The following is a 56798-nucleotide window of genomic DNA, read 5'->3' as shown; positions in this document are numbered from 1 at the left end:
CTGTTCCCAGAGCCGCTGCCCGATCTTGTAGGACGGGGCCTGACCCGGCCAGCCCAGGTAACGGTTGAACTCGAAGTCCAGTGAACCCTCGGTGATGGCGATGTTCCGTTTGAGGAAGTCGTACCCCTTGTCGGGGGTCCAGGTGCCGGTACCCCACCGTTCGGGGACCTCAAGCTCCAGGTGGACCCCAATGTCGAAGACCACACGTGCCGCACGCATCCGCTGCGCGTCGAGCATGCCCAGCCGTTCGCCGGGATGGTTGAGGTACCCCAGTTCCTGCATCAGCCGCTCGGCGTACAGGGCCCAGCCCTCACCATGGCCGGAGACCCAGACGGCGTTGCGGCGCCAGTTGTTGAGGAGCCCGCGCTGCATGGTCGCGGTGGCGATCTGCAGGTGGTGGCCCGGGACGCCCTCGTGATAGACGGTGGTGGTTTCTTTCCAGGTGGTGAAGGAATCCTCACCCTCCGGGACTGACCACCACATGCGTCCCGGCCGGGAAAAGTCGTCGCTGGGGCCCGTGTAGTAGATGACACCCTCATGGGTCGGCGCGATCCTGCACTCAAGGGTGCGCATGATGTCGGGGATGTCGAAGTGAACCCCGGCCAATTCGGAGACCGCCTTGTCCGAGAGCTGCTGCATCCACGACTGCAGCGCATCGGCGCCCTGCAACTGCAGGTCGGGGGACTCGTCGAGGATCTTCATCGCCTCTTCGATCGACGCGCCGGACTTGATCTCGTCGGCGACCGCTTCCTGCTCGGCGATCACCCGGTCCAGTTCCTCGACTCCCCACTGGTAGGTTTCCTCAAGGTCGACTGCGGCGCCCAGGAACCGTCGCGACATCAGGGCATAGTGTTCACGGCCGACAGCATCCTTGGCGGGTGCGGCGGGCAGCAGGTCCTCCCGAAGGAAAGCGCCGAGCTTCCGGTAGGCTGCGCGGGCCGCGGCCGATCCCGCAACGAGATCCTGGCGCACCTGCTCCGGGAGGTCGCCGTCGTCAATGGACGCGTTCGAGACGAAATCGTCAAAGAAGCCGCCATCCTCGGCGTACTTGGTGGTCTGGTCGATCACAATCCTGATCTGGCGTTCGGCAGCGACCAGGCCGCGGTCCCTGCCGGCCGCCAGGGAGACCCTGTACCCGGCCAGGGCATCCGGGATGTTGTGGAGGCGACCGGCGATGTGGGCCCACTGGCCGGCGGTGTCGGTGGGCATCAGGTCGAAGATCATCCTGATTTCCTGGGCCGGCGACGCAAGGTTGTTCAGGTCTGCGAGGTTCATTCCCGTGTCGTGGATCTCCAGTTCCAGCCCGAGGCGCTCCTGCATGGCGTCCAGGGTGACCCTGTCGACGTCGTCGGCCGGCTCCAGATCGGTCAGCCGGCCGAGCGTTTCCCTGGTGGCCTCGGCCCAGGCTTCCAGCCCGGCGGGGGAGTAGTCGCGGTACTCGGTTTCGTGGCCCGGGAAGCCCAGCTCGGTGGCGAAGCCCGGATCGAGCTGCAGCAGGGTCTCGGTGTAGGCGTCGGCGACGGCGTCGATGGCAGTCGCAGCGCGGGTGGGAAGCTGCGAGGTCAGGGGAGTGTCTGTGGCGGGGGTCTCATTATTCACAGCACGAGCCTAACCGGTTTGCTGCTGGGAGTGGTTGCTTTGAGCCACATTATTTGACCGTAACCAGATTGTGCTCCGGGCAGCGTCCCACTGGTCCGGCGGGGGAACTACGTTGGGAGGTGTGGCATTCGCTCACATCGTGGTGGAGGAGGAAGTCCGTGGCCGAACCCCGCAGGATCACTGCAGCTGCCCTGATGGCTACCGCCGCCCTGACCCTTGGAGCCTGCGGGGCGACCAGCCCCGAGATGTTGAGTGCCGGGAACGTCGAGCGGGCGGTGGAACGCGTGGACGATCATCCGGACGCGGCGGCAAGCCTGGTGGACTCCTCCTTCCGCCTGGGTGCGGTTATGCTCGCTGGCGCGGACCCGCACGATAATGCCGTCACCAGCCCGGTCAGCGCCCTCTACGCGCTCTCGATGCTGCGCGCCGGTGCGGCGACGACGACGGCAGCCGAAATGGACGAGGTGCTGGGCCTTCCCCCGGAGCATCGCGACGAGGCGATGAACGCGCTGCTTGCCCTGTGGCAGGAGCACGACGGCGACCCCGGGTCGGTCGACGAAGACGAGCCGCCCGAGACTCCCTTGCTGCACCTGGCGAATGGGATCTTCGTTGACGTCGGATTGCAGGTCGGCGAGGGGTTCCTGGAGACGCTGGCGTCCCAGTACGGCTCCGGCGTGTACCCGGTGGATTACCGCGACAGTTCCACGGCGGACGCCATCAACTCCTGGATCAGCGGGCACACGGGCGGCCGGATCACCGAGGCACCGGTTGACTACGATCCCGACACGGTGTTGAGCCTGCTCAACACCGTGTACTTCGCCGCCGCATGGGAGACACCCTTCGATCCGGCCGACACCGCTCCGGGCACGTTCACCCTCGCGGACGGGGGAACCATCCAGACTGACCTGATGCGTCAGGTGACAACGGCCACCTACGCGTCTGGTTCTGGCTGGTCGGCCGTGGACCTGCCGTATAACGAGGGCTTTCACATGCGTCTGATCCTCCCGGCGGAGGGAGAATCGCCGGTGATGACCGCGGGCCAGCTGAAAGACGTCCGGGTGGGAATGGAGAGCGGATCTCCGGTCGACGTCGGACTGGTGCTGCCGAAGTGGGACCACAAGTATCACCAGGAGCTGCTGCCACTGCTCCGCGGGATGGGCCTCACCGAAACGATGGGGCCAGCACCCGACTTCAGCCCCATCGGCCCGGACCTGTTCGTCTCGGGAGCTGCGCAGGAGGCTAACATCACCGTGGCCGAAAAGGGCACTATCGCGGCCGCCGTCACGCAAATCACGATGGCCGAATCCGGTGCGGCGATGCCCGACGTCGAACTCATCTTCGACCGGCCGTTCCAGTACCAGATCATCCACGAAGAGACCGGGATGCCCCTGTTCATGGGGACGGTGATGGATCCCCGCTGACCGGCTAGCGGCCGCTACGCCGCCAGGACCCGGGGCCCGGCCGCGGCGCGAGCCGCAACTGGTTCCGACGCGCCCAGGTGCGCTGCGGCGTCGCGGTGTCGGGTTCAGCTGAACCCTCTGACAGTGCGACGACGACGGCCGTCAACGCCGCCAGTTCCTCGGGCGTCGGGGTGCCGCGCACCACGGTCAATGCAGGATCGCGGGGCGCCGACGGGTCGGTAGTCGATTCCTCAACCTGGGTCTGCACGACGGTCACAGCGGGATGTTCCCGTGCTTCTTGGCCGGATTGGAGGCTCGTTTGTCGCCGAGTGCCCGCAGCCCCCTGACAATCTGCTGGCGGGTGTCCGACGGTGCGATCACCGCATCGACGTACCCAAGCTGCGCGGCCTGGTAAGGGTTCAGGAGCTCTTCCTCGTATTGGGTGATCACTTCGGCGCGCGCAGCATCGACGTCGCCGCCGGCGTCGGCCACCGCCTTGAGGTGCCCGCGGTACAGGATGTTCACCGCACCCTGGGCACCCATCACCCCGATCTGCGCCGTGGGCCACGCCAGGTTCAGGTCAGCGCCAAGCTTTTTCGAGCCCATCACGATGTAGGCGCCACCATAGGCCTTCCGGGTGATGACCGTCAGCTTGGGAACTGTTGCCTCGGCGTAGGCGTACAGCAGTTTCGCGCCACGGCGGATGATGCCGTTGAACTCCTGGTCCTTGCCAGGCAGGAAACCCGGGACGTCCACGAGGGTCAGGATGGGGATGTTGAAGGCGTCGCAGTTGCGCACAAAACGGGCTGCCTTCTCGGATGCGGCGATGTCGAGGGTGCCGGCGAACTGCAGGGGCTGGTTAGCGACGATGCCCACCGTGTGGCCCTCCACCCGGGCGTAGCCGATCATCACGTTGGGAGCGTAGAGGGACTGCATCTCGAGGAAGTGTCCGTCATCGACGATCGTCGAGATCACCGTACGCATGTCGTACGGCTGGTTCGCCGAGTCGGGGATCAGGGCGTCGAGCTCGCGGTCCTCATCCGTGAGCCCCAGCTCCTCGACGAATTCGGTGAGCGGCGCCTCGGCCAGGTTATTGGAGGGAAGGAAGTCGAGCAGCTCGCGGACAAAATCGATGGCATCACGCTCGTCCGAGGCGAGGTAGGCGGAGGTGCCGGTAGTGGAGTTGTGCTGCCGGGCACCGCCGAGTGTCTCCATGTCGACGTCCTCGCCGGTGACCGTCTTGATCACGTCCGGTCCGGTGATGAACATGTGCGACGTCTTGTCCACCATCACTACATAGTCGGTCAACGCGGGGGAGTAGGCAGCACCACCGGCGCAGGGGCCCATGATCAGGGAGATCTGCGGGATGACCCCCGAGGCATGAACATTGTTCCTGAAGATGTCGGCGAACATCGCCAGTGAGGAGACACCCTCCTGGATGCGGGCTCCGCCGCCGTCGTTGATGCCGACTATCGGGCACCCATTCCGGAGCGCGAATTCCTGCACCTTGACGATCTTCTCGCCGTTGACCTGGCTCAGGGACCCGCCGTAGACGGAGAAATCCTGGCTGTAGACGGCAATCTGGCGACCCTCGACCGTTGCATAGCCCGAGACGACGCCGTCGCCCAGCGGCTTCTTCGCCTCCATGCCGAAGGCCGACGAGCGGTGGACGGCCAGGGCATCAAACTCGACGAACGACCCGGGGTCAACGAGCAGGTCGATGCGTTCGCGGGCCGTGTTCTTCCCACGGGCATGCTGTTTTGCCACCGACTCGGGGCCGGACGGCTGCTGCGCCAAACCCTCGCGGCGACGGAAATCTGCGAGCTTCCCTGCGGTGGTGGTGAGGTCGATCGTCTGGTCCTGCTCGACCAAAGGTACTGAGCCAGTCTGCATTGAGTCTCCGGGTTGGCGGTGAACGGGCCATTGCCTGGGTTAAGTAGGTTCCCCACAAAGCGCCCGGCGTTTCCCCCAGTCTAGTGAGGGTTTAGTGCCGCGCTGCTGTAGGACACCTACAACTTCCTGCCTGCTGAGTTAGCCCTCCGCCGTATGTTACCGGCGGGTAACAATTAGGTTTTGGGGGCACCCGTCCCACTATTCTTACTTCATGACAGCCAGCAATGACGCCCTCCGTCAGTCCAGCCCGGCCACCCTTGCGGGTCGCACCATCCTGATGTCCGGCGGCAGCCGCGGGATCGGCCTCGCAATCGCCCTGCGCGCCGCGCGCGACGGCGCCAACATCGCCCTGATGGCCAAAACTGGCGAACCGCACCCCAAGCTCGACGGCACGGTCTTCACCGCCGCCGCGCAGATCCGCGCTGCCGGGGGGAACGCGCTGCCGCTGGTAGGCGACGTGCGGAACGACGACGACGTCGCCGCGGCGGTTGCCGCCGCCACCGCCGAGTTCGGCGGGATCGACGTCGTCGTCAATAACGCTTCGGCAATCGACCTTTCACGCACCCGGGACGTCAGCATGAAACGCTACGACCTGATGGCTGACATCAACGTCCGCGGCACCTTTCTGCTGAGCAAGCTGTCGCTGGAGGCCCTGTTGGCCTCAACCAACCCGCACATCCTGACCCTGTCGCCGCCCCTCAACCTGGAGCCGCGCTGGGCTGGCATCCATCTGGCCTACACGATGGCGAAGTACGGCATGAGCCTGACGACACTGGGGCTGGCCGAGGAATTCCGGGCCGACGGGATCGCCGTCAACTCGCTCTGGCCGCAAACCCTGATCGACACTGCAGCCATCAGGAACCTGCCCGGCGGGGAGCAGATTGTGAACGGCGCGCGGAAGGCCGAGATCGTCGCCGATGCCGCCCACGCCATCCTGGTCCGTCCGTCCCGCTCCTGCACGGGCAACTTCTTCACCGATGAAGGGGTGCTGCGCGAGGAAGGCGTCACCGACTTCACCGGCTACAGTCTTGGTGCTGCCGAGGACCGGTTGGTCCCCGACATCTTCCTCTAGCGGGACCAGCCCTGACGCCGGAGCGCGGCAGCAACTTTGGCCACTACCCAGCCGCTGCCCTGGCGCAGATCGAGTTTGTTGAGCTTGATCTGCGCCCATCCGAGCTCGGACGCCCAGGCATCCCGCCGGGCATCGGCTGACTGTTGCTCGGGCGTCAGGTGGTGGGCGCCGTCGTATTCGATACAGACCCGGTATTCCTCACAGGCGAGATCGGTCCAGAAGGCAACGCCGCCCGTCGGATCCTGGACAGGCCAATCGACGTTGAAACGGGGAAGCCCGCCGTCGTCAACCATCAACCTGACCAGGGTTTCCGGCGGTGAATCGACGCCCACACGCAGCCTGGCAAAGGCGGCACGAGCAGCCGGGATTCCCCGGGTCCCGCCGCAGTGATCCAGGAAAAGACCCAGATCGGCGAGTTGGACGATGGCGTGCTTCGCCTTACCGAAGGAGCGCTGGTGCGAGCACACAAGATAGTCGCCGGCGCAAACGAGGTCCTCGTGCGCCAGGAAGCCAGCAAGATCCAGCCAGGTGCGCGCGGGCGCGAACCTGGCGGGGCAGCGGCATCCCGTGGATGGCCGCCGCGGTGGTGTGGCTGATGAAAGAGCCGGCGGCCAGTTCGGTGTAGGGCCGGCACCGATCGAGCATTCCCTGGGTGGACTGACGGGGCACCCGGATGCCCCTACTAGGAAGGCTTAGGTCGTTGGCCCGGGTCCGGCTGCGCGGAACCCCGATGGCCGCCGCGGCGATGGTGGTGAAAGAGCGCCCGTCGATTGGTCCAGGGAGCGGCCTGCGCTGTGTCATGGCTCCATTGGACCGCAAACAGCCTCACCACGGGATCGTTATCCACAGCCCGGGGTCGCGTGTGCAGTTATGGCGGGTGGGTCCGGTCGGTGTCGACGGGGGTTACCTCCATTTGTGTAGCTCTGGCGGGTCCATCGTTCAGTGTCCGGTATCTGCCCGGTCGAGTGTGCAGTTGTGGCGGGTGGCGGGGCGGAGTACCCACCAGAGGTGCACAAACCATTAAGGGAACCCACCACAGTTGCGCAAATGACCGCACATCCCCGGTTAAAGCCACGCTGGGTAAGATCAATGCATGACTTCCCGCTATTCCAGCCTCGAACGCCCCGGATTGGATGAAGCGGCGCTCCGGGACGCCCTCTGTGCACCCAAGGGACCCTATGGGAGGCTCGACGTGGTCGCCGAGACAGGATCCACCAACGCGGACCTTGCGATCCACGCAGCCTCCCATGCCAGCGACTGGCCGGACCTCAGCGTCCTCACCGCCGAGCAGCAAAGCGCGGGGCGTGGCCGGCTGGGGCGCTCGTGGATCGCGCCGGAACGGTCCTCGCTGATCCTGAGCATCCTGCTCCGACCCCACAACCCCCAGGGCCGTCCGTTGCCCACGCACAGCTATTCCTGGCTCTCCCTTCTGGCCGCGCTCGCCCTCGCCGAGAGCATCGAGGAGCGCACCGAGATCAGCCCCCAGCTCAAGTGGCCCAACGACGTCCTCGTCGACGGCCGCAAGCTCGCTGGCGTGCTGGCCCAACTGGTCGCCGGCACCAACGAGGGGCCCGCTGCTGTCATCGTCGGGGTGGGCGCCAATGTGTCCCTTACCGACCAGGAACTGCCGGTGCCCACCGCCACCAGCCTGCTGCTCGAATACGCGACCACCACCGACCGCAATGTGCTTCTGCGTGCGTTCCTGCGCCGGTTTGCCGACTTGTATGCGTCGTTCAGGGCCGTCGACGGCGACGCCCGCCGGGACTGGGCCGACGGCACCACCCTCGCGCAGCGGGTCGGCGACCGGATGGTCACGCTCGGCCAGGATGTCCGGGTGGAGCTGCCGGGCGGTGTCGAACTGCTCGGGCGGGCCCTGGGCCTGGATGAGCATGGCGCGCTCCTGGTCCGGGATTACGACGACGAACGGCACACCGTCACGGCCGGCGACGTCGTGCACCTGCGACCGGTGCCCTGACGTGAGCGGCTGACCAGCAGTGCGTATGAAGCTCGGGCCGGGGGAACATGTCATTGTGCGGACCCGGCCCCATCCGCGGGCGCTCCTGCTGCCTTTCATCGGTGCGTTGGTGGTCTTGGCGGCGTCGGGGTTTGGGCTCGGCTTGCTGAGCCGGGACGGCCTTCCGTCGGCGATCCTCGGCTGGGTGCCGCTGCTGGTGGTCCTGGTCCTCGCGGTGGCGGTGCTGATCCTGCTGCGGATCTTCCTGCGGCCCATGATGAGGTGGTGGGGGATGCGCTACATCCTGACCAGCCGGCGGTTCATCAAACGGCACGGCTTTTCCACCCGGCGGGAACACGAGCTGGCGCTCGCCAGCATCTACCAGTTGGATACCAGCCAGACGCTGCTGCAGCGGTCGACCGGCAGCGGAACCCTGACCGTTGACCTGGGCCGCGACCGCACAGTCGTCTACCCGGATGTTCCGCAAGTGCACACGTTCAAGGAGTTTATGGTGGAGGCGATCGGGGACCTCCCACTGACCGTCATGTTTGATGGTGTAGACATGGAAGCTGACCCGGTGAGAGACCACGGGCAGGAGGAGAGCCGATGACTGCCGACGGACAGCCCGACACGGGCCAGGACGAGTCGACGCCGGACCCTACCCAGACGCCGCAGCCCCAGGAATCCTCCACCACGGACGACGAGCTGGCAGCGCACCCCGAGCTGACCCGCGAAGCTATCCGGAACCTGGAGATCGAACTGCTGGGCGCCGAGCGCACCCTACGACGCCGGGACGTCGCCGCCCGCGCGGGCGTCTCCTTGCTCTCCGCCCGGAAACTATGGCGGGCACTGGGCTTCCCCAATATTTCCGATGAGGACGTTGCTTTCACCGAGAAGGACAAGGACGCGCTGATCACCATCATCGAACTTGTCCGCAGCGACAAGGTCTCCGAGAACGCCGCCATCTCCATCACCCGCGCCATCGGCCAGATGACCGACCGGATGGTGGTCTGGCAGATCGAAGCGCTGGTCGAGGAGATGGCCGCCCAACGGGAGATCCCCGACGCGGTCGCTAGGAAGGCTCTGGTCGCTGAACTCCCGGACCTCATCGAGCCGCTCGAAAAAACCCTGGTCTACGCCTGGCGACGGCAACTGAACGCCGCAGTGCAGCGGCTCGCGTTGCGCGCCGAATCCGGGCTGCAGGCCAGCGCCGAGGGCCGGGTAGGGGATGAGGACGACGCCCCGCTGCCCCTGGCCCGAGCCGTCGGCTTTGCCGATCTGGTGTCCTATACCAGCCTGTCCCGGCAGATGAACGAGCGCACCCTCGCCCATCTGGTGCAGCGGTTCGAGAATGTCTGCGCCGAGATTATCTCGGTGGGCGGTGGCCGGCTCGTCAAGACCATCGGCGATGAGGTGCTGTACATCGCTGAATCTCCCGAGGCGGGCGCCGAGATTTCGCTGGCCCTGGCGAAGGCCTTCACCGAAGATGACCTGCTGCCCTCGGCACGCGTCTCCCTGGTGTGGGGAAGGATCCTTTCCCGGCTTGGTGACATCTACGGCCCAACAGTGAACCTTGCCTCCCGCCTGACGTCGCTGGCCGAACCCGGGACCGTCCTGATCGATGCGTCAACGGCCGCCACCCTGCGGGACAACGACCGGTTCGTCCTGATCCCGCACAGCGCCCGCACCATCAGGGGCTTCGGCGAGGTGCACCCGGTCACCCTGGCCCGGGGTACCGGCACCGGCCTGATCCTCGACTAGCAAAGGCGCCCTCCCAGAGGATGGGCAAGGGCAGTCAATGAGGGTCGGCTAGGGTAGCCAAGTAACCATGTGACACATCGCATTCACGGCAGCTAGGTGGCAGGCGCAGATGACAACCGACAAGACACCGGCTCCCGGACTCGACCTCACGGTGAACTTCGGGTACGCATCGGACTTGGGGCTGCGCCGCGAACACAACGAGGATTCGCTGGTCGCTGTTGACCCCCTCTTCGCTGTCGCCGATGGCATGGGCGGTCATGAGGCCGGGGAGGTGGCCAGCAGCATCTGCATCCGCACGCTGATGCAGAGCAGGGTCGCGGGGCGGCCCCTGCCCGAACTTGATCCCGAGGAACTGCAGGAGCTCCTGGTCACCGCAGATGAGCGGATCCGCGCCGAAACCGGCGGGCGTGCGGGCACCACCCTCAGCGGAACCGTGCTGGTGCAGGACGGCGGTGTCCCGTACTGGCTCGTCTTCAATGTGGGAGATTCCCGCACCTACCGTCTCAGCGAGGGCGGGCTGGAACAGATCACCGTCGACCATTCCGAGGTTCAGGAGCTCGTGGACTTCGGCCGCATCACCCCCGAAGAAGCATTGACACATCCGCGCCGTCATGTGGTGACTCGCGCGCTGGGCACCGGGAGCGACATCGACGCCGATTTCTGGCTGCTTCCCGCCTCCGTGGGCGACCGGATTCTCGTCTGTTCCGACGGCCTGATTAATGAGGTGGGCGACGAACAGATCTTCGACCTTCTCACCTCCCACGCTCACCCGCAGGGTGCTACCGACGCCCTGGTGCAGGCAGCGCTTCGCGCGGGCGGCAGAGACAACATTTCGGTAATCGTGGTGGACATCAGTGGAGGCACACCGGGTCTTTTGACGACGGAGACACGAGGCCGCTAAACGCCGTCGCCCGGGATGCGAAGGACGCCGGGGTGAAGGTTTCCGGCGGGGGGCTGACGAGCGTTGAGGAGTGAGCGTGGTCCCACCGACGTCTCAGTGAGCAAACCAGACCCAGGGGGTCAACCTGGGCATCGTGGCTGGAAGTATCCACACTCGATGCCCAGGTTTCTCACCGGACCAGCGACGTAGAGCCGGTTGGCCTCTTGGCGCACCTGCTAGCCTCCAATCATGGGGAAGAGACAGCAAATTTCATGCGCGACTTCGGTGCGATGGTCCACTTGCTGCAGGAGGCACAGCCGGTGTCGCCTCGCGGCCGCGAACCCCTAGATACGCGCACCTCGGCGTCGAGCCGTCAAGCCTGCCCGTCGTGGTCGAGGAGGTGTCGCCCCACCGCTTTGTGGATGCGGACATCGTCCTCGCCTCTCTCACGGGTACCGAGGGGTGGCTCGTGGGTATCGGCGGCGGGGATCAGCGGCATCACATGACGTCGAGCGACATGCTGCAACACTCCGAGCTGTATCCGAGCTTTCCGCTGTCGCAGCCCGACTACACGAATCTCCCTGTCGGCCCGGATGTCCAGCGGCAGACGGTTGCGCTCGGCTTGCACCTTTTTGAATACCAGGGTGCAGCGATCGCGATCCTGCAGCGCAAGGCCGATCCGCAGTATGGGCGGGGGAGTGCAGTACTGGAGGTCGTCTGTGCGGACCGCTCCGCTACCCGGGATTTTCTCGCCGAGTTTAGACGGCGGGTCCAGAAGGAAAGTATTCTGCAAGGCCAGATCCTGTCCTTCACCATCGAAGAGTTCGGGCCAAGTGCAGCCGGCGTGACCTTCCTCCGGCGGCCGCACCCGACCGAGGACAACATCATCCTTCCCGAGGGCCTGCTGGACAGAGTGAGCGAGCACGCCCTCGGCATTGCCGCTCACCGGGATGCCCTGGTCGCCGCGGGCCAACACCTCAAACGCGGCATCCTTCTCTACGGCCCGCCCGGCACCGGCAAAACCCACACCGTCCGCTACCTGCTCAGCGCCAGCGAGGGGACAACCGCGACCCTCCTCTCGGGTGGAACGCTCGCCCACGTCAGTGAGGCGGCCCGAATGGCGCGGATATTGCAACCCTCCATCGTCGTCCTGGAGGACTGTGATCTGATCGCCGAGGACCGGAGCTTCGGGCACACCCCGCAGCCGCTGCTCTTCGAAGTGTTCGACGAGATGGACGGGCTCGACGACGACGCCCACGTCACCTTCGTCCTCACCACCAACCGGGTGGACATGCTCGAGCGAGCGCTCGCGAAGCCCCCCGGGCGCGTTGACCTCGCCGTCGAAATACCCCTTCGCAGCGAACGTGAGAGAGCGGGGTTGCTCCGGCTGTATGCGCCCGAAGGGACGTTCAGCTGCGACGCTATCGTGTCGGCCGCTGAGGAGACTGAAGGAACAACCGCATCCTTCACCAAGGAACTGGTCCGACGTGCGGTCCTGACGGCAGCGGCAGCGGGCGTACCGGTCGGCGACGGCCACCTGCAGCACGCGGTGACCGAACTGATGTCGGATGGCGCCACCCTGACGAGAAGCCTGCTCGGTAGCAACGGCCAACCGCCTGGATCAGGCCCCGAATCCGGCGGCCACGGATCCTTCGGGTACTTTCCCGAAGTCGACCACTATTCCGGGAGCTATATGTCGCCTTACCTGTCCACGACGCAGGCGCCCTTCGACAGTCCACCGCCCGACCCAGCCGACGAGGACCGCACCTAGCGCCCACCTCGATCCAAATGTTGGGGTGGACGATAGGGTGTGGGACATGTATCTGGAAAACATCGTGATTGACGCGGTCGAGCCCGAGCGGCTGGGCAGGTTCTGGGAGGCAGCGCTCGACGGCGATCGCCTCTCCGAGGAGGCCGGGACCTTCGAGACCCGGCTATCCCCAGGCGGCGGACCCGCGCTCGACCTGTGCTTCCAGCGAGCGACCGAGCTGCCAGCGGCGGAGCCCCGGATTCACTTTGATCTACTGGGCGCGGAGCGCCAGATGGACGTCGTCGAGCGGCTGCTAGGACTCGGCGCCCGACATCTCGACATCGGCCAGATCGGCGTTCCATGGACGGTGCTCGCCGATCCGGAAGGTAACGCGTTCTGCGTGGTGAACGATCGGGCAGCGTATCTCGGTACTGGACCGATCGCTGCACTCCTCATCGATTCCGCTGACCCGGACCGGGACGCGCAGTTCTGGTCGTGGCTTACGGGATGGCCGCAACAGGCTCGAGCGCCAGGGATGAATGAGATGGGGATTGATGTGCGGCTGCTGCCTCCGCTAGACCCCGCAACCACTCCACCGGATCCGCGGGTGCGTGAAAGGTACACGGCCTGCCCGGACGGGACCCTCGTCTCGGGTCACTACATCCAATGGAACGGGCACTTCTACGAGGGTTACTCGATCGGAACCGATCTGTGGATTCGTCACCGCGTCAAGGGTGCTTTGTCAGCAGAGTGGATCGCGATTCCAGGCTCCTACAACGAAACATCAGGGAGAAGGACCTTTCGGCGAAAGGTCCCGAGAAGCGAAGTGGAGCGGTACGTCCGGATCCACGCCTTAGGGACCTGGCGAGGACAGCAGGTCGGCATTGAACAGTACATCGACAATGGGATGGTGGCCGTCAGGGGCGGGTACTCCCCGGAGATGATCCAGTTAATGGAGACCGGGGCCGCTCCCCAGCTCGAAGTATCCGAAGCGGGTCGTGCCGGCGTTACCGGGTTTCTGCCCTGGTCCGAGATATCCAACCTCGGCACCGCGATGGTCGACCTGCCCCTGCCTGAGGCTTGAAGTGACGAGATTGTGGATGGTGCCCCCTTTGGACCCCGAAAACATCCCCCCGGACCCTCCTGTGCTCGAGTGGTACATAGCCTGCCCTGATGGCACCCTCATTTCGGGTGTCTACATCAAATGGCAGGGCAGTTATTACAACGGCTACTCAATCGGCACCGACATGTGGATCGAGCACCGGCTCAAGGGTGACTTGCCCGGCGGCTGGATCCCGATTCCCGGTTCCGTCAACAAGGGGTCGGGGCGGTCGAGCGTTCGACGACATATCCCCCTGGATGAGGTGGAACGATACGTCAGTCTCCAGTCCTACGGAACTTGGCAGAAACTCGAGTTCGGAATCGTCGCTTATAAAGAGGATGGCTCCGTTGCCGTCCACGGGGAATATTCTCCAGCCATGATTGAACTGCTGGAATCCGGTTCCGCTCCACAGCTGGAGGTGGTTGAGGCTGGTAGGGCCGGCGTCATCGGCGACCTTCCCTGGACGGAGATGTCCAGCTTCCGCACCGAAATGACTGACGTGCCGCTGCCCAAGACCTAGGGTCCTGGCAACAGCAGGTCTCGCGTTAGACATGAGACTCCACACCCAGACCCGGACACCCCAAGGTGAGGATTTGGATTAGTCGTGGGTGCTGGGCGCGTGAAGTGCCGGTCGCGGAACTCGACGAGCTATTCGAACTGAACTCGACCTGCCGCTGGAACGGCCACCCCTTCCGGATCACCGCCGTATCCTACGACGGCGAGACGCGCCTGTTCCGGCTCTTCTACACCGGCCACAACGCCGACACCGCCGAATCATTGCGGCTCAACAAGGCCGACGCCGGCGTGTACTGGGCGGTAGTCCCCGAATCCGAGGTCACCGACGTTGAGCTGATTCAGAACACGCTGAAGGACCTTCGGATCGGATCCTAGCGGCCTAACGCGCATCGGGTGGGGGACTGAGGCAAGATAGGACTGTGGCCAGAACAACTGACAAATCAGGTATCGAGCTCACTCCGGACCAGACGCCGGTCGATTCCCTGCGGGAGGAATACGATTCCCTGGCGGAGGAGGTGCGCCGGCATCGTTTTGCCTACTACAACGAGAACGCGCCAACGATCTCCGACACGCAGTTTGATGAGCTGTTCCGGCGGTTGGAGAAGATCGAGGCACTGCACCCGGAGCTGATCGCCAACGATTCACCCACCCAGGAAGTCGGCGGAGACGCCTCCTCGGCGTTTGCCGCCGTCGACCACCTGCAGCGCATGTACAGCCTGGAGGACGTCTTCTCCCTGGACGAGTTGGACGTCTGGGTGAGCCGGGCCGCCGCGAGCGTCGAATCGGTCAGCCCGGGCAGCACCATCAAATGGTTGACCGAGCTAAAGATCGACGGGCTGGCCGTCAACCTGCTGTACCGAAACGGTGAACTGGTGCGGGCGGCGACCCGCGGCGATGGCGCCACCGGTGAGGACATCACCCACAACGTCCTCACCATCAAGTCGATCCCCAGGGTCCTCGCCGGGACGGGCCACCCCGCCGAGATGGAGGTGCGCGGCGAGGTGTTCTTCCCCTCGGCCGCCTTCGCCCAGCTCAACGAGCGGATGGTCGCCGCAGGTAAGGCGCCCTTCGCCAACCCCCGCAACGCCGCAGCGGGGTCCCTGCGCCAGAAAGACCCTGCGCTGACCGCAGAGCGGCCCCTGGACATGTACGTGCACGGGATCGGCGTCCGCGAAGGCCTCACCACCCAGTCCCAGTCCGAGACCTACGGCCTGCTGAAGGAGTGGGGCCTACCCACCTCGCCCTATTTCAAGGTGCTCGACGACGCCCCGGCGGTAGTTGAATTCATTGAGCACTACGGCACCCACAGGCACGACCTGTTCCATGAGATCGACGGCATTGTCGTGAAGGTGGACGGCTTCGGCCTGCAGCGGGCACTGGGCCACACTTCCCGGGTGCCCCGCTGGGCGGTGGCCTTCAAATACCCGCCGGAAGAGGTCAACACCCGGCTGCTGGATATTCGGGTGAACGTCGGCCGCACCGGTCGGGTCACCCCGTTCGGGCTGATGGAGCCGGTCAAGGTGGCCGGCTCCACCGTCGAAATGGCGACCCTGCACAATCAGGACGTAGTGAAGGCCAAGGGGGTCCTGATCGGAGACATGGTGGTGCTCCGCAAGGCCGGCGACGTGATCCCGGAAATCGTCGGCCCCGTCGTCGCGCTCCGTGACGGCACCGAACGCGAGTTCGTCATGCCCACTGAATGCCCATCTTGCGGCACCCCGCTCGCTCCGGCGAAGGAGGGCGACGTCGACATTCGCTGCCCCAACGCCCGGTCCTGCCCGTCTCAGCTGCGGGAGCGGGTCTTCCACCTCGCCGGTCGAGGGGGTTTCGACATCGAAGCGCTCGGGTGGGAAGCGGCGATCGCGCTCACCCAGCCTGCCGAACCGGAACAGCCGCCGCTGACCTCCGAGGCCCAGCTATTCGATCTCACACCCGAGGCGCTCGCCGACGTACGGATCCTCCGGGACAAGCGGGTCAAGGGCGAGGTGCTCGGCAAGGAACTGGTGCCCTACTTCTACACCAAGGGCACCGCCAAGAAACCGTCTGAACCCAGCGCCAACACCCGGCGGCTTTTCACCGAACTGGAGAAGGCCAAGCAGCAGCCGCTGTGGCGCGTCCTGGTTGCCCTCTCGGTCAGGCATGTCGGGCCCACCGCGTCGCGGGCCCTGGCCACCGCGTTCGGGTCGATGGAACGGATCCGCGCGGCGTCCGAGGAGGAACTCGCCAACGTCGACGGCGTCGGCCCCACCATCGCCGCGGCCCTCACCGAATGGTTCGCCGAGGACTGGCACCGGGAGATCATTGACGCGTGGGCTGCCGCGGGGGTCCGGATGGAGGACGACGTCGACACCTCCATGCCCCGCACCCTTGAGGGAGTGACAGTCGTTGTCACCGGCTCACTGGAACGCTACAGCCGGGATGAAGCGAAAGAGGCGATCATCCAACGGGGCGGGAAGGCGTCTGGATCGGTCTCGAAGAACACCCACTTCGTCGTGGCCGGGGAGAACGCTGGCACCAAACTGGATAAGGCCGAAGCGCTCGGGCTGACCGTGCTGGACGAGGACGGGTTCACCCGGCTACTCGAAGAGGGCCCGGAGTGAACGGGTCCGCTCTGGAACTGCTGCACCTGGCGAAGCAGGCTGCCTCCGCGGGAGCGGATGTGTTGGCGCGGCGCAGCGTCGAATCCCTCGGGGCGCAGAACAAGAGTTCGGACAGCGACTGGGTGACGTCGTTCGACCTGGCCGCCGAACGGGCGGTACGGGATGTGATCTCCCGCTCCCGCCCCCACGATGTGATCACCGGCGAGGGGTTGGGAACCACTGTGCCTGACCGGGCCTCGGGCGCGGGGCGGGTGCGCTGGTCGATCGACCCGCTGGACGGCACCACCAACTTCATCCGCAACATCGTCTACTACTGCACCTCGGTGGCGGCGATGGACGCCGACGGACTGTGGCTTGCCGGTGTGGTGCACGCCCCGGCGCTGGATCGGGTGTACTGGGCGGCCCGGGGACAAGGTGCCTGGCTGCGGGACCACGGCCGGGTAACCCGCCTCGACGGGCCCGACGTCGGGCGAAAGGGTGCCTTGCTGGGTACCGGTTTCAGTTACGACGCCGTTGTCCGGACCCAGCAGCTAGGAGAGTTGGGTGGACTGCTGGACGGCTTCGGTGACGTCCGGCGGCTCGGCTCGGCGGCGCTTGACCTGTGCATGGTCGCTGACGGCACCCTCGACGGGTACGCCGAACGTGGCCTCAACGAACACGACTGGGCTGCCGGTGCGCTGATCGCGGAGGAGGCGGGCGCCACCGTGCTCCGCCCTCACCTCACCTCGGCGCTCGCCGGGGGACCGGACGAGGCCGAGCGGCTGGCCGCCGTGACCATTGCAGGGGCACCCAGCTTTGTGGAGCGCGCGGCGAGGTTGGCCACTGGCGCAACGGGGGCCGCTGAATGACAGCGAGCTGGCAAAAGGTCTTTTCAACCCTTTCCGCACCCCGTTTGCGCGAAATCTATGCAGCAGCGGTGCTGGGACATCCGGCGGATGCGACGGCCAAGGAGTTGGACAAACTGGCGGCCGCCGGGCTGCTCGGAGCCGACGGTACAGTCAATGCAGACCTTTTCCAGGCGGTCCTCGGCGCTGCATCTCGAGATAAGCCCCAGGGAGTAGACCGCTTCTTCGCCAACGGGCACCTCGACGGGCTGCCCCGCAATCCCGCCGAGAGGCGGGCGGTCCTCGAGCACCTGACCGAGCGGCTCATTCCGGCGGGCCAGGAGCTGTCGGAACGCGAGGTCAACCTGGTGCTGTCGACGGTGGCCCGGGACATTCCTACCCTCCGGCGGGCCCTGGTGGACTATGGTCATCTGGTCCGTCGCCCGGACGGCACCGGCTACCGTCGGGCCTGAGCGCGACGGGGGTCGCCGTCGTCAGCGATTGTGCGGAGCGTCCGGATCCGCCGGAGCCTCCTCCCGCCGCTTCTCGATCAGTTCCTTGGTGCGGACCAGGCGGAGCAGCGTTACGAGGAGGAGCCCGCCGAGCATGTTGAACGCCAGGGTATAACCAAACCAGCCGAGCCACTGCAGGTAACTGATGTCGGCGCCGGAATGTATCGCGGCGAAAATCAGCAGGGAATCCAGGATGGAGTGGAACAGCTGCAGGCCTGCCAACAGGAATCCGCCGATCACCGTTGCCACGATCTTGGCGACGTCGTTCGATGTGCCCTGCTGCATCCGGCTCATCAGAGTGATGGTGCTGCCACCCAGGACGGCCAGCGCGACCACCTGCAGGGAGAACGGCGCATCAATGAAGTGGTGTGCACTCTCGGCAACTGTTTCGGTCCATTCAGGGAACGCCTGCATGACAATCCAGACGAAGGCCCAGCCGCTGATCAGGTTCGCCACGAGGGTTCCACCCCACAGCTTGGCCAGCTGCGCCAGGCTGCCCTCCTTCGCGACGACGGCCGCGACAGGCATCAGGAAGTTCTCGGTGAACAGCTCGCTGTGAGCCAGGAACAGGGCAACAAGGCCCACGCTGAATGCAAGGCCAGCGAGCAGGTGATCGCCCGTCTGGTGCAGCACCGCTAGGTAGGCCATGATGCCCAACCCGATTTCGAACCCGCCAAACACCCCCGTGACAAGGATGTTCCGGAAGGTGCGGTGCAGCCGCTCGGCACCCTCCTCGACTGTTTTGTCGAACGATTCCTTCAGCTCATCCTCGACCGGGGCGTCAGTGTCCCCTAGTTCCCGCCTGCGTGCTTCGCTCACGACGCCTTTCCCTGTGTTGGATGGGAGTGCTCTCCCGAATCAGCGCTATCGACTAGAGAAATCGTAGCAACCGGGGGAGCTGCGTCCACCGCAGCATCGTGATCATGGCTGCTTCATTTCGACGAGCTGGATCAGATTGCCGCAGGTGTCGTCGAAAACGGCCATGATGGCCATGCCGATGTCGGTGGGTGGCTGGGTAAAGACCACTCCCTTTTCGGTGAGCCGGGCATACTCGGACCCGAGGTCCACCACAGCGAACTGCGCCAAGGGGATGCCGTCCTCCACCAGCGCATCGCGGTACGGCTTTACGGCGGGGTGGCTGGACGGTTCCAGGAGGAGCTCGGGTCCGTCGGGGGAGTCAGGGGACCGTACGGTCAGCCAGAAATCGTCACCCAGGGGGATGTCATGACCCTTCGTAAAGCCAAGGACGTCGGTGTAGAAGGATAAAGCGGCTCGCTGGTCGTCAACGAACAGGCTGGTCAGTGCAATTTTCATTCGGTCCTCTTCTCTCGGTCGTCTTCTCTGTAGGCCATCGATCGGCAATGTCGGCAAGTGGTGCGGGATTGAAATAGTGGAACTTGGAGCGTCCCCGACGCTCGGTCGCAATGAGTCCGGCCGATTCAAGGACACCCAGGTGTTGGGAAATGGCTTGGCGGGTCAGGCTGAGGTCGTGGCGCATGGCGAGGATCGAGCAAATCTCGAACAGTGTCTGTCCGTCGCGCGACGCCAGCTCATCGAGGATGGTGCGCCTCGTTTCGTCGTCGAGAGCTCGGAACACGTCAACCATGAACCCCATTATAGGCAAGTCCGTGCTTGCCTATCAAGACCCCGATTACGATAGGTGAATGGCTGAGATGGGGGCAGTACTTCAGGCCACGGGGCTCCTCGTTGGCTATTTCAGGGCGCCGGTGTGCGGTGAGGTGTCGGTAACGGTCCACCCGGGGGAGGTTCTCGGCGTCGTCGGCGTCAATGGCGTGGGCAAATCGACTGTCGTCCGGACGCTTGCGGGCCGCCAGCCAGCGTTGGCTGGCGACGTGCTGGTGCAGGGTCTGCCAGCGGTGCCCGACGCCGTGATGTTCCGTCGCCAGGTCTCAGCCGTGTTCGACGACGACCTGTTCTTTCCGGCCCTTACCGTCCGTGAGCATCTGCTGCTCGTCGCACGAGGCCACTCACTTGATGCCCCGGATGAACGGGTCACCGCCGAACTGGAATTCTTCGGGCTTCAGGAGAGAGCCGACGTCGTTCCGGAGTCTCTGTCCTCCGGGCAGCGGCGGCGGCTGCTTCTGGCCGCCGGCCTGATCCGCCCGTCCTCCCTGCTGATCCTCGACGAACCCGAACAGCGACTCGACCCGGTGATGCGCGATGCGCTCGCGCAGCGGATCAGCGACCACGCGGAGGCCGGGGCTGCTGTGGTGCTGGTGACCCACGATCCGCGGCTGCTGGTGCAGACCGCCTCGACTTGCCTGGTGATTGACGACGTCGTCGAGCAGCTCGGCCCTGACCAGGGAGCTGCGGTCATTGCCGGCTCCTGAAGCGCTTCGGCTGCGACCCGCTGCTGGCGAGGACAGGGACGGGACCCTCGCCACCGCCCGAGCCGTCGTCGCCTTCACCCGCACGTCGTCCCGGCGGTACAACAGAGCCCGGACGTCGGTCGGCGGCCTGTTCATCGACATCTACTCGAACACCCTGGCCCTGGCCTGCGTGCTCGCGATCGCCGGCTCGTTTGTGTTCGCCCTGCGCGACGAGATTGCCCGACGGGATCCTGCACAGGATGGCCTTGCAGACCAGCAGTGGCAGATTCTGCCGGCCGATGTTCTGTGGATCTTGTTGACCTATCTCGCGTTGAACGGGCTGCTGACCCTGGCGAGGAGGCTGGGACCGGCAGCGGTGAGCTCCAGTGAGGGATCCTGGTGGCTACCGCTGCCGGTCGACCGGCGGCCGATGGTTCTGCCGGGGCTCATCCGACTCATCGCTGGCGTGGGGTTGGCCAGTGCTGTCATGTACCTCCCGTTCAGCCTGCTCATCGCACTGGACCGGACACCCTCGGGGAATCTCCTTGCCGCGGGAACGTTCGGGCTGGTCGCAGTGATCGTGGTCGGTGGGGCAACACTGTTGCAGCTACGGTCGGGTTCCGGCCGGCGCGATCCTCTCTGGCCGGCGCTGGTGCTGCTGCCCCTCGCGGTGTTGCCGTCGCTGGGCCCTGCCGTCTGGCCGCTGCTGGTGGCGCTGGGCCTCGCGGTCGTGGTGCTCGCCTACTCGCTGCCGAGGGTTGGCATGGTGGCAGGGTCCGAACTGGTGCGCGGGGGAGGCGTGTCCGGCCATGCGGGTGCGTCAGTGTTCCTGCTGGACGTCAACGAGCTCAGCCGGGCGCTGGCAGCCCGCCCACGCCACACCGCCTCGACGCGCGGGGCGAAGCTGTACGCCCGCCACGCGTTGGGGCCTCGGGCGGCGATCGTGCGCGCCGACATCGTTGCGTTCCTCCGGCTGCAGCAAGGGGTGGCGGTGCCGCTGGTGTGGCTGGGCGCCTGTCTGGCTCTGGTGCTCGCTGATGTGGCGTTACCCGCCGTCGTGCAACTGTTGGTCATCGTGGTGGCCGGGTGCGTCACCGGTGCTGGCATGGGGGTCGTCGCGCGGCGGACGGCGCTGGTCCCGGAGCTGGACCTGCTGCTTCCCGTCTCCACCCCGGTAGTGATGCTCAGCCGGACCCTGAGTCCAGCGGTCGCGATGAGTGCGTGGATGGCGGCTCTGACCGGTGCGCTGAGCGGCGTCGGCGCCGGTGGGCCCGGCCTGATTCTGCTGGGTGCGTTGGCGGGCCTCGGAATGGGGGCCGGATCCGTCAGGGCCGCCACCCGTCCCGCGACTGACTGGACCGCCCCAGCCGCAGAAACGCCCTTCGGCCCCGTCCCCCGGACCCAGATTGCGGCGTTGTTCCGGGGTATCGATGTGACAGTCCTGGCGATGGTGCCGGTGCTGTTGGCCCTGTATATCGGGACCGTCTATCCGTGGCTGGTCGGGGTGCAGGTAGCGATCAGTGCGGCGGTTATAGTGATCCAGATGGCCGCAAAATCCACTACCCAGTCAGGAGCCTGAGCCCGTGTTTTCTCCGAGAGTGACCCAGTACTGGTTCCCGACGGACCTGGTCCCGGGGACGGCAGGGAATGTCCAGGTGGTCATCGATCCGTCATTGGCTGAGGACCGCGCGGTGACAGTGTTGCATGTCGCGGAAGGCCCCAGTCTGCTCACTCTCACACCCGGACGGGCCCGGCACCTCGGCCTCTCCTCCGGCCAGGCGGTCCGCGTTGAGGATCTGGCTCCGCGGCTCGCCGCCGCCGGTATCAGGCTCAACGGTCCAGACTGTCTGTTCTACCTGCCAGCCACCGATCACGAAGCAGTCCGGCTTGAACCCAGTCCAGGGGGCACGCGGCAGCTCACGCCGGACGACCACGAGGCCTTTGCCCGATTCACGGGGCAGGCACCCGCCGAGGACCTGGACGAAGCGTTCGTCGAACTCGATCACTGGCTCGCGTTCGGCACCTTCCGCGGGGGCCTGCTGGTCGCCGCCGCGAGCATGTATCCCTGGCGCGAAACCAGGCTGGCTGACCTCGGAGTCATCACCCTGCCCGCCGAGCGCGGCCACGGGTACGCCAGGCGCACAGTGCGCGCTATCAGCTCGATGGCCCTCCAGCTGGGCTACGAACCGCAGTACCGCTGCCAGCGGGACAACGCGGCGTCGGCCGCGCTGGCGGAATCTGCAGGATTCGTCCGCTTCGGCGAATGGGAAGTGGTGGAGAAGGACTAGGACGTGTTGCAGAATTGGAAGGCGGCATTCCGGCGTCGTATACGTCCGCCTTCCCGATGAGGATCAGATGACCCCCACAGCACCAACCGACCTCGTGATCCGCCCCGTCACCGCAGCGGATTACGACGACGTCCGTCGCATCACTTGCGCCGCCTACCTTGAGGCCGGGTACTTCGAGGCTCCCGATCATCCGTACATGCGGGTGCTGGCCGACGTCGAGCACCGCGCCGAGCACGCCGAAATCTGGGTGGCCGAGCGCGACGGGGTTGTGGTGGCCTCGGTCGCCATCACGTTCGAGGGTCAGCGGTATACCGACATTGCGGTCGCCGGTGAGCTGGAGTTCCGGATGCTGGCGGTGGACCCAAAGGTTCAGCGGGGCGGGGTGGGGCGGTTGATGGTCGAGGCGATCATTGAACATGCCCGTTCGCTCGACGGGATCACGGCGGTCAGCCTGACCAGCGGCTCCGATATGACCCGCGCCCATGCGCTGTACCATTCGCTGGGATTCGAGCGTCAACCCGAACGTGACTGGTGGGTGCGCGACGAGGAGATCCTGCTCTGGGTGTTCAGATTGACCCTCTAGAGTCACTGCGACTGTGCAGGTCTCCCCAGAAAGCGGGGAAACCTGCACAGGCGTGATGCGCCTACGGGCGGATCATGACCTTGCCCTTGCGGCCCGCGACGAAGTTGGCCCGGGACGCGTCGTGTACCTGATCCAGCGAGTAGACGGCTTCGACGGGGAAGGAGAGGGTGCCGTCGTTGACCCGGAGGAGCAGTTCGCTGAACAGCTCGCTGCGACGGCCAGCCGGTAGCTCGCGCATCACGGTGCTCCCCCAGAAGCCCTTCACGGTCAGGTTCTTGAAGATGATGGAGCCTGAGCTGAGTGTCATCGTGGTTCCACCCATCGCACCGAACACCACGAGGGTGCCATTCTCGCTGAGCTGTGAGAGCACCTCATTGCTGGCGTCGCCGCCCACCGAATCCACGCCGGCGACGACCTTCGCACCACCAGTGATCTCGGCGACCCGGTCTTCCCAGCCTTCGGACTCGGTGGAAACGATCCGCTCGATACCCTGAGCTGCGAGTTCGTCAACGCCCGCGTCACGGCGGACCAGCCCGACCACGTTGATGCCGCGGGTGGGAGCCAGCTGGGCGATCAGGCGGCCGACGGCGCCATTTGCGGCGTTCTGGATGATCCAGTCACCCTCAGTGAGGTTGAGCCAGTCGAGCAGGGCGATGGCGGAGAACGGCATCGAAACCAGCTGGGAGGCCACTTCGTCGGTGGCAGCTTCATCGACGGGGATCAGGCCCTGTGCCTGGGCGATGAAGTATTCAGCCCAGACGCCGAACGTGCCGCCGGTGGCGACGCGCTGTCCCACCGAGAGATGATCGACGTCGTCGCCGAGCGCGTCGATGACCCCTACTGCCTCGGAGCCCGCTTGGGCAGGCAGCTCAGGTTTGAAGCCGTAGGTGCCGCGAACGGTCCAGAGGTCGTGGTTGTGGATGGGGGACAGGAGAGTGCGCACCCGTACCTGCCCGGGACCGGGTTCAGGGGTGGTGACCTCATCGACCTGGAGGACGTCCCAGGGTTCCCCGAAAGTGTGCTGACGAATCGCTCGCATAACTGTCTCTCTTTCGTATCGTTAGTCGCCAAGCACAACCGTCAGGGCCGTTCCGGTATTCCTGACCCGCAGCGACCTGGCGCTGCCGAAACGACGGCGTCTCAGGCGCCGTCGGGGTAGTACTGGCTGCTATTGCCATACTCTGGGTCAAGCGGAGAGCGGAGCATCCGGTGTTCTTCCGGGTGGTCGACGCAGGCGGTTGCCGCGAGGATGACAAGAGTGTCGGGAACCAATTCAGCCCGCTCAAAGCTGGCCGTCACGCTGAGCCCGTTCTTCTGAAAGTACAGTTTCCGAACTGTGCCCACCTGATCGACGGACAGCTCCTCGTCAGGATCGAGGACCCATCCGTCCATTGTTAACCAGGCTTTCACCGAGTCCAACGCGGCGTTGGCAGTGTCGGGGTCTGCTGGCATTCCAACCAGCTGGGCTACCCAGCGTGTCTTGATCTGTGGCGGATTTTGCTCCGCTTACACGCAGGAATCTTCACGCAGCCTGTTTAATTTCAGGTCAACGTGAGCTCCGGCTTCACTCTGCAGAGGCGGCGCCAATTCTTCAAGCTGCTTCTGTATCGATGCGAATTCCTCGGACGACAGCGTTTTGTGGGTGGCCGTTTCTGATGATTGGGGTGTGCTGGCGGCCGTTCCCTCGCATCCAGCGATGAGGACTGCTCCCTTCACCGCGAGTGAAATAGCTCCGTACCGTCGGTGCTTTGGTATCCCCATAGACGTCAGTCCCCAATCCCCAGTGATGCACCACACTCAACGGTGCAGCCACTAGCCAATCTAACCCTTGCGGGACCGGCGGTCAGTCGCAGTCGTCGATCCTTCCCGTGGCAATTGCGCGGAGAGCGGCGAGGTGGGAATCGAAGGCGCGCTTGCCCTCTGGGGTCAGCGAGAGCCAGCTGATCCGCCGGGCATCCGCCCGCCCGATCGCTGATGACTTGGCCATCTTGACAAAACCGCCGTCGACCAGAATCTTCAGATGCTTTGATAGCGCGGCATCACCAACATCGAGCGAGTCGCGAATCGCCGAGAAGTCAGCACTCTTCACATTGCGAAGGAGTCCACAGATTCGGAACCGGAGGGGGGAGTGAATAACTTCGTTGAAGACGCCGCCGGTCGTTTGGGACAGATCAGCGGGCATGGCGGATCCGGCTCTGGACGGTTCGCATGAAGTAGTGCGCTCCGATCGTGCCAGCCCCGAAGGCCGCCGCCGTTGGCGCAATAACCCACCAATCGAGGTCCAGAGAGACAAGGCCGAAGGAAACGCTGAGCAGTATCAAACAGACAACGAGGGTAGTGGCGTAAATCAGCCAGGCCACCCAGCCGATTCTGGCCAGCTTGACGCCGGTCACCCGGTGATACAGGTAGCCCACCATGATGGCGACAATGATCAGCAGGGTCGAGTTGCCCGAACGGTTGTCTCCTGCTGCAGGTGTTGCGACACAGATTGCCGCAATAGCGCCGAAGGCAGGGGCAACCCATCGCGGTGTGTTCATGCGTTTGCTGAGCGCTGAGCGGTCATTGTCGACGTCGGCCAGCAGTCTGGCAGCTGAAGTCGGCTGGTCCGACGACGACGGAGGCAAGTTGTTTTCCATGATGGAAAGTGTAGTTACTTTCCATCATGGAAAGCAAATGTTTTGTTAGCGGACGACGTCGTACACGGCCTTGATCACTCCGTTGGAGTAGGCCGCGGATTCCCTGAGGGTGAGTTTCTGCGAATCTCGGTCAGCGAAGCGGAAGACCCTCTTGCCGGAACCCAGAATCACCGGATAGATGAGGAGGTTATACCGGTCGATCAGTCCCGCATCGTCGAGGCTCCGTGCCAGCCCTGAACTGCCGTGAATGAAGATTGCACCTTTTCGGCACTGTTTCTCCTTCGTTCTAAATTGTCGAATGTTTGTTCGAGAGATTTATCCACATAGGCCTGTATGTCCCCTGAAGTGTCGGTGGGGTTTGGGACAATTGGGGTATGGACAGCAGCACAGCTCCATCGTTGACCGGGTGGGAATTCCCCTCTCAGGTGGCGGGCCCGCGCTGCGCTGCCGGCACCAGTGGCCAGTCTGCTGGGGGCAACTCCTCTTCCGATGGCACGGCTGTTGTGGAGAGCGGCACCCGGGTCCTGATCGAAACTTTCAATTCCTTCAAACCGGCCTCGGATGCTGCGGGGTTGATCGACCAGCTTCGGGAACTTGAGGATCTGAAGTCGGCGATTGCTGGGGTGCAGGCCCGGCTCGCGGTCGCGTTTGACGCCACCGAACGTCAAGCCCAGGCGCGCGCTGGGATACCGGCCGCGGAGCAGGGGAAGGGTGTTGGGGCGCAGGTCGCGTTGGCTCGGCGGGAATCCCCGGCCCGGGGTAGCCGGCTGCTGGGGTTGGCGCGGGCCCTGATCACGGAGATGCCCCACACGTTGGCGGCCCTGGAAAACGGGGAACTGAGCGAGTGGCGTGCGACGTTGCTGGTGAGGGAGACGGCGTGCCTTTCAGCCGCTGACCGGATGGCGGTGGATGAGGAACTGTCCGCCGATATGGGGAGGTTCACCGGGTGTGGGGATCGGGCCATCATCGCCGCGGTGAAGGCTGCCGCGTATCGGCGGGATCCGCGGTCGGTGGTGAACCGGGCCGCCCATGCGGCCGGCGAACGATTCGTGAGTATCCGTCCGGCACCGGACACCATGGCGTACCTGACCGCGTTGTTGCCGGTGAAAGCGGGCGTGGCCGCGTTCGCGGCGTTGACCCGGCACGCCGACACCGCCCGGGCATCCGGGGACACCCGGTCCAAGGGACAGCTGATGGCAGATACCCTCACCGAACGCATCACCGGTGTCGCCGGTGGTGTGTCCCGGGTGGAGTTGCAGGTCATCATGACCGACCGGGCCCTCCTCCAAGGAGATAGTGAACCGGCCCGGATCCCCGGCTACGGCATCGTCCCCTCCTCCTAGGCACGGGACCTCATCCAGCCCACTGGCCCCGCTGAACCGGCTGAGGCTGCTGCTCCCGGTGGCCATCCGGAACCCCCTAATGTTGGCCGCGGGTCATTCGCCGTGTGGGTCCGGCGCCTTTACACCGCACCGGCCAGCGGAGAACTCGTCGCCATGGATTCGAAGGCGAGGCTTTTCACTACAGCGCAACGCCGGTACATTACCGCCCGGGATGACACCTGCCGCACCCCATACTGTGACGCACCCATCCGCCACATCGATCACATCCTCGCGTGGCACCGGCGCGGACCAACCACTATCAGCAACGGGGCAGGGCTCTGCGAAGCATGCAACCACACCAAAGAAACACCCGGCTGGAGCGCACAACCACACCCAGCACCAGACCTAGGATCCGGACCAGGTGCAGAACCAGAGTCCCGGCACACCTTCCGGATCACCACACCCACCGGCCACACCTACAACTCCACCGCCCCGGCCTTGCCCGGAACTGGGTCCGGATCCGGACCGGAACCGGTCCAGCGGGAAGGTCCGCCCTGGCCTGGTACGCCACACCGTCGGGTCCGTCATCCACACGCGTGAACCGCACTGTTCCCATTCCGGGCCGAATCGATCGTGGCGTGCACCGCACGTAGACTGGAACCAAACACCACTTCACTGACCATGGGAGATTTATGGCTGAGATCAACCGTGAGGACGTTGCGCACCTGGCGCGGCTGGCCCACATCGATATGAGTGCCGACGAGCTGGACCGGATGGCGGGCGAACTGGCCGTCATTGTCGAGTCAATCAAGCGGGTCAGCGAGGTGGCAGGCGACGACATCCCGGCCACCAGCCACCCCATCCCACTGAGCAACGTGTACCGCGAGGACGTGATCGGCGAGACCCTCACCAACGAGGAAGCCCTCTCCGGCGCCCCCGACAACGCCGACGGACGCTTCAAAGTCCCTGCAATCCTGGACGGGGAATAATCCATGACTGAACTCATTCGGCTCAGCGCCGCAGCGCTCGCCCAGAAACTTGGCTCGAGGGAAATCTCGGCCGTCGAAGCCACCCAGGCTCACCTCGACCGGATTGCCCACGTTGACGGTGGGGATGACGGCGTCCATGCCTTCCTGCACGTCAACACCGACGAGGCGCTTGCCGTCGCCGCTGGCGTCGACAAGGCCCGTGCCAACTCGGAGGACCTCCACCCGCTGGCCGGTGTCCCGATTGCCGTCAAGGACCTGATCGTCACCAAGGGTCAGCCCACCACCGCCGGCTCCAAGATCCTCGAGGGCTGGCACAGCCCCTACGACGCCACGGTGATCCGCCGGCTCCGCGCAGCGGGCATGCCCATCCTCGGCAAGACCAATCTGGACGAGTTCGCGATGGGATCCTCCACCGAGCACTCCGCCTACGGTCCCACCCGTAACCCGTGGGACCTGGACCGGATTCCCGGCGGATCGGGCGGCGGCTCAGCTGCCGCCGTCGCCGCCTTCGAAGCTCCCCTCGCACTCGGTACCGACACCGGCGGCTCCATCCGCCAGCCGGGCGCGGTCACCGGAACCGTCGGCGTGAAACCCACCTACGGCGGAGTCTCACGGTACGGCGCCATAGCCATGGCGTCTTCCCTGGACCAGATTGGCCCCGTCTCGCGGACCGTCCTGGACTCGGCGCTGTTGCACGAGGTCATCGGCGGCCACGACCCCAACGACTCCACCTCCCTCACCGACCCCCTCGGCGCGCTGGTTGAAGCCGCCCGGCTGGGCAACGTTGAGGGAATGCGGATCGGCGTCATCAAGGAACTGCAGGGCGAGGGCTACCAGGCCGGCGTCCTGACCCGCTTCCAGGAATCGCTGGACCTGCTCCGCGGTGCGGGCGCCGAAATCGTTGAGGTCTCTTGCCCCAACTTCGACTACGCACTGGGCGCCTACTACCTGATCATGCCGTCGGAAGCTTCGTCGAATCTTGCCAAGTACGACGGCGTCCGGTTCGGCCTGCGGGTGGTGCCCGACGGCGCCCCCACCATCGAACGTGTCATGGGCGCCACCCGCGCCGCAGGGTTCGGTGACGAGGTCAAACGCCGGATCATTCTCGGCACCTACGCGCTAAGCGCCGGCTACTACGACGCCTACTACGGGTCGGCACAGAAGGTCCGCACCCTGATCCAACGCGACTTCGAGGCTGCGTTCAAACAGGCTGACGTCCTGATCTCCCCGACGGCGCCGACGACGGCGTTCAAGTTGGGGGAGAAGCTCGACGACCCGCTGGCCATGTACCTGAACGACGTCGCCACCATTCCCGCCAATATGGCGGGCGTACCGGGGCTGTCCCTGCCCGGCGGGCTCGCCGACGAGGACGGGCTGCCCGTCGGTATCCAGTTGCTGGCTCCGGCCCGCGAGGATGCCCGGCTTTACCGGGTGGGGGCAGTGCTGGAATCACTGCTCGAAGCCAGCTGGGGCGGACCGTTACTGGACCGTGCACCGGTCCTGAGGCCGGGCGCCTTGCGGTCCGGCGGCGCGGCCGACCGCGTGGAGATTAGCACTGCAGGAGGAACCAACTGATGGTTATGGCAACTGAAGAAATTCTGTCGTTCGAGGAAGCCCTCGAGAAGTATGATCCGGTGCTGGGCTTTGAGGTCCATGTGGAGCTAAACACGCAGACCAAGATGTTCTCCTCGGCACCCAACGCCTTCGGTGACACACCCAACACCAACGTCACCCCGGTTGACCTCGGCCTGCCCGGCGTTCTCCCGGTGGTGAACCGGGTGGCCGTTGAGTCTTCCATCAAGATCGGGCTGGCGCTGGGCTGCAAGATCGCTGAGAAATGCTACTTCGCCCGGAAGAATTACTTCTATCCGGACACCCCGAAAAACTTTCAGACCTCCCAGTATGAGGACCCGATCGCCTATGACGGGTCCATCGATATCGAGCTCGCTGACGGCACTGTGTTCACTATCGAAATTGAACGTGCGCACATGGAGGAGGACGCCGGAAAGCTGACCCACATGGGCGGCTCCACCGGCCGCATCCAGGGCGCCGAATTTTCCCTGGTGGACTACAACCGGTCTGGTGTTCCGCTGGTGGAAATCGTCACCAAACCGATTGTCGGTGCCGGTGCCCGTGCCCCCGAGCTTGCGAAGGCCTACGTTGCGGCGATCCGCGAGATAGTGAAAAATCTTGGTGTGTCAGACGCCAAAATGGAGCGCGGAAACGTCCGCTGCGACGCCAACGTCTCCCTTAAGCCCAAGGGGCAGGAGAAGTTCGGCACCCGCACCGAGACCAAGAACGTGAACTCGTTGCGCGCCGTCGAGCACGCGGTCCGGTACGAAATCCAGCGCCACGCAGCGGTCCTGGATTCCGGGACGGCCATCGTCCAGGAAACCCGTCACTGGCACGAGGACACCCGCTCGACCACGTCGGGCCGCCCCAAGTCCGATGCCGACGACTACCGCTACTTCCCGGAACCCGATCTGGTGCCCATCGTCACCACCGAGGAGTGGATCGAGCGGCTCCGCGCGGAACTTCCCGAGCCACCCGCCGAACGCCGCAAACGGCTGCAGCAGGACTGGGGCTACTCCGACGCCGAGTTCCGCGACGTGGTCAACGCCGGCGTGATGTCCTCGATCGAGGAGACCATCGCTGCCGGGGTAAAGCCCGCCGTCGCCCGCAAGTGGTGGATGGGCGAGATCTCCCGCCGCGCCAAGGTGGCCGACGTCGAGCCGTCCGAACTGGGCGTCACACCCGAACTGATCGTCGAACTGAACTCGCTGATTGAGTCCGGCAAGATCAACGACAAGCTCTCCCGGGAGGTGCTCGACGGCGTCCTCGCTGGCGAAGGCACCCCCACCGAGGTGGTTGAAGCCCGTGGGCTGGCGGTCGTGTCCGACGACGGCCCGCTCCTCGAGGCCATCGACGCAGCACTGGCGGCCCAGCCCGATGTCGCGGACAAGATCCGCGGCGGCAAGGTACAGGCGGTCGGCGCCATCGTGGGCGGCGTGATGAAGGCGACGCGCGGCCAGGCCGACGCCGGCCGGGTGCGGGAACTGATCCTGCAGCGCCTCGGCGTCGAGGGTTAGCCGCTGCCCACCGCTTCTGACGGAAGGATCGCTCGTGGCCAACAGGCCGCCCGCCGAGGTGCTCATCACCACGGACCTGGTCCGTGGCCTCCTCCGCGCCCAGCATCCGGACCTTGCAGATCTGTCGCTTGAGGAGGCAGCCGAGGGGTGGGACAACGTCATTTTCCGGCTCGGCCGGGAACTCACTGTCCGGCTGCCCCGCCGCCAGAGCGCGGCCGAACTGGCGGTAAACGAGCACCGTTGGCTCCCACAACTACTGGCCGGCCCCGGCCCGCGGGCATCGTCGCAGCAATCACCGTTGCGCGTCGCCTCGGCGCCGGTCCGGACGGGGGAGCCGTCGACGTCGTACCCCTGGCACTGGAGCATCACGGCCTGGGCGGACGGCACCGTCGCGCCCCAGGTCCCTGTCGCGGACCGGACTCCCGCGGCAGAGGACCTCGCCGACTTTGTCCTCGCGTTCCAGCAGCCGGCACCAGTAGACGCGCCCCGAAACCCGGTGCGCGGTGGAGCGCTGAACGGCCGTGACCAGGCGGTCCAGCAGCGGCTCGACTCTTTGCCGCAGGCCACCGCTGAATCACTGCGGACCCTGTGGGAAGAACTCAGGGACCAGCCCGCGTGGGAGGAACCGGGTCTCTGGCTCCACGGAGACCTCCACGCGGCCAACCTGGTGCTCGGCCCCGGACAGAAGCTCCGGGCGGTCCTCGACTTCGGTGACCTGACCGCTGGCGACCCGGCCACCGACCTTGCCGCCGCGTGGCTGGTGTTTGACCGATACGGCCGTCGGGTCTTCCAGAACCGCATCAATGCGGCGCGCCCCACCTCCGACGCGACCTGGCAGCGGGCCCGCGGTTGGGCGCTGTGCATTGGCTTGGCGCTGGCGGCCCACTCCGACGATGACCCGGTGTTCAGCGCACTGGGCCAGCAGGTGCTCCACTCGGTCCTGGTCGACCACGGGACCCGGCTCGCCGGTGGGGTGCGCTGACATGCGGCACTGGACCTATCTGTCCCGCGTCCAGACCGAGGGTGATAGCCACATCATGGAGGACGCCTGCGGTTATCGCGGCAACGCCGCCTGGATGATCGACGGCGCCACCTCGCTCCTTGAGGAAATCGACCTGCCGGGGGCCTCCAACCCGTCATGGTACGCGCAGGTCCTCAACCTGGCCCTCGCCGAAAACGTTGGACCCGCAGATCCGCGCGCTGTGCTGGCCGCGGCCCTGACCAGCCTCGACGCGCTGGGGCAACACCTGGTGGGCGATCGGTCGCACCAGTTCCCCAGCGCAGCGGTGTCGGTGGTGACAGCCGACGACGACGGCGTGCGGGTGCTCAGCCTCGCCGACTGCCACGTGGTGGCACGCCGCCACGACGGCAGTTGGGTGCACGTAGGCGCGCCCATCAGCGAGCCCACCGGCACGATAGCCGAGCATCGCCAGGCCCGGCGGGACCGCAACACCGAACACGGTGTGTGGGTGGCGCGGCGGGAACCCGAAGCCGCGGACCACGCGCGCCTGGTCGAGGTGGGTCCTGCGCACACCGTGGCGCTGGCCTCGGACGGGGCCTGGCGTGCCGTCGATCTGGGCCTGGTGTCAGGGCCTGAAGAATTTCTTGAGGCGGTCAGCACCCCTGAAGGGGCTCAAGAGCTGATGCTGACCCTGCGGATCACCCAGCAGGAGATTGGTGAGACGGCCGACGATGCCTCGGTCATGTGCGTTGCCCTGCGGGATGGTGAATGATCCCCGGACTGACCCGGCCCGGCTGATACGCTGGCGATGGTGTTACAGCACCACGATGACTGAACTGCACGCGCAGGGGCGTACCACGCTGACCAGCCGCGTGCAGGTGGAAGGAAACCCCAGCAGTGAAGGCGCTCTACAAGTCCGGGCCGCACCCCGGGTTCGAGTTGGTCGACCGGCCCGAACCCACACCGGGCCTTGGCGAGGTCAAGATCCGTGTGATGACCACCGGGATTTGCGGCACCGATCTCCATATCGAATCCTGGGATCAATGGGCTGCGGGGATTATCAACGCCCCGCTCATCCCCGGCCACGAGTTCTACGGCGAAGTGGTTGATCTTGGGCCGGGCGTGCGGGATGTGAAGGTAGGGGACAGGGTCTCCGGCGAAGGCCACATCGTCTGCGGGACCTGCCGGAATTGCCGTGCGGGCCGCCGCCAGATGTGCATCAGGACCGCGAGCGTCGGAGTGCAGCGGGACGGGGCGTTCGCCGAATTCGTGGTGATCCCCGAACCCAACGTGTGGGTCCACCCCTCGGGGATTACCCCCGAGCTGGGTGCCATTTTCGATCCGTTCGGCAACGCCGTCCACACCGCGCTGAGCTTCCCTCTGGTCGGCGAGGACGTGCTGATCACCGGTGCCGGCCCCATCGGACTGATGGCAGCCGCCGTCGCCCGTCATGCCGGGGCCCGCTACATTGCCGTCACTGATGTCTTCCAGCCGCGGTTGGATCTGGCCCTCACCGTGGGTGCCGATCTGGCAGTGAATGTGAGTACCACCCGCATCGCTGACGCCCAGCGACAGCTCGGCATGAGGGAAGGGTTCGACGTCGGCATGGAAATGTCAGGCCACCCCACCGCCCTGCCCGAAATGATTGACAACATGAACCATGGCGGCAGGATCGCCATGCTCGGGCTGCCCTCAGCCGACATCACCATCGACTGGGCCAAAGTGGTCACCCACATGCTCACCCTCAAGGGCATCTATGGGCGCGAAATGTTCGAAACCTGGTACGCCATGAGCGCGATGCTGCAGTCCAACCGCGTCCTGCAGCAGGCGATCTCCAGCGTGGTCACCGACACCCTGCCCGCGTCGCAATGGCAGCAAGGGTTCAACACCGCACGCAACGGGGCCAGTGGCAAAGTAGTCCTCGACTGGACCGGATTCTAAGGAGCACCCCATGTACACGAGCATTCAGGATCAGCTGACCGAGGAACTGGACGGCATCCGCAGCGCGGGCCTGTTCAAGAACGAGCGGCGGATCTCCTCACCGCAGTCCAACCTCATCCAGGCAGCAACCCTCGACGGCGCCCCCCAACGGGTACTGAACTTCTGCGCCAACAACTATCTGGGTCTGGCCGATCATCCCGACATCATCGCTGCTGCCAAGCAGGCGCTCGACGACCGCGGTTTCGGTATGGCGTCCGTCCGGTTCATCTGTGGCACCCAGGATCTTCACCTGGAACTTGAAGCACGGGTATCGACCTTTCTCGGCACCGAAGACAGCATCCTGTTCTCCTCCTGTTTCGACGCCAACGGTGGGGTCTTCGAGTCTCTGCTGACCGCCGAGGATGCGGTGATTTCCGACGCCCTGAACCACGCGTCGATCATCGACGGCATCCGCCTGTCGAAGGCCCAGCGGTACCGCTACGCCAACCGCGACATGGCCGATCTGGAAGCGAAGCTCAAGGAAGCAGCGGGAGCGCGCCGCACTCTGATCGTGACCGACGGGGTGTTCTCGATGGACGGCTACCTGGCCCCGCTGGAAGCCATCTGCGACCTCGCCGAGCAGTACGGTGCGATGGTGATGGTGGACGACTCGCACGCCGTCGGGTTCATGGGTGCCACCGGAGCCGGTACTCCCGAGCACGCCGGAGTGTCCAGTCGGGTGGACATCTACACCGGTACCTTCGGGAAGGCACTGGGCGGAGCATCGGGCGGGTACGTTGCGGCGCACGCCGAGATCGTCGCGTTGCTTCGCCAGCGCGCCCGGCCGTACCTGTTCTCCAACTCACTGGCCCCATCGATCGTCGCCGCCACCCTCACCGCCCTGGACCTGGTCCAGAACAGTGCCGATCTGAGGGCCAAGCTCGAGGAAAACTCCTCACTCTTCCGCCGCCGGATGACCGAGGAAGGCTTCGACCTCCTCGACGGCGAGCACGCCATCGTCCCGGTGATGTTCGGCGACGCGGCACAGGCAGCCAAAACCGCCGACGCCATGCTGGAACGCGGCGTGTTTGTGACAGCCTTCAGCTTCCCCGTGGTGCCCCGCGGTGCCGCCCGGATCCGGGTCCAGCTGTCCGCCGCGCATAGTGCCGACGACGTCGAAGCCTGCGTGCAGGCCTTCATCGGTGCCCGCGACGACGTCGCGGCAGCAAGCTGAATCGGTGAGCAACCTGACGTCTGCGGGTAGGCTGCTGGCATGGCATCCAACGCTGACGTTCTCATTGTGGGTGGCGGCATTGCCGGGCTGTCCCTCGCATCGCACCTGGCCGGACGCTGCACCATGGTCCTGGTCGAAGCCGAACAGGATCTTGCCTATCACGCTTCGTCCCGGTCGGCCCGGCAGCTCATCCCCAGTTACGGACCACCCCAGGTGCAGCAGCTCACCCTCCGCACCCTTGAGCTGCTCCATGCCATCGAGCAGGAACACCACCTGCAGCTCCTCGCACCGCGCAGCTTCATGCTGATCGGGTCCCAGCAGGATGTCACCGACCGCTCCAGCGGCGCCATGACTGCCATCAGCGCCGAGGACGCCCTGGCGCTGTGCCCCCAGCTCCGCCCCGAAAGCTTCACTGCGGCAGGGATCGACACCACCTCGGTCGGGCTGGACGCCGATGCCCTCATCGATTTCCACCGTCGCACCGCGCTCGACGGGGGTGCCACCATCCTGACCGGCGCCAAAGTCCACTCGGCCCAGCGGTTGGGGAAGGGGTGGAGCGTCGGCGCCGGAGCGTACGCCATCAACGCCGCGGTCGTCGTCAACGCGGCCGGAGCGTGGACCGATGAACTCGCAGTGATCTCAGGGGTGGAAATCCAGGGCCTGCGACCCTATCGCCGGACTGCCGCCGTCGCCCGGCTGACCGAAGCCCTGGCACCCGGAACCCCGATGGTCGCCTCCGCCGACGACAGCTTCTACTTCCGTCCCGAGGGCACGGGAGCACTGATCTCGCCGTGCGAGTCAGTACCCAGCGCACCCGAGGACGCCCAGCCCCTCACCACCGACCTCGAGGCACTCGTGCTGCGGCTACACGAGGCGACCACCCTGGGAATCACCTCAATCGAACGCGCCTGGACCGGGCTGCGCACCTCAACGAAGTCGGGGCTACCGGTGATCGGATTCGACCCGGAGGCTGACGGCTTCTTCTGGCTGGCGGGCCAGGGCGGCTACGGCTTCCAGACCTCGTCGGGGATCGCCGAGCTGGCTGCTGCTTTGATCCTTAACGAATCGACCAGCGACCAGGCGCTCACCGGAGCCTTGACGCCGACGCGCTAGCCTAATGGGCGAGCAGCACGCCGCCGGCCGTCCCCCGCTGCGCCCCTGAGCTAAGGGACCTGAAAACCGGGGCAGTACCGGCCGGGACAGGACTAGAATTAACCCTATGAAGGTTGATAAGACGCCGCTGCCGGGCATCGGCATGCGCAAGGACATTGTGACCTCCTCCGGGCGGCGCATTGGAACCGTCACCCAGCGGGACGGTGAGACGGCGCTAATCATTTCGCGTCAGGACGATCCCGATGCCTGCCTGGTGTCGATTCCCCTGACCGCCGACGAAGCAGCAACACTCGGCAACCTCCTGGGCGCCCACCAACTGGTGGCTCAGCTGACCGAAGAACACCGTGACCTGCCCGGGGTGAACACCCGCCAGTTCCTGATCACCGGCGGCTCGCCCTTCGACGGCTACCAGCTCGGCGATACCAGAATGCGGACCCGTACCGGCGCATCGGTGGTGGCGGCCCTGCGCGAAGGCAAGGTTGAGCCGTCACCCGCCCCGGACTTCACCCTGCAGGCAGGTGACCTGTTGGTGGCCGTCGGAACAGCCGACGGGCTGAACGACGCCGCCGACATCCTCAGCGGCGGCTGAGGGCCGGTTTGGAGGCCGGCAGCGCACTGACACTGATCGAACTGGGGGCCGTGTTCTTCTGCCTCGGAATCCTGGGGCGTCTCGCCGGACGAGTCGGGCTGTCACCGATCCCGCTGTACCTCCTGGGCGGTCTCTTTTTCGGGAATGGCGGCCTGATCGAGCTTGACGGGCTGGACCAGTTCAGCGAAATCGCCAGCGAGATCGGCGTGATCCTGCTGCTACTCATGCTCGGCCTCGAATACACGGCCAAGGAACTGGTCACCGGTCTCCGGCAGTCCTGGCTTGCCGGTGTCCTGGACATCGTCCTGAATTTCACGCCTGGCGCCGTCGTTGCCCTCCTTCTCGGGTGGGGCCCGGTCGGCGCCATGGTGATGGGGGGTGTCACGTACATTTCGTCGTCGGGAATTGTGGCCAAGGTCCTCACCGATCTGGGCCGGTTGGGTAACCGGGAGACTCCGGTCGTCCTTTCCCTGCTGGTGTTTGAAGACCTGGCGATGGCCGTTTACCTGCCCATCCTGACGACCGTCCTGGCGGGAGCCAGCTTTGTGGGGGGCATGCAGGCGGTCGGAATCTCGCTGGTCGTCGTCACCGTGGTGCTGATCATCGCCCTGCGGTTCGGCAACGTGGTCTCCGCTGTGGTGGACAGCAAGGACCGGGAAGTTTTCCTGCTGACAGTGCTTGGTGCGGCGCTGCTGGTTGCCGGCGTCGCCGCAGCGATGCAGGTGTCGGCGGCGGTCGGCGCGTTCCTGCTCGGCATTGCCATCTCGGGTGCCACAGCCACCACCGCCACCCGCATCCTCGAACCCCTGCGGGACCTGTTCGCCGCGATCTTCTTCGTGGTGTTCGGCCTGAACACCGATCCGGCGACCATCCCGCCGGTGCTTGGCATCGCCGTCGTCCTCGCTCTGATCACCTCGCTGACCAAGATCGGCACGGGCTGGTGGGCGGCACGGCGTCACGGCGTGGGCCGGTTGGGTAGGGCCCGGGCCGGCGTCGCCTTGATCGCCCGCGGCGAGTTTTCGATAGTGATCGCCGGGCTCGCCGTGGCATCCGGGGCCGTCACCGGCGAACTGGCGGCGCTCGCTACCGCCTATGTGCTGCTCACCGCGGTGCTCGGGCCGGTCGCCGCACGCCTGGTCGAGCCCGCGATGGGCCTGCTGCGGCGCAAACCCCGCCCCGAGCCGCTTCCCGCCACCTAGCGGTACGGCCAGCAGCCCACCGGCTGGCCGGGTTGGCACCTATCACCGGCTCAGTCGAGGATTTTGCCGACGGGTTCCTTCTTTTCGGCCTGGAACCGGTCCTCGGTGCGCCCCTGCGCCCAGTAGCCGGACAGCGACACCTGGGCGCGCTCCAGCCCGCGCTCCGTGAAGAGGACGTCGCGGAGACGCTTCATCGACTCGCGCTCACCATGGGCAAACACCTGTACCCGGCCGCCCCGCCACTGCGCCTGCTGGACCGCGGCGGAAAGCAGGGTTCCCGCGGCTGCCCCACGACGAAACAGCCACACAACCTCAACCCCCGACGGGGAGATCAAACCGAGTCGGTCCGCCTCCGTTTCCACCTCGATGAAGGCCAGCCCGACGGCGTCGCCAGCGAGCGATTCAAGCGCCGACGCCACGGCCGGCAGGGCCGACTCATCGGCGGCGAACAGGTGCCAGTCGGCACTGTCATCGGGGGAGTACCCGCCGCCGGGACCCGTCACCACCAGGACGTCGCCCGGTTGGGCGGATGCCGCCCACGGGCCGGCGAGCCCGTGGTCGCCGTGCACCACAAAGTCGATGGCCAGACGCTGCGCGGCATAATCCACCCAGCGGATCGTGTACGTCCGGGTGACGGGCAGATCGGCGGGGTCAAGGGTCTCGCTGAGGGACCGATGATCGTACGGCGGAATAAGTCCGAGCTCGGGTTTGGCGAAGTGGATCTTCACATATCGGTCGGTGAAGTCGTTGCTTCCGAACGTGGCGAACCCGGCGCCGCCTGCCACGACCCGCACCATGGCCGGGGTGAGCCACTCGGTGCTCTGAACGGTCAGAATGGTTTGCGGTTTGGGCTTCCGGACGGGGGCAACACTCATGGATCGATCTCCTTTGGCTGGAACCTCCAAGGCTAGCAACGTGGAGGCCAGTCCCCGCCCCCCACCGGGAGCCGCTCCTGGCGGAGCCCCCGTAACGGTTCGGCGGCAGAGTCGGAGCGACCGGATCCCCGGCCTTCATACCGCACCATCATGGAGTTATCCATTCCACAACCCCCAAGGGGTGCATGATGAAAAAAATAGGGGCGCTGCTGGCAGCATCCCTGCTGGTGCTCGGCCTGGGACTGGTCGTCCCGGGCCCCGCCGCAGCGGCGCCGTATTGCGGGATCACGTGGGGATCCCTGGTCAAGGTCAACTCGTCCACGACGAGCGCTCCGGTGACCAACGTGCGGGCGGGAGAACATCCCTGCTTCGACCGGATGGTCGTCGATATTCGCGGCAAGGGAGCCGGCTACCGCGTGGAGTACGTCAGCGCGGTCAGGGCCGACGGGTCAGGACAGGTGATTCCGCTTCGCGGTGGCGCCTTCCTCCGGGTAATCGTGACGGCGCCAAGCTACGACAGGTTCGGCAATTCCACCTATAGGCCAGCCAACTCCAGGGAACTGGTCAACCTCACCGGGTACACCACCTTCCGTCAACTGGCTTCGGCCGGCAGCTTCGAAGGCCAGTCAACCTTCGGGCTCGGCGTCCGGGCCCGCCTGCCGTTCAGGGTCTTCACCCTCGACGGCCCAGGCACAGCTTCCAGGGTGGTGATTGATGTAGCCCACCGCTGGTGAACGCAGCGCGGAGCTTATGGTTGACCCGCGTGCTGGGGCGCCTTAGCGTGGGGGGCGTGAGCGACGCCGACATCAACTTCTATTTCGACCCCGTCTGCCCCTTCGCCTGGATGACCAGTAAATGGGTCCGCCAGGTGATGGGCCAGCGGGACTACGCGGTTGAGTGGCGATTCATTTCGCTACGGTTGATCAACTCGCACCTCGACTACGCCTCGCACTTCCCGCCGGAATACGAGGCCGGGCACACAGCGGGGCTCCGGCTGCTCAGGGTGGCCGCCCGTGCCCGCATCGAGCAGGGACCGGAGGCGGTGGGGGCCTTCTACGCAGCGTGTGGCAAGCACATCTTCGAATCGGACCCGGTTCCGGACAACGGGGATCCGGCCTTGGACCGTCGTGGCACCCGTGAGTTCGCTGAACAGATCCTGGCCAGTGCCGGGTTGCCTGCCGACCTGGCTGCTGCGCTCGACGATGCAGGGTTCGACAGTCTGATCCAGTCCGACGGTGACGAAGCGCTGGGCCTCACCGGCAAGGATGTGGGCACCCCGATCATCCACTTCAAGCCGCCCACGGGGCTGGCGTTTTTCGGTCCGGTCATCAGCCGTCTGCCCAGCGATGAGGAGGCAGTCCAGCTGTGGGACCACGTCGTCGGGTTGGCCGGCTTCGCCGGGTTCGCAGAGCTGAAGCGCAGCCTCAGGGAGCGTCCACAACTCCCCGCATTGGGCGTTCCGGCCGGGGACACTGGTGTTCAGGAAGACTGGCACGGCGGTAGCCGCCGGACCAGGAAGTAGAGGGTGGCCTAGGTCGAGGCGACTCCGGCGATCCGGTTTTCGCGAAACGCTTCGATGAACAGCGCGTGGTCTGCCCTGACCCGGGCGGCATACCCAACCGAGAAGTCGATGATGTCGGCGATGAACTCGTCCCGGCGCCCCGCGACCACCTTGATGATTGCCTCCTCTGTCTGGAACGGGACCAGGTCCTGGTCGCTGTCCTGATCTGAGGCGCAATGGATCTTGGCTGTTGCCCGTCCCAAATCTTTCAGGACCGGCTCAATCTCGGAGGGCTCGGTGAGCTCGCCCCAGCGCAGGTCGAGTTTGTAGGGGGACAGTTCATCCACCACAAATCCCACTCCGTCGATGGTGGTGTAGCCGAGGAACGTGTCGGTGTGTACCTGCAGTGACCGTTGGCTGATAACGGTGCGGTGTCCGTCGTGCTTGAAATACTCGCGAACCCGTTCATCGGTGACCACCCTGCTGGGCGCCGCGATGTTGCCCTGCTTGATGGAGAGCACAATGTCGTTTTCCTGCGCCTCGTTGTAACCCTCAATCAGCACGTTGTAGGCGGGTAGGCCGGCGCTGCCGATTCCGAAGCCCGTACTGCCCACAATGTCCTTGACCGAGTAAAAGACCTCGCGGGATGACTTCACCGTTTCGGGGATGGTGGTCAGGTACTGCTCGAATGCCTCAAGGACAGTGGCATGCTCACCGTCACCTAGCCGGCGGGTGAGCGGCCCGTCACGGAAGTGACGCTGAAAGTCCTCAGTGGTGGTCATCGCATCGAGGAGGTCAGTGCGCCGGGCCGAGCGTGCAGCCTGAAGTACCCGCTGGATGGTGCCCGTGGTGTTGTCCAGTCTCAACGCGAAGTCGTCCCCGTCGTCGCTCGCGTAGGAGTCCACCTGGTCCAGGTAGGACGTGAGGTAGGTTCGGGCCAGGCTGCGCACCGCTTCTTCGGGTAAAGCCTTCTGCCAGCACATGAGGGCCAGCGAAGCGACGAAGCGGCGCAGGTCCCAGGAGAAATGCCCCAGGTAGGCCTCATCGAAGTCGTTGATGTCGAATGTGAGGGAACCCGTGCTGCTCATATAGGTTCCGAAGTTCTCAGCGTGCAGATCACCGTGGATCCATACCCGCGCCGTCGACTCGTCAGCCCAGGCATCCGTCAAGGCCTCCATGTCCGCATAGAAGATGCAGGCGCTGCCCCGGTAGAAGGCAAACGGGTCGGCCGCCATCTTGCGGAACTTGGTCCTGAATCCGTGCGGGTCCGCCGTCATCAGCGGCTTGAAGGCCGTGACCAATGATTCGGTGATCAGGGTTTCACGGTCGGTCGAGTCTGACATGTCGTCAGTCTAGTCCGACCCTGACGGCCACAGCCTCTAGGCCAAAGCGTCGCCTAACGCACCCTGCACGGCGGTGAGAAGCGACCCGTTATCCACCAGGACACGGACCGCCTCAATCTCGGGTGCCAGGTACCGGTCGGTGCCGGGGCCCTCGACCACCTCGCGGATCGCCGCGCGCGCCGCGTGAAGTCCCACGGCGCTGCGGGACGTGGCCAGACCGCCGTCGCGCATGTCCAATGCGCGTGCCGCGGTGAGGACCTCGATGGCCAGGACCCGCGTCAGCCCGTCCAGCGCGCGGCGGAGCTTGAGCCCGGCCGACCAGCCCATCGAGACGTGATCCTCCTGCATCGCTGAGGAAGGGATGGAGTCAACCGACGCCGGATTCGCCAGCCGTTTGAGTTCCGACACGATCCCCGCCTGCGTGTACTGGGCGATCATGTGACCGGAATCGACTCCCGGATCGTGCGCCAGGAAAGGGTTCAGCCCGTGGCTGCGCGCCTTGTCCAGGAAGCGATCTGTCCGGCGCTCACTCATGGAGGCGACGTCGGCGACGGCGATCGCCAGGAAATCCAGCGCGTAGCCCACGGGAGCGCCGTGGAAGTTGCCGTTGGACTCCACCCGGCCGTCAACGGTGACCACCGGGTTGTCGATGGCCGACCCCAACTCGATGCCGGCCACGGATTCCACGTAGGCCAGCGTGGACCGCGCTGCGCCGTGGACCTGCGGTGCACAGCGCAGCGAGTACGCGTCCTGGACCCGGGTGCTGCGGTGTGCGCTGAGCTCGCTGGCCGAGTGTTCCTGGATCAGCGGCGACCCGTCGAGGAGGCGGCGGATGTTCGCGGCGGAGGAGATCTGGCCGGGATGCGGGCGGAGGGCGTGAATATCCTCGGCGAACACGCCGTCTGTTCCCAGCAGCCCCTCCACGCTCATCGCGGCGGCAAGGTCAGCGGTCTGGAGCAGGCGGCCAAGATCGGCCGAGGCCATGATCAGCATTCCCAACATGCCGTCGGTGCCGTTGATCAACGCGAGGCCCTCCTTTTCGCGGAGCTCCACCGGGGCGATCCCTGCAGCGGCCAACGCCTCACCGGCGGGCATCAGGACACCGGCGCCGTCGCGGACATCGCCCTCACCCATCAGCGCCAGCGCCACGTGGGACAGTGGGGCCAGATCCCCCGAGCAGCCCAGCGACCCGTACTCGCCGATCATGGGAGTGATGCCCGCGTTGAGGAGCGCCGCATACGTCCTGGCCACCAGCGGGCGGACGCCGGTGCGGCCGGTCGCCATCGTCGACAGCCGCCCGAGCATCAGACCGCGCACCACCTCCCGGTCCACCTCGGCGCCGGAGGACGCGGCGTGGCTGCGAATCAGGCTGCGCTGGAGCTGGGTGCGCTGCGCGATGGGGATGTGGGTGGTCGCCAGGGCACCAAAGCCGGTGGAGACGCCGTAGTGCGGAGTGGAGTCGTTCACCAGATCCTCGATCACCCGACGGGACGCTTCCATCGCGACGATGGACTCCTCGAGGATGTCCACCCGTGCGCCCTGCCGAGCGACGGCGACGACGTCGTCGGGCCGGAGGGCTCCGACGCCCACACTAACGGTCTGAGTGCTGCCCATCTGGGACCCGCTTTCACAAGAAGTCTTGCCAATGAATGAAAAGAGCGTTTCAATAAGTGAAATGCATTATGTCCAGCATTGCAAGACCCACAGGAGTAAGGAGCACCCAGATGGCCGATGCATCGACCCGCACCGTTGAACGCGCCCTGCTCCTGTTGGGCGCCGTCTGCGACAGGGGAGCGGTGAGCCTCGCCGATGCAGCCCGCGACGCGTCGCTCTCGGCATCGACGGCGCTGCGCCTGCTGCGCACCCTCGAGTCCACCGGTTTCGTCAGGAAGGACGAGGACCGCTACCGCCCGGGGATGCGCATTGTCCAGCTCGGCGCGCAGGCGCTCAGCCACGAATCGCTGGTCTCCCTGGCGGGCGCCGCCCTGGACCGGTTGGTGGAGGAGACGGGGGAGTCCGCGTACCTCAACGTCCCCGCCGACGACGGCCACGGCATCTACATCGCCGTCCGCGAGGGTACCCACTCCGTCCGGCACACCAGCTGGGTCGGACGCCGCATCCCCCTGACCGGAACCGCCGCAGGCAAGGTCCTGGCCGGTGAGGCGCCCACCTGCGGGTATGTGGTGGTCCGCAACGGCATCGAACCGGATGTCACCGCCGTCGCCGCCCCGGTGATGATCGGCGACCGGATCGCCGCCTCCCTCAGCGTGGTGGTCCCCAGCTATCGCATCAGCGAACCGCAGGCCGAAACCCTTGGCCGGATGGTCGCCGCCGAGGCCCTCGGCATCCTCAATACACCACCCAGCACCACCCCCGCCACCGGGCCAGGCGACACCAGTCCGGGCCACATCACCAGCATGGGAGCATCCGCATGAGCAAGCCGTTTACCCAACACGATCCGAGCCGGTCCATCCGCGCAGCCCGCGGCACCACTCTCACCGCCAAGAGCTGGCAGACCGAGGCGCCCCTGCGCATGCTCATGAACAACCTCGATCCCGAGGTGGCCGAGCGCCCCGAGGATCTGGTGGTCTACGGCGGCACCGGCCGCGCGGCGCGCAGCTGGGAAGCCTACGACGCCATCGTCCGTTCCCTGGAGGACCTCGAGGACGACGAGACGCTGCTCGTGCAGTCCGGAAAACCGGTGGGAATCTTCCGCACCCACACGTGGGCGCCGCGGGTGCTGCTGGCCAACTCCAACCTGGTGGGGGACTGGGCCACCTGGCCCGAATTCCGCAAGCTCGAGGCCGAAGGCCTGATGATGTACGGGCAGATGACCGCCGGATCGTGGATCTACATCGGCACCCAGGGCATCCTGCAGGGCACCTACGAGACGTTCGCCGCGATTGCCCGCAAACTCGGAAAGTCGCCGACCGCCACCCTTGCCGGGACCCTGACCCTGACCGCCGGATGCGGCGGCATGGGGGGCGCCCAGCCGCTTGCCGTCACGCTCAATGGGGGGGCGGTGCTGATTGTCGACGTCGACCGGACCCGCCTCGAACGCCGCGCCGCCAAACGCTACCTCGACGTCGTCGCCACCGACCTCGAGGACGGCCTCCGCCAGGTGCTGGCCGCCAAAGAGGAGCAGCGCGCCCTCTCGGTCGGCGTCGTCGGGAACGCTGCGGAAATCTTCCCCGAACTGCTACGCCGCCACCTGGCCGGGCAGCTCACCATCGACATCGTCACCGACCAGACCTCGGCCCACGATCCGCTGAGCTACCTGCCCGAGGGTGTAGCACTGGACGAATGGGACCGGGAATCCAAGGGCGATCCCGACGGGTTCACCAAGAAGGCTCAGACCTCAATGGCCCACCATGTGGAAGCGATGGTCGGCTTCCAGGACGCCGGCGCCGAGGTGTTCGACTACGGTAACTCCATCCGCGACGAAGCACGCCAGGGCGGGTACGCGCGGGCCTTCGAGTTCCCCGGCTTCGTCCCCGCCTACATCCGGCCGCTGTTCTGCGAGGGGATGGGCCCGTTCCGGTGGGTGGCACTTTCCGGTGACCCCGCCGACATCGCCGTCACCGACGCAGCCCTCAAAGAGCTGTTCCCCGAGAACGCGCACCTGCACCGCTGGCTCGACGCCGCCGGCGAACTGGTCGAGTTTGAGGGCCTCCCGGCGCGGATCTGCTGGCTCGGGTACGGCGACCGCGCCAAGGCCGGGCTGATGTTCAACCGGCTGGTGGCCGACGGCAAAGTCTCGGCGCCCCTCGTCATCGGGCGCGACCACCTCGACTCCGGATCCGTGGCCTCGCCCTACCGGGAGACCGAAGCCATGGCCGACGGGTCCGACGCCGTCGCCGACTGGCCCCTGCTCAACGCCCTGCTCAACACCTCATCGGGCGCCACCTGGGTGTCCATCCACCACGGTGGTGGGGTGGGGATCGGCCGGTCTATCCACGCCGGGCAGGTGTCGGTGGCCGACGGCACGCCGCTCGCCGCCGAGAAGCTGGAACGGCTGCTGACCAATGATCCCGGCATGGGCGTCATCCGGCACGTCGACGCCGGATACGACCGGGCGTCCGAGGTTGCTGCGGAGCGCGGGGTCCGGATCCCCATGGCAGACTGACTCATCTGGGGCAGGGGGCCTTTGGCCCCCTGCCGCCTGCTCGATCCTGTTGGTATGGAGATCAGATTGTGGAGAATTCGATGAACACCGTCAGTAGTATGCTCGAGTCGATTTCCGACGTCGGACAGGACTCCGTCCGGGGCGGCTATTCGCGGCCGGTGTTCTCCACACCGGAGCTGGAGCTGCGCGACTGGTTCACGGCGGAAGCCTCGCTGCGTGGTCTTGAGGTCAGCACCGACCGCAACGGCATCATGTGGGGCTGGTGGGATGCCGCATCGGGGGACCGCACCGGAGCCCTCGTGACCGGCAGCCACCTCGACTCGGTGCCCGGCGGCGGAGCCTTTGACGGCCCGCTCGGCGTCGCCGCGGCGCTCGCCGCCGTCGACGTCCTCAAGGAACGCGGTGTGGAGCCACGGCGCGCACTGGCCGTCACGGTCTTCCCTGAAGAGGAGGGCTCACGGTTTGGGGTGGCCTGCCTCGGCTCCCGGCTGCTCACCGGGGCGATCGACGCGGACCGGGTGCGGAACCTCAAGGATCACGACGGCAACACCTTCGCCGACGTCAGCCGGGCCAACGGGCTGGATCCGGAACGGCTCGGCCGGGACGAGGACGCGCTGCGGACCATGGGAGACTTCGTCGAACTGCACGTGGAACAGGGCAGGGCACTGATCGACCTCGACACGCCCGTCGGCGTCGGCTCCTCCATCCTCGGCCACGGACGGTGGCGGCTCAGCGTGCAGGGTCAGGCTAATCACGCGGGCACCACCCTCATGGCCGACCGCGCCGACCCGATGGTGGTCGCCGCCCAGATCATCCTGGCCATCCGCCGGACCGCCGCTGGCCAGGACGACGCCCGGGCCACCGTGGGCCGGGTGCAGCCGGTTCCCGGCGGCACCAATGTGATCGCTTCCCGCGTTGACCTGTGGCTTGACGTCCGCCACCCCGACGACGCCGTCACCGCGGCCCTCGTCGAATCCATTCACGGCCAGGCACAGAAAGCCGCAGCCTTCGAGGGCTGTTCGGTCGCCCTGACCGAGGAATCCTTCAGCACCACGGTCCATTTCGACCCGGCCCTGCAACGCCAACTGCAGAACTCCCTCAGCGGGTCCACCGGCGGTGCCCCCGCAGCCGCGCTGCCCACCGGCGCCGGCCACGACGCCGGCATCCTGGCCGCCTATGTCCCCTCGGGCATGATCTACATCCGCAACCCGACCGGCATCAGCCACTCGCCCGAGGAATACGTGGAACGCGCCGACGCCGACCTCGCGGCTGCCGCGCTCGCCGACGTCCTCGAAGACCTCCTGTGAGCTCCCTCTGGTGCGAACAGGCCTGGGTTTCCGGCCACGGCATCCAGCCGCGGGTACGAATCGACTATGACGACGACGGCACTATCACCGGCGTGACCAGCGGCGCTGCGCCGGGCACTGACGACTCGCTCACCCTCACCGGGGTGGTCTTCCCGGCCGCGGCGAACGCGCATTCCCACGCCTTCCACCGGGTACTGCGGGGGCGCACCCACGACGACGGCGGCGACTTCTGGGTGTGGCGCGAGAAAATGTATGAAGCGGCGGGAGCGCTGACCCCTGCCGGGTACGAGCACCTCGCCACAGCTGTCTTCGCCGAAATGGTGGTCACCGGGTGGACCAGTGTCGCCGAATTCCACTACGTCCACCACCGGCCGGGCGGAGCACCCTACGGGCCCGGAAGCGGCGACGCCCCGCACGCCATGGAACTCGCCCTGTGCCGCGCCGCGGTCGCCGCGGGGATCCGCCTGACCCTGCTGGACACGTGCTACCTCGCCGGCGGTATCGGGGCGCCCCTGGCCCCGGAGCAGGAACGGTTCGGCGACGCCGACGCCGGTGCCTGGCTGGAACGGTTCGCAGACCTGCGGCGGGTCATCGCCGGGCAGTTCGACCCAGCGGTTATCACCGTCGGCGCCGCGCTGCACTCGGTCCGCGCGGTCCCCGAGGACGCCCTCAGCACCCTTGCAGCGGGCCTCCCCACCGACGTCCCCCTGCACATCCACCTCTCGGAACAGCCCGCGGAAAACGCCGACTGCCTGTCCCATTACGGCACCACACCGGCGGGCCTGCTCCACCGGCACGGGCTGCTCTCCGATCGGCTGAGCGTGGTCCATGCCACCCATCTCACGGCCGGGGACATCACCCTGTTGGGCGCGGCCGGGACCACCGCCGTCCTTTGTCCGACCACCGAAGCGGACCTCGCCGACGGCATCGGCCCCGCCCGTGCCCTCCAGGACGCTGGCGCCCGGATCGCCCTCGGCACCGACCAGCACGCGGTGATCGACCCGTGGCTGGAGATGCGTGCCCTTGAACACGGTGAACGACTCGGCTCCGGGCAGCGCGGCCGATTCACTCCCGCTGACCTGCTCGACGCCGCGACCGCCGGCGCCGCCCGATCCATGGCCACCCCGGTGGCAGCCATCACCGTGGGAAGCCCCTGCGATCTGGTCAGCCTGAACCATCGATCCCTCCGGACCGCGGGATCCGACCCCGGCCAACTACCCCTCACCGCCACCGCCGCGGACGTGACCGCCGTCGTCGTTGCCGGCCGCCTGGTGGCACGCAACGGACACCATCTCACCCTCGGCGACCCGGCTGTCCTGCTGGCCGCCGCGCTGGAAGGACAGTCATGAGCACCCTGATCACCAACATCGGCGAACTGATGACCCAGGACCGGGAGCAGGCTGTGCTGAGGAACGCTGCGGTGGTTTTCGAGGGGGAGCGGATCAGCTGGATCGGCGCCACCACGGAGGCACCCGCCGCCGACACGCTGGTCGACGCTGAGGGCCGGGCAGGCCTCCCCGGCTGGGTCGACAGCCACACCCACCTGGTCTTCGCGGGGGACCGGACCGCCGAGTTCGAGGCGCGGATGGCGGGTCAGGACTACGCCGCCGGAGGGATCGCCGTCACCACCGATGCCACCCGTGCCGCCTCGGACTACGACCTCACCCGCTTGCTGCTGGGCCGGGTCGCCGAAGCAACCGCTGGGGGCACCACCTACCTGGAAACCAAAACCGGGTACGGGCTCGACGTCGACCACGAGGCGCGCAGCGCCCGGATCGCCGCCGGTGTCGTCGACGAAGTGACCTTCCTCGGCGCGCACCTCATCCCGGCAGGCATCGACCCCGACGACTATGTACGCCTGGTCTGCGGCACCATGCTCGACGCCGTCCGACCCTATGTAGGCTGGGCCGACGTGTTCTGCGAGCGCGGCGCCTTCACCCCCGAGCAGTCACGGGAAATCCTGGGCGCCTGCCAGGCTGCCGGGCTCGGGCTGCGCGTCCACGGCAACCAGCTGGGCCCCGGCGCAGGGGTGCGTTTGGCCGTCGAGTTCGGCGCCGCCAGCGTTGACCACGTGAACTACCTGGAGGCGTCGGATGTCGACGCCCTCGCTGGCACCTGGTCCGGGTGGGACGGTGGTGCGGGCTCCGGCGTTCGCGGGACGGTGGCCACCTGCCTGCCCGCCTGTGACCTGTCCACGCGCCAACCCCTGGCCCCGGGCCGGGCGCTGCTCGACGCCGGCGTCGAAATCGCGCTGGCCTCCAACTGCAATCCCGGCACCTCCTACACCACCTCGATGGCCTACTGCGTGACCACCGCCGTGCTGCAGATGCGCCTGAGCGTCCACGAAGCGATCCGCGCGGCAACCTTCGGCGGCGCTCTGGCACTGCATCGCGAGACGGGGAGCGACGACGACGGCGCCCGCGCCGTCGGGTCACTTGCCGTCGGGCACCGGGCGGACCTTCAGTTGCTGAATGCGCCGTCGGCCACCCACCTGGCATACCGGCCAGGGGTACCCCTGACCCACTCCGTCTGGAAGCAGGGCGTCAGGGTCGTCTGAGCAGAACAGCCGACCATCGCCACCTGGTGAAGCAGAGAACCCGGACCGAACCTGTCCGCATGAGGTTCTAGGCTGTGATCATTAACCGCCGCAGGGCGGGTGTGCCAGATCGAGTGAAAGGACCGGAAATGATGGACTGGAAGATTGAAGTTGTCCCCATCCCCGTCACGGATGTGGACCGGGCCAAGGCGTTCTATGTGGACCAGGTGGGCTTCACCGCTGACCACGACCAACAGGTCGACGAGAGTCTCCGCTTCGTCCAGCTCACCCCGCCGGGATCGGCGTGCTCCATTGTGCTGGGAACGGGTCTGACCGATATGGCGCCCGGGTCACAGCGGGGAGTCATGATGGTGGTTCCGAATGCCGACGACGCCCTGAAGCACCTGACCGATCATGGGGTGACCGCGCGGGGCGTTGAGGAGATGGAGTGGGGCCGGTTCGTCTACTTCGCTGACCCCGACGGCAACGAGTGGTCACTGCAGGAACTTCCGACCTACGCCTGAGGGACTTTTCCCGACGAGTTCACGAGAGGAACTGCCATGACTGTATGTGGGCGGCGGCCACGTCGCACATTGGCCGGATGACCGGAGTATCGGGGCGCAGCGTGCGGCGCCGGACGGCGAAGGGAGGACCTACTTCACTGCTCCTGCTGTAAGACCGCCGATCAGGCGCTTCTCGATCAGGGCAAACAGGATGATCACCGGGATGATCGCGACAATCGAGACGCCAAACACGTACTGCCACGAGGTAGCATACTGGCCGATGAACTTGGTCAGGGCCACGGACAGGGGCTGGTTCTCAGCCGTTGACATGATCACCAGGGACGCCGCGAACTCGTTCCACGATGACACGAACGTGAAGATGACAGCTGTCACGATGCCCGGCCAGACCAGCGGCAGGTTCACCCTGAACATCACCGCGAGCTTTCCGGCGCCGTCGAGCTGGGCGGCCTCATCAATCTCTTTCGGGATGGCCGCGAAGAAGCTGTGCATGATCCAGAGGGCGAAAGACAGGTTGAATGCCGCATTGATCAGGATCATGGCCAGCCAGGTGTCGTTGATGCCCAACAGCAGCATCTCCCTGAACAGGCCAGCGGTCAGGACAGCGGGTTGCAGCATTTGCGTCACGATGACCAGGAAGAGGAACACGGTCTTTCCGGGAAACCGGAACCGGGCGGTGTAGTAGGCGGCCGGTGTCGCGACGAGAAGCACCAGGAGGGTAGCGAACACCGCGATGATGATCGTGGAGATCAGGTTGTAGGGCAGCGGTGTCTCGGGGGTGGCCCACATGGTGGCATAGTTGCTCCACTGCAGGCCCTCGGTGGGGAAATAGGCCGGCGGCACTGAGAGAATTTCGGACCGGGTCTTGAGCGACCCCACGAGCATGATCAGGTACGGGAGCAGGAACACCAGAGCGACGACGGCGCCGATAACCATCCGCAGGCCCATCCGGCGTCCTGACACCTGATCGGCACCGTAGCGTTTCTGGCGGGCAGCCACCGGGGGAAGTGCCGACCGGGCCGATTCGTTGAGGGTGCTGGCGGACATGCCTAGATCTCCTTCATCGGCTTGACGATTTTCACGTACGCCGCGACGATCACAATGACGATGGCGAAGTTGACCACGCTGAGGGCGCTGGCAAGGTCCACCCGCCGGTCAAACTGCAGCACCTTGAAGATGTAGGTCATGAGGGTGTCAGCCTGGTACCCGGGAATCGATCCGGTGATAATCCGCAGGATGGGGAGGTTGTTGAACACATTGATGATATTGATCAGTACCGCCACAGCGAGGGCTCCGCGGAGTTGGGGCAGCACGATACTGAAGTAGGTGCGGAACGGACCCGCACCGTCCATCTTGGCGGCTTCGAGCGCGTCCTCGGGGACTGACTGCAACCCGGCCAGGAGGGTGTACGCGGTGAACGGGATGGACACAAACACCGCGACGATGATGGCCACCCCGAGCGCTGGAAGCACGTTCTTGGTGAAGCCATACGGCGAATCCAGGATTCCGAGATCAACGAGGAACGTGTTCATGATCCCGTAGTTGCTGTCGAGACCGTAGTAGAACACCGTGGTGGTCATGACCACGCTCGCAGCCCAGGGGACAACCACGGCCATCCTGACCAGGGTACGGCCGGGAAAGGGCTTGTTGAGGAACTGGGCCAGGGCCAGGGAGATGAGCACTGTCAGCGACACGACGACGACAACCCAGACCACCGTGTTCAGAAGAACCCGGGGGAGGTTGGGGTCGGAGAACACTTCGGCGAAGTTGGCGAACCCCGCGGTGCCCTGGTCGATCCCGCTCTGGCTGATGTCCCGGGTGGAGTTGAAGATCATGAACCCGGCAGGGAAGATCACGATCGCAAAGATCAGGAGGAGGACCGGGCCAATCCAGGGGAGGGCGGCAGGGAGGCCGTCGGAGTTTTGTCGGCGGCGCTGGCGTCCCGGGGACGCGGGCGGGCCGGCCAGTACAGGCTGTGCGCTCATCGTATATAGCTCATTCTCTACCGCCAATGGTTAGGGGCCAGTACCGGCGCGGACCGTAGCGGACCGCGCCGGTACTGGCTGGAGGCTACTCGGCCGCTGCGTCAGCTTCGGCTTGGATCTGGTCGAGCACCTCTGCCGGTTCCATTCCCTGCCCCAGCTGGCCAAACAGGCTCTTGAACGCACCATCGGTGGCGTTCCAGGCCGGGTTGGAGGTGGGGTAGAACTGGGCGCTGGGCAGCATTTCCAGGAACGGCGCCAGGGTCTCGTCGCCTGACATTTCCTCTGCACCGCTGATGGTGGTGGGCAGGAAGCCCTCCGTGCTGACCCATTCGACGTAGTTCTCGGGGGCGAAGAAGTGGTCCATGAACGCTGTGACAGCTTCAGCCTTGTCGCCGTCGTTCTTGAACGACATCAGGCGGTCGGCGACACCCAGGGTGGCGGGCTCGCCCGACGCCGTCGGGATGTTCGCCAGACCGTAGTTCAGGTCCGGGTTCTCGGCTTCGATCTGGCCGACGGTCTGCGGCAGGCCATAGACCATGCCGATCTGCCCCTGGAGGAAGACGTTGATCATCGGGGTGCGCTGGGTGGCACCAGGGTCGGCCTGCGTCAGCCCATCGTCGATCATGCGCTTCATGAACTCGGCTGCCTCAAGGTTTTCGGGGGTGTTGACGGTGATCTCCTCAGCGTCACCGAACCCGCCACCGTTGCCGGCCATCCAGATGAGGGCCTCGCCCTGGGCTTCTTCCGATCCGAGCGGCATACCGTAGCCGGGAGTGCCCGTTTCGGTGATCGCCTCGGCGGCGTCGTACAGCTCGTCCCAGGTGGTCGGGGCGCCGTCAACACCCGCTTCCTCGAACAGGTCCTCGTTGTAGAACAGTGCGCGCGCCGAGGCAAGCAGCGGCAGGGCGTACTGGGTGCCGTCAACCTGTTCATTCGCTGCGAAGGATTCCTGGAAGTCGCTGAGGGTTTCGGGGGAGGCGATTTCTTCTGCCGAGTACAGCAGGCCCTCGGTTGCGAAGGCGGAGAAGGCGCCGCCGTTGTAGATGTCGGGTGCTTCGCCGGCCTGGATCTGGGTGTTCAGCACCGACTCAAGGTTTTCCCACGACTCGACCTGAAGGTTGACGGTGATGCCCTCGTTGGCTGCCTCGAACTCCTCGATGACGCCTTCCCACAGGGCCCTGCTGCCGTCCGAGTAGCTGGGGACCAGGAGGTCAAGGGTGGTGCCGCCCTCCGCGTCTCCGCCGGATTCTCCGCCGCCAAAGCCGCAGGAGCTGAGCATAAGACCGGCCGCCGCAACACTTGCGACAACTCCGGTCCGGATGGATTTCTTCATGGTTTCCTCGTTTTCCCAAAGGTGGTGCAGCTGCTCCAGCTGACACAGGAATACTTGCAACAAGTTGACGGTATTACGCTTGGAATGAGCATTATTGTTCATCCTTAGTGGAATGATAATTGCGTGATCCATGTCTCACGTCAAGCGGACGCGCTGATCGATACCTCAGCGTTACAGCCCCCGATCTGCCAAAATCGCGTCGATGGTGGTTAGATTGCTATTGATTGCTTCACCCTTCTAAACGTCATCCCTAATCAGTCGCGGACCATCCCGCGGTGTATCGCGAAGGAGCGCCCGATGTCCCAGCCCACCTCCCAGGCCCCCGGATCCTCAGCCTCCGCCGGAGCGCACATGGACCGTGAGCTGCAGTCGCAGCCTGCCGTCTGGCGTCGGGCGATCGACCAGGCAACCGCAGAGAATCTCCTCCCCGCAGTGGGAGAGCGGGTAGCAGTCATCGGCTGCGGCACTTCCTGGTTCATGGCTCAAAGCTACGCAGCCGCCCGTGAGAGCGCCGGCCAGGGACTCACCGACGCGTTTGCTGCCTCCGAGGCATCAGTCGTTGCCGGGCGCGGCTACGACGCGGTGGTTGCGATCTCCCGATCGGGTACCACCACCGAGGTGCTTGAGCTCATGACCGCGCTCAAGGGCACCCTCCGGCTGATTGCCGTGATCGGTGACGTTGAATCGCCGGCGATGGGCTTGGCCGACGCCGTCGTCGCGCTGCCCTACGCGGATGAGCAGTCGGTGGTGCAGACTCGTTTCGCTACCGCAGCCCTCGCCTACCTCCTGACCTCCGTGGGCATCGACCTGGAGCAGGCGATACCGGATGCGGAAGCTGCGCTGGCGGAAGAGGTTGCCGCGGAGTTGCTCGACGCCGAGCAGTTCACCTTCCTCGGCACCGGGTGGACCGTGGGCCTCGCCCATGAGGCTGGCCTCAAAATGCGCGAGGGAGTGCAGGGCTGGACCGAGTCCTATCCCGCCATGGAATACCGGCACGGGCCCATCTCGATTGCCGCTCCAGGCCGGGCGGTATGGCTGTTCGGCGACGACGTCCCGGGATTGGCTGGCGACGTCGCCCCCACTGGCGCCGACTACGTCCACACCCGACGCCACCCGCTCGCCGACCTCGCCCAGATTCACAAGATCACCCTGGCGAGGGCACGGGCGCGCGGGCTGGATCCCGACCTGCCGCGCAACCTGACCCGCTCAGTCATCCTTGGCTCCTAGCCGCATCATGACGCCACCGACCGCGACGCCACCGACCGCGACGACGCCGGACCCTGCCCCGGAACCCCGTCTGGGGAGCCATCCGGGCCTGGTGCTCGCCATCGATGTGGGCGGCACCGACATGAAGTCGGCGCTGGCGGACCCGGCCGGCGCCCTGCTCGACGTCCGGCGCACTGCCACCCCCGCCAGATCCGATGTGCCGGGGGAAAGCATTGTGCAGCGATCCGCCGAACTCCTCGCCACGTACCGGGCGGACTGGCCGAACCGCAGCATCGGAGCCATCGGGCTGATCGCACCAGGCCTCGTCGACGAGGTGAACGGCGTCGGCATCTACTCGGCGAACCTGGGCTGGCGGGACTTCCCGTTCGCCGAGCGGCTGCAGCAGGCGACAGGGCTGCCGGTTACCTACGGGCACGACGTCGGCGCCGCCGGCGACGCCGAGATGCGCTTCGGAGCGGCCCGCGGGCTGGACGACGTGGTGGTGATGATCATCGGTACCGGCATTGCCGGCGCCGTGTTCGCTGGTGGAGAGCGGGTGCGCGCCGGCGGATACGCCGGCGAACTGGGGCACGCCCTCGTGCCCGGCGGTCTCGACTGCACCTGCGGTCTGCACGGGTGCCTGGAAACCGTCGGCTCCGCCGGGGCAATCGCCCGCCGTTACTCCGGGCTCGGCGGTGCGTCGGTCAGCGGGGCGCGCGGCGTGTTTGCTTCTGCGGCGGCTGGGGACGCCATCGCCCGGCAGGTGATTGACGACGCCGTCGCCGCCCTGGCCTTTAGCATCGCCCAACTCGTGGCAATCCTCGGCACCGAGGCGGTGGTGATCGGCGGCGGCCTGGCCCAGGCAGGTGACGCGCTGTTCGGCCCGCTACGTCAACAGGTGGACAATAACCTGTCTTTCCACCGGCACCCGGTCATCCTTGCGGCCCAGATGGGTCAGGACGCCGGACTCATTGGTGCCGCTCTGCGCGCACGCCGTCTGCTGGACCTGCCGTGACAGCGCCGGTACCCCCCGACACGGCGCCCCGGGTGGGCCAGCCGATTCTCACGGTGACGGCCAACCCGGCCCTCGACCTGACCTACGCCATCCCGCGGCTCACCCCCGGCGAGTCCCACCGGGTCCCCAGCCCGCTGCTGCGGGCCGGCGGCAAAGGCGTCAACGTCGCGCGGGTGGTGCATCAGACGGGGCGCCCGGCGTTCGCCGTCGCACCCGTTGGGGGAGCGACGGGAACCGAGTTCAGGGCCGAACTGGCCGCCTCGGGAGTCCCTCATGCCCTGACCGGGGTCGCCGCCACCACCCGCCGGAGCCTGGCCTTCGTCGACGGCGCCGCCGGCCAGACGAGCATCTTTAACGAAGCCGGCTGCCCGCTCACACCCGCGGAGTGGGAGGACCTGTTCCGACTGGTTGACGCCCATCTCCCGGGGGCCGGGGTGCTGGTGGGGTCGGGGAGTCTTCCTGACGGCGCGGCACTCCACTTCTACGCTGACCTGGTGCTCCGCGCCAGGGTTCACGGGGTCCCCAGCATTATCGACACCTCGGGTGGCGCGTTGCTCGTCGCAGCCGAGGCGGGCGCCGACGTGGTCAAACCCAACCACCACGAACTCCTTGACGCCACCGGTGCATCGACCATCGACGCCGGCGCGCGGATGTTACTCGACCGCGGGGCCAGGTGCGTGGTGGTCAGCTGCGGGGAGCACGGAATGTACCTTTACCGACTGCACGAACCACCCCTTCAGGCGACGCTGCCCCGATTCGAGGGGAACCCGACTGGCGCCGGGGACGCCGCAGTAGCTGCGATCGCCGTCGCGCTGGCCGAGGGCATCACCCGCGGGGAGACCCTGCTGCGGCGGGCGACCGCCTGGTCGGCTGCCGCGGTCCTGATGCCGGCGGCCGGTGAACTCGACGCCAGCTACCGGGCGCTTGAATCGGC

At 66.1% G+C, this 56798-nt stretch carries 56 protein-coding genes and 1 pseudogene (2 of these 57 cut by a window edge); 39 read left to right on the top strand and 18 right to left on the bottom strand.

Features of this window, described 5'->3' with window-relative positions; genetic code table 11:
• Positions 1 to 1599, bottom strand: partial view of a DUF885 domain-containing protein gene (locus tag IWX62_RS09600; protein ID WP_442859252.1) — the 5' portion only. It extends 120 nt beyond the left edge of the window; only the first 1599 of its 1719 coding nucleotides appear in the window; the start codon lies at positions 1597 to 1599; its stop codon lies off the left edge, out of view.
• A 158-nt stretch (positions 1600 to 1757) separates the two neighbouring features.
• On the opposite strand from IWX62_RS09600, the gene IWX62_RS09595 reads away from it, so the two are divergent.
• Positions 1758 to 3020, top strand: coding sequence for a serpin family protein (locus tag IWX62_RS09595; RefSeq protein ID WP_333483331.1), 1263 nt, complete (start codon positions 1758 to 1760; stop codon positions 3018 to 3020).
• Between the two features lie 4 nt (positions 3021 to 3024).
• Here IWX62_RS09595 and IWX62_RS09590 read toward each other — a convergent pair whose 3' ends face one another.
• Both IWX62_RS09590 and IWX62_RS09585 read right to left on the bottom strand, forming a co-directional pair.
• On the bottom strand, positions 3025 to 3276 hold the full coding sequence (locus tag IWX62_RS09590; RefSeq protein WP_333483330.1) for an acyl-CoA carboxylase subunit epsilon: 252 nt from the start codon (positions 3274 to 3276) through the stop codon (positions 3025 to 3027).
• Positions 3273 to 4892: an acyl-CoA carboxylase subunit beta gene (locus IWX62_RS09585; protein WP_196841159.1), complete on the bottom strand. Its 1620-nt coding sequence runs from the start codon at positions 4890 to 4892 to the stop codon at positions 3273 to 3275. The genes IWX62_RS09590 and IWX62_RS09585 overlap by 4 nt, the downstream gene beginning before the upstream one ends.
• A gap of 211 nt (positions 4893 to 5103) precedes the next feature.
• Between IWX62_RS09585 and IWX62_RS09580 the strand changes: the two genes are divergently transcribed.
• Positions 5104 to 5964, top strand: coding sequence for an SDR family oxidoreductase (locus IWX62_RS09580; RefSeq protein WP_196841158.1), 861 nt, complete (start codon positions 5104 to 5106; stop codon positions 5962 to 5964).
• Here IWX62_RS09580 and IWX62_RS09575 read toward each other — a convergent pair.
• On the bottom strand, positions 5961 to 6431 hold the full coding sequence (locus tag IWX62_RS09575) for an endonuclease domain-containing protein (RefSeq protein ID WP_196841157.1): 471 nt from the start codon (positions 6429 to 6431) through the stop codon (positions 5961 to 5963). The genes IWX62_RS09580 and IWX62_RS09575 overlap by 4 nt on opposite strands.
• A gap of 626 nt (positions 6432 to 7057) precedes the next feature.
• Here IWX62_RS09575 and IWX62_RS09570 point away from each other — a divergent pair.
• From IWX62_RS09570 to IWX62_RS09520, 11 genes are all read left to right on the top strand, one after another.
• Positions 7058 to 7939, top strand: a complete 882-nt coding sequence (locus IWX62_RS09570; protein WP_196841156.1) for a biotin--[acetyl-CoA-carboxylase] ligase — start codon at positions 7058 to 7060, stop codon at positions 7937 to 7939.
• A 25-nt stretch (positions 7940 to 7964) separates the two neighbouring features.
• Positions 7965 to 8528 (top strand): PH domain-containing protein, encoded by a 564-nt coding sequence (locus IWX62_RS09565; RefSeq protein WP_196841155.1) that lies wholly within the window; start codon positions 7965 to 7967, stop codon positions 8526 to 8528.
• A complete protein-coding gene (locus IWX62_RS09560) occupies positions 8525 to 9679 on the top strand; it encodes an adenylate/guanylate cyclase domain-containing protein (RefSeq protein WP_196841154.1) in 1155 nt (384 codons plus the stop codon). Before IWX62_RS09565 ends, IWX62_RS09560 begins: the two co-directional genes overlap by 4 nt.
• 109 nt (positions 9680 to 9788) lie before the next feature.
• On the top strand, positions 9789 to 10580 hold the full coding sequence (locus tag IWX62_RS09555) for a PP2C family protein-serine/threonine phosphatase (protein ID WP_196841153.1): 792 nt from the start codon (positions 9789 to 9791) through the stop codon (positions 10578 to 10580).
• A gap of 367 nt (positions 10581 to 10947) precedes the next feature.
• Positions 10948 to 12330 (top strand): AAA family ATPase, encoded by a 1383-nt coding sequence (locus IWX62_RS09550; RefSeq protein WP_333483329.1) that lies wholly within the window; start codon positions 10948 to 10950, stop codon positions 12328 to 12330.
• 46 nt (positions 12331 to 12376) lie between these two features.
• On the top strand, positions 12377 to 13393 hold the full coding sequence (locus tag IWX62_RS09545; RefSeq protein ID WP_196841152.1) for a VOC family protein: 1017 nt from the start codon (positions 12377 to 12379) through the stop codon (positions 13391 to 13393).
• A gap of 16 nt (positions 13394 to 13409) precedes the next feature.
• Entirely contained in the window at positions 13410 to 13931 is a 522-nt protein-coding gene (locus IWX62_RS09540; RefSeq protein WP_333483328.1) for a hypothetical protein, read from the top strand.
• Between the two features lie 104 nt (positions 13932 to 14035).
• Positions 14036 to 14302 carry a hypothetical protein gene (locus IWX62_RS09535; protein WP_196841150.1) on the top strand — a complete coding sequence of 89 codons (267 nt, stop codon included), beginning with the start codon at positions 14036 to 14038 and terminating at the stop codon, positions 14300 to 14302.
• Between the two features lie 44 nt (positions 14303 to 14346).
• Positions 14347 to 16527, top strand: coding sequence for an NAD-dependent DNA ligase LigA (gene ligA / locus IWX62_RS09530; RefSeq protein WP_196841149.1), 2181 nt, complete (start codon positions 14347 to 14349; stop codon positions 16525 to 16527).
• Complete coding sequence (locus tag IWX62_RS09525) at positions 16524 to 17375, top strand: inositol monophosphatase family protein (RefSeq protein ID WP_196841148.1); 852 nt, start codon at positions 16524 to 16526, stop codon at positions 17373 to 17375. Before ligA ends, IWX62_RS09525 begins: the two co-directional genes overlap by 4 nt.
• Before the next feature lie 44 nt (positions 17376 to 17419).
• Positions 17420 to 17824: a DUF2087 domain-containing protein gene (locus IWX62_RS09520; RefSeq protein WP_333483327.1), complete on the top strand. Its 405-nt coding sequence runs from the start codon at positions 17420 to 17422 to the stop codon at positions 17822 to 17824.
• Between the two features lie 21 nt (positions 17825 to 17845).
• Here the strand turns inward: IWX62_RS09520 and IWX62_RS09515 are convergent, their stop codons facing one another.
• From IWX62_RS09515 to IWX62_RS09505, 3 genes are all read right to left on the bottom strand, one after another.
• Positions 17846 to 18682, bottom strand: coding sequence for a formate/nitrite transporter family protein (locus IWX62_RS09515; RefSeq protein WP_196841146.1), 837 nt, complete (start codon positions 18680 to 18682; stop codon positions 17846 to 17848).
• 102 nt (positions 18683 to 18784) lie between these two features.
• Positions 18785 to 19177, bottom strand: coding sequence for a VOC family protein (locus IWX62_RS09510; RefSeq protein WP_196841145.1), 393 nt, complete (start codon positions 19175 to 19177; stop codon positions 18785 to 18787).
• Positions 19146 to 19469, bottom strand: a complete 324-nt coding sequence (locus IWX62_RS09505; protein WP_196841144.1) for an ArsR/SmtB family transcription factor — start codon at positions 19467 to 19469, stop codon at positions 19146 to 19148. Before IWX62_RS09505 ends, IWX62_RS09510 begins: the two co-directional genes overlap by 32 nt.
• Positions 19470 to 19536: 67 nt before the next feature.
• On the opposite strand from IWX62_RS09505, the gene IWX62_RS09500 reads away from it, so the two are divergent.
• The 4 genes from IWX62_RS09500 (at position 19537) to IWX62_RS09485 (ending at position 23064) form a co-directional block, all read left to right on the top strand.
• Positions 19537 to 20214, top strand: coding sequence for an ATP-binding cassette domain-containing protein (locus IWX62_RS09500; protein ID WP_196841210.1), 678 nt, complete (start codon positions 19537 to 19539; stop codon positions 20212 to 20214).
• Positions 20201 to 21772 (top strand): DUF6297 family protein, encoded by a 1572-nt coding sequence (locus IWX62_RS09495; RefSeq protein WP_333483325.1) that lies wholly within the window; start codon positions 20201 to 20203, stop codon positions 21770 to 21772. Before IWX62_RS09500 ends, IWX62_RS09495 begins: the two co-directional genes overlap by 14 nt.
• Before the next feature lie 19 nt (positions 21773 to 21791).
• Positions 21792 to 22481 carry a GNAT family N-acetyltransferase gene (locus tag IWX62_RS09490; protein WP_196841143.1) on the top strand — a complete coding sequence of 230 codons (690 nt, stop codon included), beginning with the start codon at positions 21792 to 21794 and terminating at the stop codon, positions 22479 to 22481.
• Positions 22482 to 22548: 67 nt separating this feature from the next.
• Positions 22549 to 23064, top strand: a complete 516-nt coding sequence (locus tag IWX62_RS09485) for a GNAT family N-acetyltransferase (protein WP_196841142.1) — start codon at positions 22549 to 22551, stop codon at positions 23062 to 23064.
• A gap of 61 nt (positions 23065 to 23125) precedes the next feature.
• Here the strand turns inward: IWX62_RS09485 and IWX62_RS09480 are convergent, their stop codons facing one another.
• The 5 genes from IWX62_RS09480 to IWX62_RS09460 form a co-directional block, all read right to left on the bottom strand.
• Positions 23126 to 24103 carry a zinc-binding dehydrogenase gene (locus IWX62_RS09480; protein ID WP_196841141.1) on the bottom strand — a complete coding sequence of 326 codons (978 nt, stop codon included), beginning with the start codon at positions 24101 to 24103 and terminating at the stop codon, positions 23126 to 23128.
• 101 nt (positions 24104 to 24204) lie between these two features.
• Entirely contained in the window at positions 24205 to 24516 is a 312-nt protein-coding gene (locus IWX62_RS09475) for a hypothetical protein (protein WP_196841140.1), read from the bottom strand.
• Positions 24517 to 24907: 391 nt separating this feature from the next.
• Positions 24908 to 25246 (bottom strand): transcriptional regulator, encoded by a 339-nt coding sequence (locus IWX62_RS09470; protein WP_196841139.1) that lies wholly within the window; start codon positions 25244 to 25246, stop codon positions 24908 to 24910.
• Positions 25236 to 25700 carry a hypothetical protein gene (locus IWX62_RS09465; RefSeq protein WP_196841138.1) on the bottom strand — a complete coding sequence of 155 codons (465 nt, stop codon included), beginning with the start codon at positions 25698 to 25700 and terminating at the stop codon, positions 25236 to 25238. The genes IWX62_RS09470 and IWX62_RS09465 overlap by 11 nt, the downstream gene beginning before the upstream one ends.
• A 45-nt stretch (positions 25701 to 25745) precedes the next feature.
• On the bottom strand, positions 25746 to 25949 hold the full coding sequence (locus tag IWX62_RS09460) for a dihydrofolate reductase family protein (RefSeq protein WP_333483336.1): 204 nt from the start codon (positions 25947 to 25949) through the stop codon (positions 25746 to 25748).
• A gap of 125 nt (positions 25950 to 26074) precedes the next feature.
• Here IWX62_RS09460 and IWX62_RS09455 point away from each other — a divergent pair.
• The 11 genes and pseudogenes from IWX62_RS09455 to IWX62_RS09405 all read left to right on the top strand — a co-directional run bounded on the left by IWX62_RS09455 (position 26075) and on the right by IWX62_RS09405 (position 38116).
• Positions 26075 to 27622, top strand: a pseudogene (locus tag IWX62_RS09455) (DUF222 domain-containing protein).
• A 92-nt stretch (positions 27623 to 27714) separates the two neighbouring features.
• Positions 27715 to 28011, top strand: a complete 297-nt coding sequence (gatC, locus tag IWX62_RS09450) for an Asp-tRNA(Asn)/Glu-tRNA(Gln) amidotransferase subunit GatC (RefSeq protein ID WP_196841137.1) — start codon at positions 27715 to 27717, stop codon at positions 28009 to 28011.
• 3 nt (positions 28012 to 28014) lie between these two features.
• Positions 28015 to 29586, top strand: coding sequence for an Asp-tRNA(Asn)/Glu-tRNA(Gln) amidotransferase subunit GatA (gene gatA / locus IWX62_RS09445; RefSeq protein WP_196841136.1), 1572 nt, complete (start codon positions 28015 to 28017; stop codon positions 29584 to 29586).
• Between the two features lie 5 nt (positions 29587 to 29591).
• Positions 29592 to 31100 (top strand): Asp-tRNA(Asn)/Glu-tRNA(Gln) amidotransferase subunit GatB, encoded by a 1509-nt coding sequence (gatB, locus tag IWX62_RS09440; RefSeq protein WP_196841207.1) that lies wholly within the window; start codon positions 29592 to 29594, stop codon positions 31098 to 31100.
• Between the two features lie 34 nt (positions 31101 to 31134).
• On the top strand, positions 31135 to 32082 hold the full coding sequence (locus IWX62_RS09435; protein ID WP_196841135.1) for an aminoglycoside phosphotransferase family protein: 948 nt from the start codon (positions 31135 to 31137) through the stop codon (positions 32080 to 32082).
• 1 nt (position 32083) lies between these two features.
• Positions 32084 to 32833, top strand: a complete 750-nt coding sequence (locus IWX62_RS09430) for a hypothetical protein (protein ID WP_196841134.1) — start codon at positions 32084 to 32086, stop codon at positions 32831 to 32833.
• Between the two features lie 125 nt (positions 32834 to 32958).
• Positions 32959 to 34002: an L-threonine 3-dehydrogenase gene (tdh, locus tag IWX62_RS09425; protein ID WP_196841133.1), complete on the top strand. Its 1044-nt coding sequence runs from the start codon at positions 32959 to 32961 to the stop codon at positions 34000 to 34002.
• A gap of 10 nt (positions 34003 to 34012) precedes the next feature.
• Positions 34013 to 35215 (top strand): glycine C-acetyltransferase, encoded by a 1203-nt coding sequence (locus IWX62_RS09420; RefSeq protein WP_196841132.1) that lies wholly within the window; start codon positions 34013 to 34015, stop codon positions 35213 to 35215.
• Positions 35216 to 35254: 39 nt separating this feature from the next.
• Positions 35255 to 36328 (top strand): NAD(P)/FAD-dependent oxidoreductase, encoded by a 1074-nt coding sequence (locus IWX62_RS09415; protein WP_196841131.1) that lies wholly within the window; start codon positions 35255 to 35257, stop codon positions 36326 to 36328.
• A gap of 106 nt (positions 36329 to 36434) precedes the next feature.
• Complete coding sequence (locus tag IWX62_RS09410; RefSeq protein ID WP_196841130.1) at positions 36435 to 36917, top strand: cation:proton antiporter regulatory subunit; 483 nt, start codon at positions 36435 to 36437, stop codon at positions 36915 to 36917.
• An 8-nt stretch (positions 36918 to 36925) separates the two neighbouring features.
• The gene (locus IWX62_RS09405) at positions 36926 to 38116 is read left to right on the top strand and encodes a cation:proton antiporter (RefSeq protein WP_196841129.1); all 1191 of its coding nucleotides are present in this window, start codon (positions 36926 to 36928) and stop codon (positions 38114 to 38116) included.
• A 50-nt stretch (positions 38117 to 38166) separates the two neighbouring features.
• Here IWX62_RS09405 and IWX62_RS09400 read toward each other — a convergent pair whose 3' ends face one another.
• Positions 38167 to 38991: a siderophore-interacting protein gene (locus IWX62_RS09400; RefSeq protein ID WP_196841128.1), complete on the bottom strand. Its 825-nt coding sequence runs from the start codon at positions 38989 to 38991 to the stop codon at positions 38167 to 38169.
• A 188-nt stretch (positions 38992 to 39179) separates the two neighbouring features.
• On the opposite strand from IWX62_RS09400, the gene IWX62_RS09395 reads away from it, so the two are divergent.
• On the top strand, positions 39180 to 39725 hold the full coding sequence (locus IWX62_RS09395) for an AMIN-like domain-containing (lipo)protein (protein WP_196841206.1): 546 nt from the start codon (positions 39180 to 39182) through the stop codon (positions 39723 to 39725).
• 56 nt (positions 39726 to 39781) lie between these two features.
• Entirely contained in the window at positions 39782 to 40513 is a 732-nt protein-coding gene (locus IWX62_RS09390) for a mycothiol-dependent nitroreductase Rv2466c family protein (RefSeq protein ID WP_196841127.1), read from the top strand.
• 8 nt (positions 40514 to 40521) lie between these two features.
• On the opposite strand, the gene IWX62_RS09385 is transcribed toward IWX62_RS09390, so the two are convergent.
• Positions 40522 to 41835: a DUF2252 domain-containing protein gene (locus tag IWX62_RS09385; RefSeq protein WP_196841126.1), complete on the bottom strand. Its 1314-nt coding sequence runs from the start codon at positions 41833 to 41835 to the stop codon at positions 40522 to 40524.
• 36 nt (positions 41836 to 41871) lie between these two features.
• Positions 41872 to 43449: a histidine ammonia-lyase gene (hutH, locus tag IWX62_RS09380; protein ID WP_196841125.1), complete on the bottom strand. Its 1578-nt coding sequence runs from the start codon at positions 43447 to 43449 to the stop codon at positions 41872 to 41874.
• Positions 43450 to 43559: 110 nt separating this feature from the next.
• On the opposite strand from hutH, the gene IWX62_RS09375 reads away from it, so the two are divergent.
• From IWX62_RS09375 to IWX62_RS09350, 6 genes are all read left to right on the top strand, one after another.
• A complete protein-coding gene (locus IWX62_RS09375; RefSeq protein ID WP_196841124.1) occupies positions 43560 to 44270 on the top strand; it encodes an IclR family transcriptional regulator in 711 nt (236 codons plus the stop codon).
• On the top strand, positions 44267 to 45961 hold the full coding sequence (gene hutU / locus IWX62_RS09370; protein ID WP_196841123.1) for a urocanate hydratase: 1695 nt from the start codon (positions 44267 to 44269) through the stop codon (positions 45959 to 45961). The genes IWX62_RS09375 and hutU overlap by 4 nt, the downstream gene beginning before the upstream one ends.
• Positions 45962 to 46041: 80 nt before the next feature.
• On the top strand, positions 46042 to 47268 hold the full coding sequence (locus IWX62_RS09365; RefSeq protein WP_196841122.1) for an allantoate amidohydrolase: 1227 nt from the start codon (positions 46042 to 46044) through the stop codon (positions 47266 to 47268).
• On the top strand, positions 47265 to 48617 hold the full coding sequence (locus tag IWX62_RS09360) for a formimidoylglutamate deiminase (RefSeq protein WP_196841121.1): 1353 nt from the start codon (positions 47265 to 47267) through the stop codon (positions 48615 to 48617). Before IWX62_RS09365 ends, IWX62_RS09360 begins: the two co-directional genes overlap by 4 nt.
• Positions 48614 to 49825, top strand: a complete 1212-nt coding sequence (locus IWX62_RS09355; RefSeq protein ID WP_196841120.1) for an imidazolonepropionase — start codon at positions 48614 to 48616, stop codon at positions 49823 to 49825. The genes IWX62_RS09360 and IWX62_RS09355 overlap by 4 nt, the downstream gene beginning before the upstream one ends.
• 131 nt (positions 49826 to 49956) lie before the next feature.
• Positions 49957 to 50328, top strand: a complete 372-nt coding sequence (locus tag IWX62_RS09350) for a glyoxalase superfamily protein (protein ID WP_196841205.1) — start codon at positions 49957 to 49959, stop codon at positions 50326 to 50328.
• A gap of 129 nt (positions 50329 to 50457) precedes the next feature.
• On the opposite strand, the gene IWX62_RS09345 is transcribed toward IWX62_RS09350, so the two are convergent.
• From IWX62_RS09345 to IWX62_RS09335, 3 genes are all read right to left on the bottom strand, one after another.
• Positions 50458 to 51372: a carbohydrate ABC transporter permease gene (locus IWX62_RS09345; protein WP_196841119.1), complete on the bottom strand. Its 915-nt coding sequence runs from the start codon at positions 51370 to 51372 to the stop codon at positions 50458 to 50460.
• A 2-nt stretch (positions 51373 to 51374) separates the two neighbouring features.
• Positions 51375 to 52310: a carbohydrate ABC transporter permease gene (locus IWX62_RS09340; protein WP_196841118.1), complete on the bottom strand. Its 936-nt coding sequence runs from the start codon at positions 52308 to 52310 to the stop codon at positions 51375 to 51377.
• Positions 52311 to 52395: 85 nt separating this feature from the next.
• Positions 52396 to 53643 (bottom strand): extracellular solute-binding protein, encoded by a 1248-nt coding sequence (locus IWX62_RS09335; protein ID WP_196841117.1) that lies wholly within the window; start codon positions 53641 to 53643, stop codon positions 52396 to 52398.
• Positions 53644 to 53940: 297 nt separating this feature from the next.
• Here IWX62_RS09335 and IWX62_RS09330 point away from each other — a divergent pair, with 297 nt between their 5' ends.
• The 3 genes in view from IWX62_RS09330 to IWX62_RS09320 are tightly spaced (at most 7 nt apart) and all read left to right on the top strand, a layout consistent with a single transcriptional unit that may run on beyond the window.
• Positions 53941 to 54870: an SIS domain-containing protein gene (locus IWX62_RS09330; protein WP_196841116.1), complete on the top strand. Its 930-nt coding sequence runs from the start codon at positions 53941 to 53943 to the stop codon at positions 54868 to 54870.
• Positions 54871 to 54877: 7 nt separating this feature from the next.
• Positions 54878 to 55864, top strand: coding sequence for an ROK family protein (locus tag IWX62_RS09325; RefSeq protein WP_196841115.1), 987 nt, complete (start codon positions 54878 to 54880; stop codon positions 55862 to 55864).
• A protein-coding gene (locus IWX62_RS09320) for a 1-phosphofructokinase family hexose kinase (protein ID WP_333483323.1) crosses the window boundary here: on the top strand, positions 55861 to 56798 show its 5' portion. The gene runs 64 nt beyond the window's last position; only the first 938 of its 1002 coding nucleotides appear in the window; its start codon is at positions 55861 to 55863; the stop codon falls past the right edge of the window. The genes IWX62_RS09325 and IWX62_RS09320 overlap by 4 nt, the downstream gene beginning before the upstream one ends.

This window comes from Arthrobacter sp. CAN_A1, assembly GCF_015751665.1.
GTDB lineage: Bacteria > Actinomycetota > Actinomycetes > Actinomycetales > Micrococcaceae > Arthrobacter_D.
Note: the sequence above shows the minus strand (reverse complement) of the source record. Positions and strands in the feature narration are given on the sequence as shown.

What these genes read in the sequence shown, in the direction of transcription:
- IWX62_RS09585 (WP_196841159.1), bottom strand. Translation starts at nt 4,892, where the DNA reads ATGCAGACTGGCTCAGTACCTTTGGTCGAGCAGGACCAGACGATCGAC.
- IWX62_RS09580 (WP_196841158.1), top strand. Translation starts at nt 5,104, where the DNA reads ATGACAGCCAGCAATGACGCCCTCCGTCAGTCCAGCCCGGCCACCCTT.
- IWX62_RS09570 (WP_196841156.1), top strand. Translation starts at nt 7,058, where the DNA reads ATGACTTCCCGCTATTCCAGCCTCGAACGCCCCGGATTGGATGAAGCG.
- IWX62_RS09565 (WP_196841155.1), top strand. Translation starts at nt 7,965, where the DNA reads ATGAAGCTCGGGCCGGGGGAACATGTCATTGTGCGGACCCGGCCCCAT.
- IWX62_RS09560 (WP_196841154.1), top strand. Translation starts at nt 8,525, where the DNA reads ATGACTGCCGACGGACAGCCCGACACGGGCCAGGACGAGTCGACGCCG.
- IWX62_RS09555 (WP_196841153.1), top strand. Translation starts at nt 9,789, where the DNA reads ATGACAACCGACAAGACACCGGCTCCCGGACTCGACCTCACGGTGAAC.
- IWX62_RS09545 (WP_196841152.1), top strand. Translation starts at nt 12,377, where the DNA reads ATGTATCTGGAAAACATCGTGATTGACGCGGTCGAGCCCGAGCGGCTG.
- IWX62_RS09540 (WP_333483328.1), top strand. Translation starts at nt 13,410, where the DNA reads ATGGTGCCCCCTTTGGACCCCGAAAACATCCCCCCGGACCCTCCTGTG.
- IWX62_RS09510 (WP_196841145.1), bottom strand. Translation starts at nt 19,177, where the DNA reads ATGAAAATTGCACTGACCAGCCTGTTCGTTGACGACCAGCGAGCCGCT.
- IWX62_RS09505 (WP_196841144.1), bottom strand. Translation starts at nt 19,469, where the DNA reads ATGGTTGACGTGTTCCGAGCTCTCGACGACGAAACGAGGCGCACCATC.
- IWX62_RS09500 (WP_196841210.1), top strand. Translation starts at nt 19,537, where the DNA reads ATGGGGGCAGTACTTCAGGCCACGGGGCTCCTCGTTGGCTATTTCAGG.
- IWX62_RS09485 (WP_196841142.1), top strand. Translation starts at nt 22,549, where the DNA reads ATGACCCCCACAGCACCAACCGACCTCGTGATCCGCCCCGTCACCGCA.
- IWX62_RS09480 (WP_196841141.1), bottom strand. Translation starts at nt 24,103, where the DNA reads ATGCGAGCGATTCGTCAGCACACTTTCGGGGAACCCTGGGACGTCCTC.
- IWX62_RS09475 (WP_196841140.1), bottom strand. Translation starts at nt 24,516, where the DNA reads ATGCCAGCAGACCCCGACACTGCCAACGCCGCGTTGGACTCGGTGAAA.
- IWX62_RS09470 (WP_196841139.1), bottom strand. Translation starts at nt 25,246, where the DNA reads ATGCCCGCTGATCTGTCCCAAACGACCGGCGGCGTCTTCAACGAAGTT.
- IWX62_RS09465 (WP_196841138.1), bottom strand. Translation starts at nt 25,700, where the DNA reads ATGGAAAACAACTTGCCTCCGTCGTCGTCGGACCAGCCGACTTCAGCT.
- gatC (WP_196841137.1), top strand. Translation starts at nt 27,715, where the DNA reads ATGGCTGAGATCAACCGTGAGGACGTTGCGCACCTGGCGCGGCTGGCC.
- gatA (WP_196841136.1), top strand. Translation starts at nt 28,015, where the DNA reads ATGACTGAACTCATTCGGCTCAGCGCCGCAGCGCTCGCCCAGAAACTT.
- gatB (WP_196841207.1), top strand. Translation starts at nt 29,592, where the DNA reads ATGGCAACTGAAGAAATTCTGTCGTTCGAGGAAGCCCTCGAGAAGTAT.
- IWX62_RS09430 (WP_196841134.1), top strand. Translation starts at nt 32,084, where the DNA reads ATGCGGCACTGGACCTATCTGTCCCGCGTCCAGACCGAGGGTGATAGC.
- IWX62_RS09420 (WP_196841132.1), top strand. Translation starts at nt 34,013, where the DNA reads ATGTACACGAGCATTCAGGATCAGCTGACCGAGGAACTGGACGGCATC.
- IWX62_RS09415 (WP_196841131.1), top strand. Translation starts at nt 35,255, where the DNA reads ATGGCATCCAACGCTGACGTTCTCATTGTGGGTGGCGGCATTGCCGGG.
- IWX62_RS09410 (WP_196841130.1), top strand. Translation starts at nt 36,435, where the DNA reads ATGAAGGTTGATAAGACGCCGCTGCCGGGCATCGGCATGCGCAAGGAC.
- IWX62_RS09400 (WP_196841128.1), bottom strand. Translation starts at nt 38,991, where the DNA reads ATGAGTGTTGCCCCCGTCCGGAAGCCCAAACCGCAAACCATTCTGACC.
- IWX62_RS09395 (WP_196841206.1), top strand. Translation starts at nt 39,180, where the DNA reads ATGAAAAAAATAGGGGCGCTGCTGGCAGCATCCCTGCTGGTGCTCGGC.
- IWX62_RS09385 (WP_196841126.1), bottom strand. Translation starts at nt 41,835, where the DNA reads ATGTCAGACTCGACCGACCGTGAAACCCTGATCACCGAATCATTGGTC.
- hutH (WP_196841125.1), bottom strand. Translation starts at nt 43,449, where the DNA reads ATGGGCAGCACTCAGACCGTTAGTGTGGGCGTCGGAGCCCTCCGGCCC.
- IWX62_RS09375 (WP_196841124.1), top strand. Translation starts at nt 43,560, where the DNA reads ATGGCCGATGCATCGACCCGCACCGTTGAACGCGCCCTGCTCCTGTTG.
- hutU (WP_196841123.1), top strand. Translation starts at nt 44,267, where the DNA reads ATGAGCAAGCCGTTTACCCAACACGATCCGAGCCGGTCCATCCGCGCA.
- IWX62_RS09365 (WP_196841122.1), top strand. Translation starts at nt 46,042, where the DNA reads ATGAACACCGTCAGTAGTATGCTCGAGTCGATTTCCGACGTCGGACAG.
- IWX62_RS09355 (WP_196841120.1), top strand. Translation starts at nt 48,614, where the DNA reads ATGAGCACCCTGATCACCAACATCGGCGAACTGATGACCCAGGACCGG.
- IWX62_RS09350 (WP_196841205.1), top strand. Translation starts at nt 49,957, where the DNA reads ATGGACTGGAAGATTGAAGTTGTCCCCATCCCCGTCACGGATGTGGAC.
- IWX62_RS09345 (WP_196841119.1), bottom strand. Translation starts at nt 51,372, where the DNA reads ATGTCCGCCAGCACCCTCAACGAATCGGCCCGGTCGGCACTTCCCCCG.
- IWX62_RS09340 (WP_196841118.1), bottom strand. Translation starts at nt 52,310, where the DNA reads ATGAGCGCACAGCCTGTACTGGCCGGCCCGCCCGCGTCCCCGGGACGC.
- IWX62_RS09335 (WP_196841117.1), bottom strand. Translation starts at nt 53,643, where the DNA reads ATGAAGAAATCCATCCGGACCGGAGTTGTCGCAAGTGTTGCGGCGGCC.
- IWX62_RS09330 (WP_196841116.1), top strand. Translation starts at nt 53,941, where the DNA reads ATGTCCCAGCCCACCTCCCAGGCCCCCGGATCCTCAGCCTCCGCCGGA.
- IWX62_RS09325 (WP_196841115.1), top strand. Translation starts at nt 54,878, where the DNA reads ATGACGCCACCGACCGCGACGCCACCGACCGCGACGACGCCGGACCCT.